Source organism: Agromyces sp. NPDC055661, assembly GCF_053618135.1.
On record NZ_JBSHHC010000002.1, the window covers coordinates 1053063 to 1109472 of the forward strand.

At 71.9% G+C, this 56410-nt stretch carries 52 protein-coding genes and 2 pseudogenes (2 of these 54 only partly in view); 15 read left to right on the top strand and 39 right to left on the bottom strand.

Annotated elements, in window-relative coordinates:
* The 3 genes in view from dnaG to dusB are tightly spaced (at most 49 nt apart) and all read right to left on the bottom strand, a layout consistent with a single transcriptional unit that may run on beyond the window.
* On the bottom strand, positions 1-1142 hold the 5' portion of the coding sequence (dnaG, locus tag ACWGO8_RS18445) for a DNA primase (RefSeq protein WP_452044404.1). 805 nt of this gene lie to the left of the window's left edge; only the first 1142 of its 1947 coding nucleotides appear in the window; it begins with the start codon at positions 1140-1142; its stop codon lies beyond the left edge, outside the window.
* 49 nt (positions 1143-1191) lie between these two features.
* Positions 1192-2445, bottom strand: coding sequence for a deoxyguanosinetriphosphate triphosphohydrolase (locus ACWGO8_RS18450; protein ID WP_452044405.1), 1254 nt, complete (start codon positions 2443-2445; stop codon positions 1192-1194).
* A 1-nt stretch (position 2446) separates the two neighbouring features.
* A complete protein-coding gene (gene dusB / locus ACWGO8_RS18455) occupies positions 2447-3619 on the bottom strand; it encodes a tRNA dihydrouridine synthase DusB (RefSeq protein WP_452044406.1) in 1173 nt (390 codons plus the stop codon).
* A 114-nt stretch (positions 3620-3733) separates the two neighbouring features.
* On the opposite strand from dusB, the gene ACWGO8_RS18460 reads away from it, so the two are divergent.
* Positions 3734-4213 (top strand): aminoacyl-tRNA deacylase, encoded by a 480-nt coding sequence (locus ACWGO8_RS18460; RefSeq protein ID WP_452044586.1) that lies wholly within the window; start codon positions 3734-3736, stop codon positions 4211-4213.
* A gap of 122 nt (positions 4214-4335) precedes the next feature.
* On the opposite strand, the gene ACWGO8_RS18465 is transcribed toward ACWGO8_RS18460, so the two are convergent.
* The 3 genes from ACWGO8_RS18465 to recO all read right to left on the bottom strand — a co-directional run bounded on the left by ACWGO8_RS18465 (position 4336) and on the right by recO (position 6642).
* Positions 4336-5001 carry a DsbA family oxidoreductase gene (locus tag ACWGO8_RS18465; RefSeq protein WP_452044407.1) on the bottom strand — a complete coding sequence of 222 codons (666 nt, stop codon included), beginning with the start codon at positions 4999-5001 and terminating at the stop codon, positions 4336-4338.
* A gap of 73 nt (positions 5002-5074) precedes the next feature.
* Complete coding sequence (locus ACWGO8_RS18470; RefSeq protein WP_452044408.1) at positions 5075-5878, bottom strand: isoprenyl transferase; 804 nt, start codon at positions 5876-5878, stop codon at positions 5075-5077.
* Positions 5875-6642, bottom strand: a complete 768-nt coding sequence (gene recO / locus ACWGO8_RS18475) for a DNA repair protein RecO (RefSeq protein WP_452044409.1) — start codon at positions 6640-6642, stop codon at positions 5875-5877. Before recO ends, ACWGO8_RS18470 begins: the two co-directional genes overlap by 4 nt.
* Positions 6643-6744: 102 nt before the next feature.
* On the opposite strand from recO, the gene ACWGO8_RS18480 reads away from it, so the two are divergent.
* Entirely contained in the window at positions 6745-7404 is a 660-nt protein-coding gene (locus ACWGO8_RS18480; protein WP_452044410.1) for a trimeric intracellular cation channel family protein, read from the top strand.
* Positions 7405-7497: 93 nt separating this feature from the next.
* Here ACWGO8_RS18480 and leuA read toward each other — a convergent pair whose 3' ends face one another.
* The 14 genes and pseudogenes from leuA to hrcA form a co-directional block, all read right to left on the bottom strand.
* The gene (gene leuA, locus ACWGO8_RS18485; RefSeq protein ID WP_452044411.1) at positions 7498-9273 is read right to left on the bottom strand and encodes a 2-isopropylmalate synthase; all 1776 of its coding nucleotides are present in this window, start codon (positions 9271-9273) and stop codon (positions 7498-7500) included.
* 217 nt (positions 9274-9490) lie between these two features.
* The gene (locus ACWGO8_RS18490; protein ID WP_452044412.1) at positions 9491-10888 is read right to left on the bottom strand and encodes an FtsX-like permease family protein; all 1398 of its coding nucleotides are present in this window, start codon (positions 10886-10888) and stop codon (positions 9491-9493) included.
* Positions 10888-11649: an ABC transporter ATP-binding protein gene (locus ACWGO8_RS18495; protein ID WP_452044413.1), complete on the bottom strand. Its 762-nt coding sequence runs from the start codon at positions 11647-11649 to the stop codon at positions 10888-10890. The genes ACWGO8_RS18490 and ACWGO8_RS18495 overlap by 1 nt, the downstream gene beginning before the upstream one ends.
* 187 nt (positions 11650-11836) lie before the next feature.
* The gene (locus ACWGO8_RS18500; RefSeq protein ID WP_452044414.1) at positions 11837-12502 is read right to left on the bottom strand and encodes a response regulator; all 666 of its coding nucleotides are present in this window, start codon (positions 12500-12502) and stop codon (positions 11837-11839) included.
* Positions 12499-13416 carry a sensor histidine kinase gene (locus ACWGO8_RS18505; RefSeq protein WP_452044415.1) on the bottom strand — a complete coding sequence of 306 codons (918 nt, stop codon included), beginning with the start codon at positions 13414-13416 and terminating at the stop codon, positions 12499-12501. Before ACWGO8_RS18505 ends, ACWGO8_RS18500 begins: the two co-directional genes overlap by 4 nt.
* Positions 13417-13474: 58 nt before the next feature.
* Positions 13475-13711: pseudogene (locus tag ACWGO8_RS18510) on the bottom strand (DUF7134 domain-containing protein); the annotation flags it as partial.
* A 92-nt stretch (positions 13712-13803) separates the two neighbouring features.
* Positions 13804-14697, bottom strand: a complete 894-nt coding sequence (gene era / locus ACWGO8_RS18515) for a GTPase Era (protein ID WP_452044416.1) — start codon at positions 14695-14697, stop codon at positions 13804-13806.
* Positions 14690-16006: a hemolysin family protein gene (locus tag ACWGO8_RS18520; protein ID WP_452044417.1), complete on the bottom strand. Its 1317-nt coding sequence runs from the start codon at positions 16004-16006 to the stop codon at positions 14690-14692. Before ACWGO8_RS18520 ends, era begins: the two co-directional genes overlap by 8 nt.
* 2 nt (positions 16007-16008) lie before the next feature.
* A complete protein-coding gene (gene ybeY, locus ACWGO8_RS18525; RefSeq protein WP_148735122.1) occupies positions 16009-16470 on the bottom strand; it encodes an rRNA maturation RNase YbeY in 462 nt (153 codons plus the stop codon).
* A gap of 19 nt (positions 16471-16489) precedes the next feature.
* Entirely contained in the window at positions 16490-17506 is a 1017-nt protein-coding gene (locus ACWGO8_RS18530; RefSeq protein ID WP_452044587.1) for a PhoH family protein, read from the bottom strand.
* 76 nt (positions 17507-17582) lie between these two features.
* Positions 17583-17942: an HIT domain-containing protein gene (locus ACWGO8_RS18535; RefSeq protein ID WP_452044418.1), complete on the bottom strand. Its 360-nt coding sequence runs from the start codon at positions 17940-17942 to the stop codon at positions 17583-17585.
* A 24-nt stretch (positions 17943-17966) separates the two neighbouring features.
* Positions 17967-18701, bottom strand: coding sequence for a 16S rRNA (uracil(1498)-N(3))-methyltransferase (locus tag ACWGO8_RS18540; protein WP_452044419.1), 735 nt, complete (start codon positions 18699-18701; stop codon positions 17967-17969).
* Between the two features lie 11 nt (positions 18702-18712).
* Positions 18713-19813, bottom strand: coding sequence for a molecular chaperone DnaJ (gene dnaJ, locus ACWGO8_RS18545; RefSeq protein ID WP_452044420.1), 1101 nt, complete (start codon positions 19811-19813; stop codon positions 18713-18715).
* Between the two features lie 55 nt (positions 19814-19868).
* Positions 19869-20891, bottom strand: coding sequence for a heat-inducible transcriptional repressor HrcA (gene hrcA / locus ACWGO8_RS18550; protein WP_452044421.1), 1023 nt, complete (start codon positions 20889-20891; stop codon positions 19869-19871).
* Positions 20892-21080: 189 nt separating this feature from the next.
* Here hrcA and ACWGO8_RS18555 point away from each other — a divergent pair, with 189 nt between their 5' ends.
* From ACWGO8_RS18555 to ACWGO8_RS18570, 4 genes are all read left to right on the top strand, one after another.
* Positions 21081-21491 (top strand): DUF4870 domain-containing protein, encoded by a 411-nt coding sequence (locus ACWGO8_RS18555; protein WP_452044422.1) that lies wholly within the window; start codon positions 21081-21083, stop codon positions 21489-21491.
* A 309-nt stretch (positions 21492-21800) separates the two neighbouring features.
* The gene (locus tag ACWGO8_RS18560) at positions 21801-22082 is read left to right on the top strand and encodes a DUF4870 domain-containing protein (protein WP_452044423.1); all 282 of its coding nucleotides are present in this window, start codon (positions 21801-21803) and stop codon (positions 22080-22082) included.
* 328 nt (positions 22083-22410) lie between these two features.
* On the top strand, positions 22411-22806 hold the full coding sequence (locus ACWGO8_RS18565; protein WP_452044424.1) for a PadR family transcriptional regulator: 396 nt from the start codon (positions 22411-22413) through the stop codon (positions 22804-22806).
* A complete protein-coding gene (locus tag ACWGO8_RS18570) occupies positions 22803-23711 on the top strand; it encodes a permease prefix domain 1-containing protein (RefSeq protein WP_452044425.1) in 909 nt (302 codons plus the stop codon). Before ACWGO8_RS18565 ends, ACWGO8_RS18570 begins: the two co-directional genes overlap by 4 nt.
* Positions 23712-23743: 32 nt before the next feature.
* Here ACWGO8_RS18570 and hemW read toward each other — a convergent pair whose 3' ends face one another.
* The 3 genes from hemW to lepA are packed head-to-tail and all read right to left on the bottom strand — an operon-like array spanning position 23744 to position 27525.
* Complete coding sequence (hemW, locus tag ACWGO8_RS18575) at positions 23744-24970, bottom strand: radical SAM family heme chaperone HemW (RefSeq protein ID WP_452044426.1); 1227 nt, start codon at positions 24968-24970, stop codon at positions 23744-23746.
* A gap of 2 nt (positions 24971-24972) precedes the next feature.
* Entirely contained in the window at positions 24973-25623 is a 651-nt protein-coding gene (locus ACWGO8_RS18580; protein WP_452044427.1) for a DUF1990 family protein, read from the bottom strand.
* A gap of 27 nt (positions 25624-25650) precedes the next feature.
* Complete coding sequence (gene lepA / locus ACWGO8_RS18585) at positions 25651-27525, bottom strand: translation elongation factor 4 (protein ID WP_452044428.1); 1875 nt, start codon at positions 27523-27525, stop codon at positions 25651-25653.
* Positions 27526-27673: 148 nt separating this feature from the next.
* On the opposite strand from lepA, the gene ACWGO8_RS18590 reads away from it, so the two are divergent.
* The 5 genes from ACWGO8_RS18590 (at position 27674) to rpsT (ending at position 31678) form a co-directional block, all read left to right on the top strand.
* Positions 27674-28897 (top strand): sensor histidine kinase, encoded by a 1224-nt coding sequence (locus ACWGO8_RS18590; RefSeq protein WP_452044429.1) that lies wholly within the window; start codon positions 27674-27676, stop codon positions 28895-28897.
* Positions 28894-29517: a response regulator gene (locus tag ACWGO8_RS18595; protein ID WP_452044430.1), complete on the top strand. Its 624-nt coding sequence runs from the start codon at positions 28894-28896 to the stop codon at positions 29515-29517. Before ACWGO8_RS18590 ends, ACWGO8_RS18595 begins: the two co-directional genes overlap by 4 nt.
* Before the next feature lie 3 nt (positions 29518-29520).
* The gene (locus ACWGO8_RS18600; protein ID WP_452044431.1) at positions 29521-30336 is read left to right on the top strand and encodes an alpha/beta fold hydrolase; all 816 of its coding nucleotides are present in this window, start codon (positions 29521-29523) and stop codon (positions 30334-30336) included.
* A gap of 78 nt (positions 30337-30414) precedes the next feature.
* Positions 30415-31251 carry a VOC family protein gene (locus ACWGO8_RS18605; RefSeq protein WP_452044432.1) on the top strand — a complete coding sequence of 279 codons (837 nt, stop codon included), beginning with the start codon at positions 30415-30417 and terminating at the stop codon, positions 31249-31251.
* 166 nt (positions 31252-31417) lie between these two features.
* The gene (rpsT, locus tag ACWGO8_RS18610) at positions 31418-31678 is read left to right on the top strand and encodes a 30S ribosomal protein S20 (RefSeq protein WP_452044433.1); all 261 of its coding nucleotides are present in this window, start codon (positions 31418-31420) and stop codon (positions 31676-31678) included.
* Positions 31679-31778: 100 nt separating this feature from the next.
* Here rpsT and holA read toward each other — a convergent pair whose 3' ends face one another.
* The 10 genes from holA to ACWGO8_RS18660 form a co-directional block, all read right to left on the bottom strand.
* Complete coding sequence (gene holA, locus ACWGO8_RS18615; protein WP_452044434.1) at positions 31779-32837, bottom strand: DNA polymerase III subunit delta; 1059 nt, start codon at positions 32835-32837, stop codon at positions 31779-31781.
* Positions 32838-32901: 64 nt separating this feature from the next.
* Positions 32902-35145, bottom strand: a complete 2244-nt coding sequence (locus tag ACWGO8_RS18620; protein WP_452044435.1) for an acyltransferase family protein — start codon at positions 35143-35145, stop codon at positions 32902-32904.
* A gap of 79 nt (positions 35146-35224) precedes the next feature.
* Positions 35225-37561, bottom strand: coding sequence for a ComEC/Rec2 family competence protein (locus ACWGO8_RS18625; RefSeq protein WP_452044436.1), 2337 nt, complete (start codon positions 37559-37561; stop codon positions 35225-35227).
* The gene (locus ACWGO8_RS18630) at positions 37562-38236 is read right to left on the bottom strand and encodes a ComEA family DNA-binding protein (RefSeq protein WP_452044437.1); all 675 of its coding nucleotides are present in this window, start codon (positions 38234-38236) and stop codon (positions 37562-37564) included.
* A 113-nt stretch (positions 38237-38349) separates the two neighbouring features.
* Positions 38350-40923, bottom strand: coding sequence for a leucine--tRNA ligase (leuS, locus tag ACWGO8_RS18635; protein ID WP_452044438.1), 2574 nt, complete (start codon positions 40921-40923; stop codon positions 38350-38352).
* Positions 40924-41077: 154 nt separating this feature from the next.
* A complete protein-coding gene (gene pabB, locus ACWGO8_RS18640; RefSeq protein WP_452044439.1) occupies positions 41078-42532 on the bottom strand; it encodes an aminodeoxychorismate synthase component I in 1455 nt (484 codons plus the stop codon).
* Between the two features lie 71 nt (positions 42533-42603).
* Positions 42604-44373, bottom strand: a complete 1770-nt coding sequence (locus tag ACWGO8_RS18645; protein WP_452044440.1) for an amino acid ABC transporter ATP-binding/permease protein — start codon at positions 44371-44373, stop codon at positions 42604-42606.
* Complete coding sequence (cydD, locus tag ACWGO8_RS18650) at positions 44366-46003, bottom strand: thiol reductant ABC exporter subunit CydD (protein ID WP_452044441.1); 1638 nt, start codon at positions 46001-46003, stop codon at positions 44366-44368. Before cydD ends, ACWGO8_RS18645 begins: the two co-directional genes overlap by 8 nt.
* A 4-nt stretch (positions 46004-46007) precedes the next feature.
* Positions 46008-47012 (bottom strand): cytochrome d ubiquinol oxidase subunit II, encoded by a 1005-nt coding sequence (gene cydB, locus ACWGO8_RS18655; protein ID WP_452044442.1) that lies wholly within the window; start codon positions 47010-47012, stop codon positions 46008-46010.
* Positions 47013-47024: 12 nt separating this feature from the next.
* Complete coding sequence (locus ACWGO8_RS18660) at positions 47025-48437, bottom strand: cytochrome ubiquinol oxidase subunit I (protein ID WP_452044443.1); 1413 nt, start codon at positions 48435-48437, stop codon at positions 47025-47027.
* A gap of 109 nt (positions 48438-48546) precedes the next feature.
* On the opposite strand from ACWGO8_RS18660, the gene ACWGO8_RS18665 reads away from it, so the two are divergent.
* From ACWGO8_RS18665 to ACWGO8_RS18675, 3 genes and pseudogenes are all read left to right on the top strand, one after another.
* Entirely contained in the window at positions 48547-48918 is a 372-nt protein-coding gene (locus ACWGO8_RS18665) for a BlaI/MecI/CopY family transcriptional regulator (protein ID WP_452044444.1), read from the top strand.
* Between the two features lie 2 nt (positions 48919-48920).
* Positions 48921-49865 (top strand): M56 family metallopeptidase, encoded by a 945-nt coding sequence (locus ACWGO8_RS18670; RefSeq protein WP_452044445.1) that lies wholly within the window; start codon positions 48921-48923, stop codon positions 49863-49865.
* A 39-nt stretch (positions 49866-49904) separates the two neighbouring features.
* Positions 49905-50561: pseudogene (locus tag ACWGO8_RS18675) on the top strand (DedA family protein); the annotation flags it as partial.
* Between the two features lie 182 nt (positions 50562-50743).
* On the opposite strand, the gene ACWGO8_RS18680 reads toward ACWGO8_RS18675, so the two are convergent.
* The 5 genes from ACWGO8_RS18680 to ACWGO8_RS18700 form a co-directional block, all read right to left on the bottom strand.
* Positions 50744-51667 (bottom strand): ABC transporter substrate-binding protein, encoded by a 924-nt coding sequence (locus ACWGO8_RS18680; protein ID WP_452044446.1) that lies wholly within the window; start codon positions 51665-51667, stop codon positions 50744-50746.
* Positions 51664-52407 (bottom strand): ABC transporter permease, encoded by a 744-nt coding sequence (locus tag ACWGO8_RS18685; protein WP_452044447.1) that lies wholly within the window; start codon positions 52405-52407, stop codon positions 51664-51666. Before ACWGO8_RS18685 ends, ACWGO8_RS18680 begins: the two co-directional genes overlap by 4 nt.
* A complete protein-coding gene (locus ACWGO8_RS18690) occupies positions 52404-53093 on the bottom strand; it encodes an ABC transporter permease (protein ID WP_452044448.1) in 690 nt (229 codons plus the stop codon). Before ACWGO8_RS18690 ends, ACWGO8_RS18685 begins: the two co-directional genes overlap by 4 nt.
* The gene (locus ACWGO8_RS18695; protein ID WP_452044449.1) at positions 53090-53902 is read right to left on the bottom strand and encodes an ABC transporter ATP-binding protein; all 813 of its coding nucleotides are present in this window, start codon (positions 53900-53902) and stop codon (positions 53090-53092) included. Before ACWGO8_RS18695 ends, ACWGO8_RS18690 begins: the two co-directional genes overlap by 4 nt.
* A 245-nt stretch (positions 53903-54147) precedes the next feature.
* The gene (locus tag ACWGO8_RS18700; protein ID WP_452044450.1) at positions 54148-54762 is read right to left on the bottom strand and encodes a TetR family transcriptional regulator; all 615 of its coding nucleotides are present in this window, start codon (positions 54760-54762) and stop codon (positions 54148-54150) included.
* Positions 54763-54921: 159 nt separating this feature from the next.
* Between ACWGO8_RS18700 and ACWGO8_RS18705 the strand changes: the two genes are divergently transcribed.
* Positions 54922-55980, top strand: coding sequence for an App1 family protein (locus ACWGO8_RS18705; RefSeq protein WP_452044451.1), 1059 nt, complete (start codon positions 54922-54924; stop codon positions 55978-55980).
* A 46-nt stretch (positions 55981-56026) separates the two neighbouring features.
* Here the strand turns inward: ACWGO8_RS18705 and ACWGO8_RS18710 are convergent, their stop codons facing one another.
* Positions 56027-56410, bottom strand: partial view of a quinone-dependent dihydroorotate dehydrogenase gene (locus ACWGO8_RS18710; RefSeq protein WP_452044452.1) — the end only. It continues 684 nt past the right edge of the window; only the last 384 of its 1068 coding nucleotides appear in the window; the start codon falls outside the window, past its right edge; it ends in the stop codon at positions 56027-56029.

Sequence of the window (56410 nt, forward strand, 5' to 3'; positions counted from 1 at the left end):
GCGAGCGTGTGCCGCAGCACGAACTCGAACATGGGTGTCTTCGTCTCGACGAGGGCACGCACCGCCGCGTCACCGCGGGCGAGCCGCAGGTCGCACGGGTCGAGCCCGTCTGGCGCGACGGCGACGTAGGTCTGCGCGGCGAAGCGCTGCTCCTCGGCGAACGCGCGCATGGCGGCCTGCTGCCCCGCCGCGTCGCCGTCGAAGGTGAACACGACCTCGCCGACGCTGGAGTCGTCGCCGAGCACACGGCGGAGCACCTTGATGTGGTCGACGCCGAACGACGTGCCCGACGTGGCGATGGCGGTCGTGACGCCGGCCAGGTGGCACGCCATGACATCGGTGTAGCCCTCGACGAGCACCACCCGGCGGGTCTTCGCGATGTCGCGCTTCGCGAGGTCGAGCCCGTAGAGCACCTGCGCCTTGTGGTAGATCGCGGTCTCGGGGGTGTTCAGGTACTTCGGGCCCTGGTCGTCGTCGAGCAGGCGACGTGCGCCGAAGCCGACGGTCTGCCCGGTCACGTCGCGGATCGGCCAGATCAGGCGCCCCCGGAACCGGTCGTACACACCCCGGTCGCCCTGCGAGACGAGCCCCGCGGCGGCGAGCTCCTCAGTGCTGAAGCCGCGGCCCTTCAGGTGGTTCGTGAGCGCGTCCCAGCTCTTCGGCGCGAAGCCGACGCCGAAGTGCCGCGCCGCCTCGGCGTCGAACCCGCGCTCGCCGAGGAAGCGGCGGCCCGGCTCGGCCTCGGGCGAGGAGAGCCTGTCGACGAAGAACTCCCACGCCGCCTGGTTCGCGGCGAGCAACCGGGCCCGGTTGCCGTGGTCGGACGCCGGCCCTCCGTCCTCGTAGTGGAGCTCGAGGCCGACGCGGCCCGCGAGCCGCTCGACGGCCTCGGCGAAGGTGACGTGGTCCATGCGCTGCAGGAACGTGTAGACGTCGCCCGACTCGCCGCATCCGAAGCAGTGGTAGTAGCCGAGCTGGGGCCGCACGTGGAAGCTCGGGCTGCGCTCGTCGTGGAACGGGCAGAGGCCCTTGAGCGAGCCGACGCCCGCGGACTTGAGGCTGACGTGCTCGCCGACGATGTCGGCGATGTTCGTGCGGGCCTTGACCTCATCGACGTCGCTCTGTCGAATGCGGCCCGCCATGCCTCTCATCCTATTGCGCGCAACGGATGCCGCGGCCGGACGCGCGTGGCTACCGGCACAGCCGCTCGTACCAGGCGAGGGCCGACTGGTCGGTGAGGCTCGCGACCTGGTCGACGACGACCCGCTTTCGCGCGGCGTCGTCGGGTGCGGCGTTCCAGTCGGCGGCGAAGCCGGGGTCGAGGTGCTCGTCGCCCGCGGCGAAGAGCACCTCGGCGAGGGACGTGAGCACCTGGCGCTGCTGTGCGTAGATGGGCTGCCGCGTGTTCCTCGACATCACGAACGCGGCGACGATGCCCTTCAGGACGGCGATCTCGGCCTGGATGTCGCGCGGCACGACCACGTCGGCGTCGAACCGGATCAGGCTCGCGAGCGGGAACGCCGAGCGCGTCGCCTCGGTGGCGGCGTGCGCGAACCGTCCGATGAGCTGGCTCGTGAGGTTCTTCAGCTGGCCCTGCTCGTGCCGGCTGCCGCTCCACGACTCGAGCCAGCCGTCGAGGGAGTCGAGCCGGTCGAATGCGGCGATCAGCTCGTCGTGCGGGATCGCGCCGCCGATCCAGTCGTGCATCGACGACACGAGCGCGTCGTGGTCGACCCGGGCGCTGAGCGCCTCGACGTCGACGTAGCCGTTCACGATGGCGTCCTCGAAGTCGTGCACGGAGTAGGCGATGTCGTCGGAGAGGTCCATGACCTGGGCCTCGATGCAGAGGCGGCGCTCGGGCGCTCCGGCGCGCATCCACTCGAACACCTCGAGGTCGTCGCGATAGAAGCCGAACTTGGCCCGTCCGCTCGGATCGGCGACCGACGTGGCCTCCGGCCACGGATACTTGCAGCTCGCGTCGAGACTCGCCCGGGTCAGGTTCAGTCCGTAGCTGCGCCCGTCGGGGCCGAACACCTTGGGCTCGAGCCGGGTCAGGATGCGCAGCGTCTGCGCGTTGCCCTCGAACCCGCCGACGTCGGCCGCCCAGGTGTTGAGGGCGCGCTCGCCGTTGTGCCCGAAGGGCGGGTGGCCGAGGTCGTGGGCGAGGCACGCGGTGTCGACGACGTCGGGATCGAGCCCGAGGCTGGCCGCGAGCTCGCGACCGACCTGCGCGACCTCGAGCGAGTGCGTGAGCCGGTTGCGCGCGAAGTCGAGGCCGGCGGTGGGACTCAGCACCTGCGTCTTCGCGGCGAGGCGGCGCAGCGAGCTCGAATGCAGCAGGCGGGCGCGGTCGCGGGCGAAGTCGCTGCGGCGGCTCGTGTGCTCTTCAGGCAGCCAGCGCTGGGTGTCGGCGTCGTCGTAGCCGCCGAAGAGTCGCTCCCGCATGTCAGCCGCCACTCGTGTCGAGCTCGGCGTCGACGAGCGTGACCCGGTCGTGCCCGGCGAGCTCCTGCGACGTGAGCCAACCGTCGGGCAGCGACGGGTTCTTCGGGGTCCCCGCGCGACCGCGCGGGCCTTCCGCGCCCTCGCCCGGGTACGGCATCGACCAGTCGAGCGTGCCGAGCAGGTCGTCGAGCATGGCGAGCGACTCGACCGTGGCCAGCTTCGCGCGCAGCTCGCCGCCCACCGGGTAGCCCTTGAAGTACCAGGCGACGTGCTTGCGGATGTCGCGGCAGCCGCGCTCCTCGCTCTCGAAGAACTCGGTGAGCAGCTCCGCGTGCCGGCGGAAGGTGCGCGCGACGTCGCCGAGGCTCGGCTCGGCCTTGCGCATGGTCTCCGAGCCCGTCGAAGGGCGGAACGCCGCAGCGAGATCGCCGAAGAGCCACGGACGCCCGAGGCAGCCGCGCCCGACGACGACGCCGTCGCATCCGGTCTCGGCGACCATTCGCAACGCGTCTTCGGCCGACCAGATGTCGCCGTTGCCGAGCACCGGCACGCTCGTGACCGTCTGCTTGAGCTTCGCGATGGCCGACCAGTCGGCCTGGCCGGAGTAGAACTCGGCCGCGGTGCGTGCATGCAGTGCGATGGATGCCACGCCGGCGCCCTCCGCGATGCGCCCCGCCTCGAGATAGGTGAGGTGGTCGGCGTCGATGCCCTTGCGCATCTTCACCGTGAGCGGGACGTCGCCGGCAGCCCGCACGGCGCCCTCGACGATGTCGCGGAAGAGCCCGCTCTTCCACGGCAGCGCCGCTCCCCCGCCCTTGCGGGTGACCTTCGGCACGGGGCATCCGAAGTTCAGGTCGATGTGGTCGGCGCGGTCTTCGGCGACGAGCATGGTGACCGCCTCGGAGACCGTCTTGGGGTCGACGCCGTAGAGCTGGATGGAGCGCGGGGTCTCGGACTCGTGGTGCGTGATGAGCCGCATCGACTCGGGCGTGCGCTCGACGAGCGCGCGCGACGTGATCATCTCGCTGACGTACAGTCCGGCGCCGAACTCGCGGCAGAGCCGCCGGAACGCGGTGTTCGTGATGCCGGCCATCGGGGCGAGCACGACGGGCACGTCGAGGGCGAGGTCGCCGATCACGAGCGGACCGGCCGGAAGCGTGGTGGAAGCGGACATCACCCTCGATTCTCCCAGAGAACCGGGGCCGGTCGCCCGGTGCCCCCGCCGCGCGCCTAGGATGCACCTGCAGGACGACGTGTGGAGGACGAGATGGGCGACGGCGGGCGGGCGATGGGCGACGGACTGACGGGCGCCGACCGGGTGCGAGCGGATGCCGCGGCGCGCGGCCTCGACGTCGAGATCATCGAGCGCCCGGCCGCACGCAGCCTCGAGGAGGCCGCCGAGCTCATGGGCATCACGCCCGCCGACATCGTGAAGTCGCTCGTCGTGAAGCGCAGCGACGACACCTACGTGTTCGCGCTCGTGCCCGGTGGCCGCAAGATCTCGTGGCCGAAGCTCCGGTCCCTGCTCGGCGTCAACAAGCTCCAGCTGCCGGATGCCTCGCTCGCCCTCGCGGCGACCGGTTACGAGCGCGGCACGATCACACCGCTCGGCTCCACCACCGCGTGGCCCGTCGTCGTCGACGAGACGATCCCGGGGCGACGCGTGTCGATGGGCGCCGGCGAGCACGGCCGCAGCCTGTTCGTCGACGCCGACCGCCTGATCGAGGCGTTCGACGCGACGGTCGCCGACATCAGCGAGCCCGAGTAGCCCCTACTCCATCCCGGGCGTGGGGATGTAGCAGACATCGCCCTCGCAGACCATGGCAGCGGAATCGCCGGAGACCATGGTGAACGGTGCGGGCTCGGGGACATTCGTCGCCGGCGCGTCGCTCACGCAGCCGCTCCGTCGCGCTCGCCGGCGACCTGCGTGAGCACCTGGGAGAAGACCTCCGCGGGCTGGGCGCCCGAGACGCCGTACTTCCCCTCGAAGACGAAGAACGGCACGCCGCGGATCCCGTAGGCCCCGGCCTGCGCGATGTCGGCCTGCACCGCCGCGCCGTAGCGGCCCGACTCGAGCGCCTCGCGCGCGGCATCCGCGTCGAGCCCGACCTCGGCGGCCAGCCCGACGAGCTCGTCGGTGCGACCGACGTGGCGGCCCTCGGTGAAGTACGCGCGGAACAGGCGCTCGGACAGCTCGAGCTGCTTGCCCTGCTCCTTCGCGAAGTGCAGCAGCTCGTGCGCCTTCAGCGTCTTGGTGTGCTGCAGCGCGTCGTAGTCGTAGTCGAGGCCGGCCTGGGCGGCGACGCCGGTGACGCGGTCGATCATCATGCGGGCCTGCTCCACCGGGATGCCCTTGTGCCCGGCGAGGAAGTCCACCTCCGACCCCTCGAAGTCGAGGGGCGTGTCGGGGGCGAGCTCGAACGAGTGGTACTCGATCTCCACCTCCGGCGCGTCGTCGCCGAGCGCGGCGAGGCCGCCCTCGAGGTGGCGCTTGCCGATGTAGCACCACGGGCAGGCGATGTCGGACCAGATGTCGATCTTGATGGGGGACGTCACGTTCAATGCGAACGGATGCACCGACGCCGGTATTCCCGTCGCGGCATCGGTCGCGGCATCCGCTCGCCCGCCCTTACGCCGTCGGCGCGTCGATCGCGCCGCCGAAGCGGCGGTTACGGCCCGCGTAGAGCTCGATCGCCTTCCACAGCTCGACGCGCGAGAAGTCGGGCCACAGCGTGTCGAGGAACACCATCTCGGCGTAGGCCGACTGCCAGAGCAGGAAGTTCGAGGTGCGCTGCTCCCCCGAGCTGCGCACGAAGAGGTCGACGTCGGGCATGTCGGGCACGTAGAGGCGCTTGGCGATGAGCTTCTCCGAGACGGCCGACGCACGCAGGCGCCCCGCCGCGACGTCGTCGGCGATCGACTGCACGGCGTCGACGAGCTCGTTGCGTCCCCCGTAGTTCACGCACATCGTGAACTGCAGCCCCGTGTTCCCGGCGGTGAGCCGCTCGGCGTACTGCAGCTCGTCGATCACCGACTTCCACAGCCGCGGCTTGCGCCCCGCCCAGCGGATCCGCACGTTCCACTCGTTGAGCTGGTCGCGACGGCGGTGCAGCACGTCGCGGTTGTAGCCCATGAGGAAGCGCACCTCGTCGGGCGACCGCTTCCAGTTCTCGGTCGAGAACGCGTACACCGAGAGGTGCTTCACGCCGATCTGGACGGCGCCCGCGACGACGTCGAGCAGCACCTCCTCGCCGGCCTTGTGGCCCTCGATGCGGGTGAGTCCCTGCTTGTTCGCCCAGCGGCCGTTGCCGTCCATGACGATCGCGACGTGGTTCGGCACGGCGCCCTTCGGCAGGTTCGGCGGATACAGGCCCGTCCAGTCGAGCGGCCGGTAGGGCACGGCGTCCTTGTGGGTGTAGGGCTTGGGCGTCACGTGGGGGTCGCTTCCCTGGGGATCGATGCGGTCGGGGTCGTCTCCCGGGAGACGTGCGGCAGCGAGCGCAGCCCGCGCTCGAGGTGCCACTGGGTGTAGGCGGCGACGATGCCGCTCGCCTGGTTGCGGTCGGATGCCCCGGACGACTCCGCGTACTCCCAGTCGCCCGAGAGCAGGGCGCCGAGCAGCGCCACCGTGGAGCGCGCGATGCGCGGAGTGCCGGGCGGCGCGCAGTCGTCGCACACCACGCCGCCGAGCTGCACGACGACGGCCGTGTGCTCGCCGGTGCGGCCGCACCGGGCGCAGTCCTGGAAGCTCGGCGCCCAGCCCGCGAGGGCGAGCGCCCGCAGCAGGTAGGAGTCGAGCGTGAGGCTCGCGCCGTGCTCGGAGCGGGCGAGCGAGCGCAGCGCCCCGACGAGCAGCAGGTACTGCTGCAGCGAGCCCTCGGCCTCGGTGAGCTTGTCGGCCGCCTCGACCATGGCGTTCGCGGCCGTGTACGACGCGTAGTCCTGCGTGATCTCGGCGCCGTAGGAGCCGAGCGACTCGGCCTGCGTGACCACGTCGAGCGTGCGGCCCTCGTAGAGCTGCAGGTCGGCGACCATGAACGGCTCGAGCCGTGCGCCGAACTTCGAGCCCGTGCGTCGCACGCCCTTCGCGACCGCGCGCACCTTGCCGTGACGCCTCGTCAGCAGGGTGAGGATGCGGTCGGCCTCGCCCAGCTTGTGGGTGCGCAGCACGACGGCTTCATCTCGGTAGACGGGCACCCTTCATCATCCCACGGCCCGCAGACCCGACGGCCGAGGCCCGCGGATGCCGCGACGCCCGCTCAGGCGTCATGCGGGTGCCGCAGGTGGTTCACTGGTGCCGTGTCCTCCGCGCTCTTCACCATCCCGCTCTGGCTCGACCTCACCGCCGTCGCGATCGGCGCCATCCAGGGCGCCATGTTCGCGGCCCGGCTCACCGAGCGCCGCATCGACCTGCTCGGCGTCGCGCTCATCGGCGTGATCGTGGGCCTCGGCGGCGGCCTCCTGCGCGACATCCTGCTGAACCAGCTGCCGGCCGCGATCTCCGACAACTGGTACATCCCGGTGGCGACCGCGGCCGCGCTGTTGGGCATGCTGCTGTTCCGCCTCTTCACGCGGCTGAACGGGCTGATCATCGCCCTCGATGCGGTGACGATCGGGCTCTTCGGCGCGATCGGCACGTCGAAGGCGCTCGCCTACGGCGTCCCGGTCGTACCGGCCGTGTTCGTCGGCGTGCTCTCGGCCGTGGGCGGCTCGATCCTGCGCGACGTCACGCTGAACCTGCCGATCGCCCTCATGCACGTGGGGTCGCTCTACGCGATCGCGGCGACCGCGGGCACGGTGCTGCTCGTCGTCCTCGTCGCGTTCGACGTGAACATCTTCGTCGCCGGCACGGCCTGCGTCGTCGTGACGACACTCATCCGGCTCGGGTCGGTGCGCTTCGGCTGGAGCCTCCCCGAGCAGCGAGCGCTCGGCAGCTGGCGGGTCTGGCGGCGGGCGTGACGCGATCCGCGACGAGCGGATGCCGCGTGCCGGCGTGCTCGGCGGATGCCGCAGGCCGGCGACGTGCGCCATGCCCGCGGCATCCGCTCGGCGTCAGACCCCGACGACCTCGCGCTCGACCTCGGCGTCCGCGCTGACCCGCAACGCGCGGTTCACTGCGGAGACCACGGCCTTCAGCGACGCGGTCGAGATGTCGGCGTCGATGCCCACGCCCCACAGGACGCGGCCCTCGACCTCGAGCTCGACGTAGGCGGCCGCCAGCGAGTCGCCGCTCGCCGCGAGCGTGTGCTCGACGTAGTCGCGCAGCTTCACGTCGACGCCCTCGGCGCCGAGCACCGCGAGGAACGCGGAGATCGGGCCGTTGCCGCTCGCGTCGGCCTCGACCCGCTCGTCACCGTCGCGCAGGCCGACCCGCACGTTGACGATGCCGTCGAGGTCGCTCGAGGTGCGCAGCGACAGCAGCTCGAACCGGCCCCACTTCTCTTCAGGACGCTCGGCCGGAGCGGGCAGGTACTCGTCGTTGAAGACGCGCCAGATCTCCTCGCTCGTGACCTCGCCGCCCTCGGCGTCGGTCTTGGCCTGCACGACGCCCGAGAACTCGATCTGGAGCCGGCGCGGCAGGTCGAGCGCATGGTCGGTCTTCAGCAGGTAGGCCACGCCGCCCTTGCCCGACTGCGAGTTGACGCGGATGACCGCCTCGTAGCTGCGGCCGAGGTCCTTCGGATCGACCGGCAGGTACGGCACCGCCCAGTGCATCTGGTCGACCGGGATGCCGCGGCGCTCCGCCTCGGCGTCCATGGCCTCGAAGCCCTTCTTGATGGCGTCCTGGTGCGAGCCGCTGAACGCGGTGTAGACCAGGTCGCCCGCCCAGGGGCTGCGCTCGTGCACCGGCAGCTGGTTGCAGTACTCGGCCGTGCGCTTGACGTCGTCGACGTCGGAGAAGTCGATCTGCGGGTCGATGCCCTGCGTGAACAGGTTGATGCCGAGGGCGACCAGGTCGACGTTGCCGGTGCGCTCGCCGTTGCCGAAGAGGCATCCCTCGATGCGGTCGGCGCCGGCCATGTACCCGAGCTCGGCGGCCGCGATCGCGGTGCCGCGGTCGTTGTGCGGGTGCAGCGACAGGATGACGTTCTCGCGATAGGCGAGGCGCCGGCTCATCCACTCGATCGAGTCGGCGTAGACGTTGGGCGTGGCCATCTCGACCGTCGCCGGCAGGTTGATGATGACCTTGCGCTCGGGCGTCGGCTCGAAGATCTCCAGCACCTGGTTGCAGACGTCGACGGCGAACTCGAGCTCGGTCCCCGTGTAGCTCTCGGGCGAGTACTCGTAGTAGACGGTCGTGCCCGGGACGGTCGACTCCATCTCGCGACACTTCCGGGCACCGTGCAGGGCGATGTCGATGATCCCCTGCTTGTCGGTGCGGAAGACGACCTCGCGCTGCAGCACGCTCGTCGAGTTGTAGAGGTGCACGATCGCCTGCCTGGCGCCGCGGATCGACTCGTACGTGCGCTCGATGAGGTGGTCGCGGGCCTGGGTGAGGACCTGGATCGTCACATCGTCGGGGATCGCGCCCTCCTCGATGAGGCTGCGCACGAAGTCGAAGTCGGTCTGGCTCGCGCTCGGGAACCCGACCTCGATCTCCTTGTAGCCCATGCGCACGAGCAGGTCGAACATGATGCGCTTGCGCTCGGGGCTCATCGGGTCGATGAGGGCCTGGTTGCCGTCGCGCAGGTCGACGGCGCACCAGCGCGGCGCCTTCTCGATGCGGGTCGACGGCCACGTGCGGTCGGGCAGGTCGACGCGGATCTGCTCGTGGAACGGGCGATACCGATGCACGGGCATCGGCGACGGCTTCTGGTGGTTCTGCATGGGGTGCTCTTCTCGCTACTCGGGGGTTTCAGCCGACGACGAACTCCGCAGCGAGGGAGGCCTGTGAACTAGGACTCGCTGCGGCAGCTAAGGAGGAGCAGGCCGCGAAGCACGACCTCAGGCTAACACCTGCATCGCGCACGTGCGCAACCACGACGAGACGGGCGGATGCCGCGGGGGCCGCGGCATCCGCCCGTTCACGTCGTCGGCCCGGTCCCTACTCGACCGCGAGCGCGACGACCGGCGCGACCCGCATCGCGCGACGTGCCGGCGCGATCGACGCTGCCAGCGTGAGGACGCCCGCGGCCACGAGGAGCACGCCGAACATCGCCCACGGGATGCCCGGGAGCACGATGGTCCCCTCGCCCTGCGCGCCGCCGAGCAGCGACTGCGCCCCCGCCCAGCCGTAGCCGAATCCGAGCACGATGCCGGTGACCGTGGCCGCGAGGGTGAGGGCCGCGCTCTCGGCCACGATCATCCAGCGCAGCTGGCGTCGCTCGAAGCCGAGCGCGCGCAGCAGGCCGAGCTCGCGGGTGCGCTGCATGACGCTGAGCGATAGCGTGTTGACCATGCCGATCGCGGCGATGAGCGCGCTGAAGCCGATGAGCACCGTGAACACCGCGACCGTCACGTCGAGCATCTGGTCGACGCCCCGGTACACCTCGGGCTGGGCGCGCTGCGCGGCGCGGATCAGCTCGCGGTACGACTCCATGGTCACCGCGAACGTCGTGACGAGCGTCACGCCGATGACCAGGCCGATCGTCATGCGCGAGCTGCGCTCGGGGTGGCGCACGGCGTTCTCCGCCGCGAGGCGGGCCGAGGGCGACGTGCCGAACGCGCGGCCGACGAGCCGCAGCACGGGCGGCATGACGACGTGCGCGCCGAGCACGATGCCGGTGAACGAGAGGATGCCGCCGACCATGGCCACGAGCACGCCGTACGGCTCGGTGAGGCCCCACAGGATGCCGGCCACGAGGAGCCCGAGGCCGAGCACGACGAGCACGATCGCGGCGATGTTGCGCACCCGATGGCGGGCGAGCTCCTCCCGGTCCTGCTCGTGGGAGTCCACGATCGCTTGGATCGGGCGCACGCGCAGGACGCGTCGCGAACCCACCCACGCCGAGAGCCACGTCGTGATCACGACGGCCACGGCGGGAAGCGCGACCGCCGGGTTGAGGTAGTCGTAGTCCGTCGCGGGCATGAGGTCGGTCGCCACCGCGACCTGCTCGAGCAGCATCGCGGCACCCGTTCCCGCGCCCACCCCGATCACGGCGCCGACGAGACCGACGAGCAGGCCCTCCTTCGCGATCTGGGCGCGCTGCGAGCGAGCGTTCGAGCCGATGAGGCGCAGGAGCGCGATGAGGCGCGTGCGCCCGGCGACGACCGTGGCGACGGTGTTCGCCGTCACGATCGCGCTCACGTAGACCGCGATCACGATGAACACGCTCGCGACGATGCCGAGCATGAGCGTCACGGTCGCGCTCTCGCCGGTGACCTCGTCGGCCGCGATCGCCGCGCCGAGCAGCCCGGTCACGTGCAGCAGCGCCACCCCGAAGGTGCCCGCGAGGGCCGCCACGAGCAGCGTCGGCCACTGGTCCCTGATCCGCGTGCGCATCAGGCCGCGACCTCCATCGACAGCATGAACGCCGAGATCTCCTCGGCCGACGAGCGCCCGGTGTCCCGCACGATGCGCCCATCGGCGAGGAACAGGATGCGGTCCGCGTGGCTGGCGGCCACCGGGTCGTGCGTGACCATGGCGATCGACTGCCCGTAGCTCGCGCTCGCCGTGGCGAGGAGGCCGAGCACCTCGCGACCCGTTCGCGAGTCGAGGTTGCCCGTCGGCTCGTCGGCGAAGACGAGGTCGGGACGCGTCGCGAGGGCGCGCGCGATGGCGACGCGCTGCTGCTGCCCGCCCGAGAGCTCGTGCGGGCGGTGCCGCAGGCGGGCGCCGAGCCCGAGCGTGTCGATGAGCTCGTCGATCCACGCCTGCTCGTCGCGGCTCGGCCGGCGCCCGTCGAGCTCGAACGGCAGCAGCACGTTGCCGCGCACGTCGAGCGTCGGCACCAGGTTGAACGACTGGAACACGAACCCGATCCGGCGCCGGCGCAGCACGGTGAGCGCGGAGTCGGAGAGCTCGGTGATGTCGGTGTCGCCGAGCCAGACGCGGCCGGCGGTCGGCGAGTCGAGCCCCGCCATGATGTGCATGAGCGTGGACTTGCCCGAGCCCGACGGGCCCATGATCGCGGTGAACTCGCCGCGGCGGAGGCCGAGTGAGACGTCGTCGAGGGCGGTGACGGTACCGGCGCCGTGTCCGTAGCGCTTGCCGAGGCCCGTCACGCGGGCGATGAGACCGAGGTCGGAGGGTTGGATCTGCATGCCTCCGACGCTACGGACGGAGGTGCCGGAGGGTCATCGTGCGGTCGGATGGTCCCGCATCATCCTCCAGGATGACCCCGGTTGCGTTTTTCAGGACCGGCGCCGCCGATCGGTGCCGTTCTCAGGAGATCCGACGTGGATCCAGCGGCCGCGGGGGCAGATCTCCTGAGAAACGAGGGGGGGCGGGTCAGGCGGGGAGGTCGTGCTCGTACGCGAACACCACGAGCTGCACGCGGTCGCGCAGGCCGAGCTTCGCGAGGATGCGGCTGACGTGCGTCTTCACGGTCGCCTCGGAGAGGTACTCGGATGCCGCGATCTCGGCGTTCGAGAGCCCACGGGCCGCCAGCGCGAAGATCTCCCGCTCCCGCGGGGTGAGCTCCGTCCACGCGGCGGGCGCCGGACGCCGTCCGCTCCCCCGCCCGACGTGCGCGAACAGCTCGCGCGTCGCGCTCGCCGCGATCACCTGGTTCCCCTGGTGCACGGTGCGGATCGCGGCGAGCAGGAACTCGGGGTCGGCGTCCTTGAGCACGAACCCGCTCGCGCCGGCCCGGATGGCCCGGGCGGCGTTCTCGTCGAGGTCGAAGGTCGTGAGCACGAGGATGCGCGGGGGCGTGCGCCCGTCGCGGTCCGCCTCGGCGAGGATCCGCTCGGTCGCGGCGATGCCGTCCTGCAGCGGCATGCGGACGTCCATGAGCATCACGTCGGGCTGGGCGCGGGCGGCGAGCTCGACCGCGGCGACCCCGTCGCCCGCCTCCCCGGCCACCGCGAGGTCGGGCTGCGACTCCACGAGCATGCGGACGCCGGCGCGGAACAGCGCCTGGTCGTCGACGAGGGCGACGCGGATGCCCCTCACGCGGGCCTCCCCGCCACGGCGGGGATGCGCGCGCGCACCCGGAACATCCCGTCCGCACCCGCGTCGGCCGTGAGGGTGCCGCCGGCGAGCTGGGCGCGCTCGCGCATGCCCGGGATGCCGTGCCGGATCCCGTGCGATTCCGCGGCGGTCGCGGCATCCGCTCGCATCGCGTTGACGACCTCGAGGTCGACGCCGCCCTCGTCCCAGCGCAGGTCGAGGTCGACGGGGGCCGAGACGTCGCCGTGCCGGAGCGCGTTCGTGAGGCCCTCCTGCGCGATGCGGTAGACCGCGATCTGGTGGCCGGTGCCGAGCGAGAGTCGCTCCCCGGTCTCGGTGAACCGCACGTCGAGCCCGGCGTCGCGGACGCGTTCGAGCAGGCCGTCGAGGTCGTCGAGCACGGGCTGCGGGGCATCCGCCTCGTCGTGCCGGAGCTCGGCGAGGAGCACGCGCACGTCGCCGAGCGCGCTGCGCGCGACGCCCCCGATGGTGTCGAGCGCGCCGACGGCCGCCTCGGGGCGGGTACGCGCCGCGAAGCGCGCTCCGTCCGCCTGCGCGATGACGACCGCGAGCGAGTGGGCGACGACGTCGTGCATGTCGCGCGCGATGCGATTGCGCTCCTGCTCGAGCGCGTAGCGGTACTCGACGAGTGCGCGTTCGCGGTTCGCGAGGTCCTCACGACGTCGCACCTCGCGGGCGTCGCGCACCGAGCGGGCGAGGAGGCCGGCCGTCCAGGCGAGCACGAGCACGGCGATCGAGGCGACGAAGAGGAAGCCGATCATGAAGGTCACGCCGAACGCGTCGCCGGTTCCGCCGATGAACGCGGCACCGCCGAGCAGGGGCTTCACGACGCCGAGGTACACCGTCGCGATGATCGCGCCGGCTCCCGCGCTCGCGAGGCCCGCCCACTTCACCACGCGACCGCCGTGGGCGACCGCCGTGGGCGGCCGTCGAGTAGAGCACGCCGAGCACGGCCGCGTCGTACAGCTGCAGGTCGCGCAGCGCGACCATCTGCAGGATCGCGGCGGCCCAGGCGATGCCGAGCGACCAGCCCGGCGCGAGCCGACGCACCGCGAGCGCCCCGACGAAGCCGATGAGGACGATGACGTCGACGGCGTTGCCGAGGAGCGCGAACGGGAGGCAGAACAGCCCGAACACGACGGCGAGGACGATGTCGGTCGTCAGCCTGCCGCGGCTCAGGGAGGTGTGCACCGAACCACCGTACGCGGTCCGCCCGGGACGGATCGGCGGCTCCGGCCGGAATCATCCTCGAGTCGTACGCGCCTCCGAGCGCGTCGCGAGGCTCAGAACCCGAGCTTCCCCAGCTGCTTGGGATCGCGCTGCCAGTCCTTGGCGACCTTCACGTGCAGCGCGAGGAACACCTTGCGTCCGAGCAGCCGCTCGATCTGGGTGCGCGCGGTCGCGCCGACCTCCTTCAGCCGGGATCCGCCCTTGCCGATGATGATGCCCTTCTGGCTGTCGCGCTCGACGTAGAGGTTCGCGTAGACCTCGACGAGGTCCTTGTCCTCGCGCTCGATGAGGTCGTCGACGGTCACCGCGATCGAGTGCGGCAGCTCGTCGGACACGCCCTCGAGCGCCGCCTCTCGCACGTACTCGGCGATGCGCTCGGTGACGTCCTCGTCGGTCACGGTCTCGGCCGGGTAGAGCGGATGCTCCGACTCGGGCATGAGGGTGAGCAGCTCGTCGACGAGCACCTCGAGCTGCTCGCCCTTGGGCGCCGAGACCGGCACGATGGCGGCCCACTCGCGCAGCCCGGACACGGCGAGCAGCTGCTCGGCCACCTTCGCCTTCGACGTGGCATCCGTCTTCGTGACGATCGCCACCTTCTTCGCGTTCGGGTACTGGTCGAGCTGCTCGTTGATGAAGCGGTCGCCGGGGCCGATGGGCTCGTTCGCAGGGACGCAGAACGCGATGACATCGACGTCGCCGAGCGTCGACTGCACGAGCGAGTTGAGGCGCTCGCCGAGGAGCGTGCGCGGGCGGTGCAGGCCCGGGGTGTCGACGAGGATCAGCTGCCCGTGCGGGCGGTGGACGATGCCGCGGATGGCCCGGCGGGTCGTCTGCGGCTTCGAGCTCGTGATGGCCACCTTCTCGCCGACCAGCGCGTTCGTGAGCGTCGACTTGCCCACGTTCGGGCGCCCGACGATCGAGACGAATCCGGCACGGTACTCAGCCACGATGGCTCCTTCCCTCGAACTCCCCGGTCTCGAACGCGGCCTGCGCGTCGATGAGGGCTTGGTCGCGCTCGACGAGGATCGTCGCGATGCGCTTGCGCCGGCCCTCGGTGCGCTCGGCCTCGAGGATGAGCCCCGAGACCGTCACGCGCTCGCCGGACAGCGGGAGGTGCCCGAGCTCCTTCGCGAGGAGGCCGCCGGCGCTGTCGACGTCCTCGTCCTCGAGGTCGAGGCCGAAGAGCTCGCCGAGCTCGTCGATCGGCAGGCGGGCGTTCACGCGGTAGCGGCCGTCGCCCAGCTCCTCGACCTGAGCGGCCTCGCGGTCGTACTCGTCGGAGATGTCGCCGACGAGCTCCTCGATCAGGTCTTCGAGGGTCACGAGGCCGGCGATGCCGCCGTACTCGTCGACGATCATCGCGAGGTGGTTGGCCTCGACCTGCATCTTGCGCAGCAGCGCGTCGGCCTTCATCGAGTCGGGCACGAACACCGCGGGCCGCACGAGCTCGCCGACCGTGAGGCCCTCGGCATCGAGCGGGCGCTCGAATCCGAGCCGAGCGAGGTCGCGCAGGTACAGGATGCCGGTGACGTCGTCGGCGTCACGCTCGATGACCGGGATGCGCGAGTACCCGGCCTTGAGGAACAGCGCCATCGCCTGCGGGAGGTGCGCGGTCGAATCGATGGTGACCATGTCGGTGCGGGCCACCATGACCTCGCGCACCACGGTGTCGTTGAACTCGAAGATCGAGTGGATGAGCTCGCGGTCGCTCGGCTCGAGCACCTCGAGCTCCGCGGCCTCGTCGACCATGCTGAGCAGCTGCTCCTCGCTCGACACGCCCGCGAACCGCAGGCGCCCCGGCGTCACGCGATTGCCGAGCGAGACGAGCGCGTTCGCCAGCGGACCGAGGAGCACGCGGAGGAAATGCACGACCGGCGCAGTGAGCCGCAACACCATCGGCGCGTGCGCCCGTCCGACGCTGCGCGGGCTCGCGCCCACGAGCACGAACGACACGGCCGTCATGATGAGCGCCGAGTAGAGCAGCACGAGCCACACGTTGTCGAGGAACGACGTGAACGCGAGCGTGACGAGCACGGCGGCGGTCGTCTCCGCGATGATGCGCACGAAGTTGACGGCGTTGACGTGGGCGCCCGTGTCGTCGGCGATCGCGAGGAGCGAGCGGCGGGCACGTGAGGTGAGCGCGAGGTCAGTGACATCCGCTCGGCTGGAAGCGGCGAGGGCGGAGTCGACCGCCGCCATGAGGCCGCCGAATGCGACGAGCACGAACGCGACGCCGAGGAAGAGCCAGGGCTGCATGGTCAGCGGCGTCGCTCCTGCATCGCGAAGCCCACGAGGATGTCGCGCTGGATGCCGAACATCTCCTTCTCCTCCGCCGGCTCGGCGTGGTCGAACCCGAGCAGGTGCAGGATGCCGTGCGTCGTGAGCAGCAACAGCTCGTCCATGAGGGGATGCCCCGCCGACTTCGCCTGGGTCTCGGCGACCTGCGGGCACAGCACGACGTCGCCGAGCAGGCCGGGCGGTGCGGGCTGGTCCTCGGTGCCCGGGCGGAGCTCGTCCATCGGGAAGCTCAGCACGTCGGTGGGCCCGGGCTCGTCCATCCACTGCACGTGGAGCTGCTCCATCGCGCCCTCGTCGACGAGCACGATCGCGAGCTCGGCGTCGGGGTGCACGTGCATCGCGTCGAGGGCGTAGACGGCGAGCCGCTGCAGCGCGGCCTCGTCGACCTCGATCGCGGACTCGTTGTTGACCTCGATGCTCACGTGCTCCCGCCCTTCCGGCTCACGCCTTGCCCTTGCGCGGCAGGTGGTCGCGCGGCGCGTTGCCCCGGCGCTCGGCCCGGTTCGCGAACTCGCGAGCCTGGTCGCGCTCGAACCGCTGCGCCTGCTGGCGCTGGTCGAACTCGGTGTACGCGTCGACGATGCGTCCGACGAGGCTGTGCCGCACGACGTCGTCGCTCGTCAGCCGGGAGAAGTGGATGTCGTCGACCTGGTCGAGGATGCGGGTGACGAGTCGCAGGCCGCTGGCGCCGCCCGGAAGGTCGATCTGCGTGATGTCGCCGGTGACGACCATCTTCGAGCCGAACCCGAGCCGGGTGAGGAACATCTTCATCTGCTCGGGCGTGGTGTTCTGCGCCTCGTCGAGCACGACGAAGGAGTCGTTGAGCGTGCGGCCGCGCATGTAGGCCAGCGGGGCGACCTCGACGGTGCCCGAGGCGAGCAGCTTCGGCACGACCTCGGGGTCCATCATCTCGTTGAGCGCGTCGTAGAGCGGCCGCAGGTACGGGTCGATCTTGTCCGTGAGCGTGCCTGGCAGGAAGCCGAGCCGCTCCCCCGCCTCGACGGCCGGACGGGTCAGGATGATGCGGCTGACCTCCTTGCGCTGCAGTGCCTGCACGGCCTTCGCCATCGCGAGGTAGGTCTTGCCGGTGCCGGCGGGCCCGATGCCGAAGACGATGGTGTTCTCGTCGATGGCGTCGACGTACTCGCGCTGGCCCTCGGTCTTGGGCCGGATGGTGCGTCCGCGCGCGGACACGATGACCTGTCCGAGCAGCTCGGACGGCCGGGAGTTGGGATCGGCATCGAGCATTCGGGCCGAGCTCCTCACTTCGGTGGGTGTCGGATCCTGGCCGGCTCGCACGAGCTCCAGGAGTTCTTCGATCAGGCGGCGCACACGGGTGCGCTGGTCGGCGTCCCCGCGGATGGCGATCTCGTTGCCGCGCACGTGCACCTCGACGCCGGGATACTCGCGCTGGATCGACGTGAGCAGCCGGTCCTGCGGGCCGAGCAGCCGCACCATCGCGATGCCGTCGATGCGGAGACGTTCCTCGTCGTCGCGGACGGGCTGCGGCGCAGCCGCGTCGGGACCTTCAAGGTCAGCCGGCAAGCGATCCCTCCTCGAGGCCGCCCGCGAGGACGTGGGCGTGCACGTGGAAGACGGTCTGCCCGGCGTTGCCGCCCGTGTTGAACACGAGGCGGAAGTCGCCGTCGGAGAGCTCGTCGGCGACGTCGCGGGCCACTGCCACGAGCTCGGCGAGCAGCGCCGGGTCGCCCGCGGCGAGCTCGACGACGTCGCGGTAGCCGCCCTGCTCCTTCGTGGTCACGACGACGTGCACGGGCGCCTCGGGCGCGATGTCGTGGAACGCGATCACGCGGTCGGTCTCGGCCACGATCTGCGCGGGGATCTCACGCGCGGCGATCCGCTCGAAGACGGTCGGCTCAGCGTGTTCGGTCATCCCACCATCGTAGCGACGGATGACTCACCACCGCCCGAGGCGTGCGTTGAGCACGGCGATCGCCGCGGGCCCCGCCGTCGAGGTGCGCAGCACGGATGCCCCCAGCCGCACGGGCTCGGCGCCGGCCGCCACGAGGCGCTCCAGCTCGGCCGGCGCGATCCCGCCCTCGGGGCCGACGAAGAGGGCGAGGTCGCGGCCGTCGGACTCGAGCTCGGTGATCGCGGTCGTCGCCGTCGGCTCGAGCAGCAGCATCCGGCTGCCGTCGAGCCGGGCGGCCAGGCCGGCGGTCGCGGTGACCGGCGCGACGGGGGGCACCCACGAGCGGATCGACTGCTTCACGGCCTCGCGCACGATCGACGCCCAGCGCTGGCGCCCCTTCTCGGCCTTCGGGCCCTCCCAGCGCGACACCGAGCGCGCGGCCTGCCACGGCACGATCGCGTCGACGCCGAGCTCGGTCGCGGCCTGCACGGCGAGCTCGTCGCGGTCGCCCTTCGCAAGGGCCTGCACGAGGATGAGGCGAGGCGAGGCCGCCGGCTCGACGACCACCTCGTCGACCTCGAGCGCGAGCTCGCGCGGTCCGGTCGACGCGACCACGCCGTGCACGAGCGTGCCGCGGCCGTCGCCGATCGCGATGCGCTCCCCCGCCCGCACGCGCGAGACGGTGACCGCGTGGCGCGCCTCGTCGCCCGCGAGCTCCACGAGAGAGCCGGGCGAGGCGGCGGCGAGGTCGAGCGACTCGTCGAGGTAGAGGTGGCTCATCGCGGCATCCGTCAGCCCAGGAACCGGTCGCGCAGGCGCGCGAACAGCCCCTGCTGGAAGTGCGTGAGCTCGGGCTTCTGCGGCTTCTTCGACGAGGCGAACGAGTGGATGAGGTCGCGCTCCTTGGACGAGAGCTTCGTGGGCGTGTGCACCTGCACGCCGATGCGGAGGTCGCCGCGGCCGGAGCCGCGGAGCTTCGTGACGCCGCGGTCCTTCACGGTGATGACCTCGCCGCTCTGGAGGCCCGGGTGCAGCTCGACCTCGACGTCGCCGTCGAGCGCCGGGATCGAGGTCGTCGTGCCGAGGATCGCATCGGTCATCGCGACCTCGAGCGTGCAGAGCAGGTCGTCGCCGTTGCGGCTGAACACCTCGTGGTTCTTCACCTTGATCTCGAGGTAGAGGTCGCCGTTGGGGCCGCCGGCGGGGCCGGCCTCGCCGGAGCCCGGCATCTGCAGCCGCACGCCGGTGTCAACGCCCGCGGGGATGTCGACGGGCACCGTGCGACGTGCGCGCACACGACCCTGGCCCTGGCACGTGACGCACGGAGTGGCGATGATCGTGCCGTAGCCGCGGCAGGTGCCGCAGGGGCTCGACGTCATGACGTTGCCGAGCAGCGAGCGCACCGAGCGCTGGATCGAGCCGGTGCCGTGGCAGATGTCGCACGTGACCGGGGCCGTGCCGGGCTGGCAGCACGAGCCGTGGCACGTCTCGCACGTGACGGCCGTGTCGACCTCGATGTCGCGGTGCGTGCCGAAGATCACCTCGTCGAGGCCGACCTCGACGCGGATGAGGGCGTCCTGGCCGCGTTCGCGCCGCGACCGGGGTCCGCGACTCTGCTGCCCGGCCCCGAAGAACGTCTCGAAGATGTCGCCGAACCCGCCGAAGCCCTGGTCGCCGCCGAACCCGCCCCGGCCGCCCAGGTCGTACTGCTGGCGCTGCTTCGGGTCGGAGAGCACGTCGTAGGCGTGCGTGACCTGCTTGAAGCGCTCGGATGCCTCGGCGCCGGGATTGACGTCGGGGTGGAGCTCGCGCGCGAGTCGACGGTAGGCCTTCTTGATCTCGTCGGGGGTGGCGTCGCGTGAGACGCCGAGGACCTCGTAGTGGTCTGCCACGGAGGGCGTGTCCTTTCGATTGCCGGATGCCGAGCGGGTGGGTCGGCAGCGGGAGTCAGCTCTCGCCGAGGGTGCGGGAGAGGTAGCGGGCGACGGCTCGCACGGCCGCCATGCTGGTGGTGTAGTCCATGCGCGTCGGACCCACGACGCCGAGGCGCGACACGTCGCGGCCCGGGATCTCGAACGCGCTGGAGACGATGGAGGTCTCGCCGAGGCCGAACGAGGCGTTCTCACGGCCGATGCGCACGGCGACCGCGTGCTCGTCGCCCGACATCTCGCCGAAGAGCTTCAGCAGCACGACCTGCTCCTCGATCGCCTCGATGACGTCGAGGATCGACCCGGCGAAGTCCTGCTCGGTGCGCACGAGGTTGGCGGCGCCGGCGACGACGAGCCGGTCGCTGCGCTGCACCCGCGCCTGCTCGGCGAGGGTCGCGGCGAGGGTGTGCAGCACGAGCGCGTGACGCCGGTCGGCCTCGGGGATCTCGCCCGAGAGCGCCACCGCGGCATCCGCCATCGTGCGCCCGCCGGCGATCTCGTTGAGCCGCACCCGCAACCCCGCGAGGGTCTCCTCGTCGACGGGCTGCTCGAGCTCGACGAGCCGCTGCTCGACCTGGCCGGAATCGGCGATGAGGATGCACAGCACGCGTGCGGGCGCCAGCGAGACGAGCTCGACGTGCCGCACGCGGGCGCTGCCGAAGCTCGGGTACTGCACGACGGCGAGCTGCTTGGTGAGCGTCGCGATGAGCCGCACGGTGCGGGCGAGGAGCTCGTCGAGGTCGCTCGACTCGCCGAGGAAGGTCTCGATCGCCTGGCGCTGCGCCCGGGTGAGCGGCCGCACGTCGCTGAGCTGGTCGACGAAGACGCGGTAGCCCTTGTCGGTCGGGATGCGACCCGACGAGGTGTGGGGTGCCGCGATGAGCTCCTCCTCCTCGAGGAGGGCCATGTCGTTGCGGATCGTCGCCGCGGAGACGCCGAACGCGTGGCGCTCCACGATGGTCTTCGAACCCACCGGCTCGCGCGACGCGACGTAGTCCTGCACGATGGCGCGGAGCACCTCGAGACCGCGTTCGGAGACCATGTTCCTCGCTTCCCTCACCGCTTAGCACTCGTTCTTCCTGAGTGCCAATCCTATCGCGACATGCTGCGACCCGGCCGTTGCCGACCGTCGGGCGCGGCGATACCGTATGGGTACTCCGCGAGTCACCCCGGCTGCGATCCTCCCTGCTCGCAGCCCGCGGTTCACCCCTGAACCCCCGAAAGGCACGCAATGACGGACCCCAACGCGCAGTCTCCTGATCCGAACGTCCCGCCGCCTCCGCCCCAGCAGCCCGCTTCGGCCCCGACGGGCGCCGCGCCGCTCACCCCCGAGCAGGACGTCCAGTGGGGCTCGTTCGCCCACCTCGGCGGCGTCCTCGGCATCCTGCCGTCGCTCATCATCTGGCTGGTCTTCAAGGACCGCGGCTCCTTCACGAACACCGAGGCGAAGGAGGCGCTGAACTTCCAGATCACGCTCATCTTCGGCTACCTGATCTCGTGGATCCTCGTCATCGTGTTCATCGGCGCGATCCTCGTCTGGGCCGTGTGGATCGTGGGCGTCGTGTTCTCGATCATCGCCTTCCTGCAGGCGAAGGACGGCAAGCACTACCGCTACCCCTTCGCGATCCGCCTCATCAAGTAGCGCGCAGGCGTCGCAACGTTACGCCCGCCGCGGGAGTGCCTACTCCCGCGGCGGGCGTCGCTGTGCCAGCATGAGAATCGACAGAGTCTCGCTCAGAGGCCCCGAAGAAGGAGTCAGCGCATGTCCGACACGCCCCCGCCTCCCCCACCGCCCCAGAGCCCTCCGCCGCCGCCCCCGCCCTCGCAGGGGCCCCCGCCGCCTCCCGGCCAGCCGCCGCAGGGTCCGCCTCCGCCTCAGGAGCCGTACGGGGGTCAGGCTCCACAGCAGCTGAGCCCGGCAGACGAGAAGCTGTGGGCGACGCTCATCAACGTGGGCGGCATCTTCTTCTACTTCGTGCCCGCGCTCATCGGCTACCTCGTCCTCAAGGACAAGGGCCCGTTCGTGCGCCACCACACCGCGACCGCGCTCAACTTCCAGATCACGATCGCGATCGCGCTCGTGGTGAGCTACATCCTGATCTTCCTCTTCATCGGCATCCTGCTCGTGATCGCCATCGAGATCGTGAAGATCGTCTTCAGCATCATCGCGGCCATCAAGGCCAACCAGGGCCAGCTCTACACCTACCCGCTCTCGATCAAGTTCGTGAGCTGACGGCCGCCGGCGTCGGTCGCCGGTCTCCATCGCACGAAAGCCCGCCCACGGTGCGCACGCACCGTCGGGGCGGGCTTTCGCGTTGTCGGCGCGGGCCGTCACCAGAGCGAGCGGATGCCGCGTGGCCGAGCGGATGCCGCGGGCTCGAGCCGGTCTCCGAATGCAGGAAGAACCCGTCCGTGTGCGGCGCGGCGGGACTCGACACGCCGGCGGACGTTCGATTCTTCCTGCATGCGCCGCGATCGACGTCGGATCCGGCCGGTAACGGGAGCCCCGCAGCATCCTGAACACTTGCACGTCGAGTACTGTGTTAGATATAGTACTTGTCATGACCAAGCAACCCGCCATGGGCGCCGACGACGCGTTCGCCGCCGACCTGCTGCGCGGGCACACCGACACGATCGTGCTCGGTGTGCTCCGCGGGCGCGACCGCTACGGCCTCGAGATCTACAAGACCATCCGCGACCAGACGGGCGGCCGCTACGAGATCAAGGAGGCCACGCTGTACGCCGTGTACCGGCGGCTCCTCAAGGAGGGGCTCGCCGAGGCCTACTGGGGCGACGAGAGCCAGGGCGGACGCCGCAAGTACTACCGCATCACCGACGCGGGTCGCGCCGTCTACGAGCGCAACCTCGCCGCGTGGGTCGCGACCCGCGACATCATCGACTCCCTCCTCGACCTGCGCGCCGATGCGCGCGGCACCTCCGAAAGGCACCCCTCATGACCACCGAACCGTTCCACCGAGCCGCCGGCGGCTCCGTCCACCGCCTCCTCGACGAGGCGTTCGCGGGCGTCGAGATGACGCCCGACCTGCAGGACCTCAAGGAGGAGATCCGCGCCAACCTCGCCGTCCGGGCCGACGAGCTCATGGTCGACGGCCGCTCCCCCGAGCAGGCCGCGCGACAGGCGTTCGACGAGCTCGGCGACCTCGGCGCGCTCATCGCCGAGACGCAGGGGGTCGACGCTCCCGATGCCGGCGCCCGCTCGCGCCTCGCGGAGCACCTCGCCCGCCGGGTCCGGCCGCGACCCGCCTTCGTCGTGCGCACGGTGCTGCTCTGCCTCGTCGCGCTCGCCGGCCTCGTGGTGCTCGTGCTCGACGGCTTCGGGGTCCTCACCGCCTCCCTCGGCCTGCTGGTCGCGGCCGTGGCCGCCGTGGCGCTGCCGCTCGGCAGGGTCACCGCCGACGCGCTGCGCCAGGAGACGACGTCGAGCTTCCCGCTGCCGGTGCGACGCGCGGCCGGGTTCGGCGTGGGGGTCGGCCTCATCCTCGCGGGCCTCGGCGTCGGCTGGCTCGTCGTGCAGGGCGTCGCGGTCGCCTGGCTGGTGCTCGCGGCGGCCGCGGTCGTCGGCGGCATCGCGCTGCTCTCCTACCTCGGCGCGACGAAGACGAACCGGCACAAGCCGTGGGTCCTGGCGCAGTCCGCCGACTTCGAGGACCGGTTCAGCGCCGATCCCGCGGCCGCGGCCCGCTTCGGCATCTACACGGCCGTGCTCTGGACGGCGGCGTTCGCCCTCTTCATCGTGTTGAGCTTCACCGTCGGGTGGGCGTGGTCGTGGCTCGCGCTCGTCGTCGGGTTCCTCGTCATGCTCGTCATCCTCGCTCGCATGCTGTTCCCGCCGAAGGGCTGAGCCCGCAGCCTGTCGGTCGGCTTCGGCCGGCCTCAGGCGTCGAGCAGCCTCCGGACCACCGCGTCCGCCAGCAGCCGTCCTCGACGGGTGAGCGTCAGCCGCCCGCCGAGGGCGGCTCTCGCGTCCACGAGGTCGTCGGCGATGAGCCCGGCGACCGCGTGGCGCCCGCCGGCGTGGAGCGACGGGAGGTCGATGCCCTCGCGGATCCGCGTGAGCAGCAGCACCCGCTCGGTCTCGCGGGTCGGCCCGTCGAGCACCTCGCGCCCCACCGCTGGCGAGAGCCCGGCCGTTACGCGCTCCGCGTACGCGGCCGGATGCTTCGCGTTCCACCAGCGCACGCCGCCGACGTGGCTGTGCGCGCCCGGGCCGACGCCCCACCAGTCGTCGCCGCGCCAGTAGCCGAGGTTGTGGCGCGAGCGGTGCTCGGGCGTCGTCGCCCAGTTGCTCACCTCGTACCACTCGTAGCCGGCCGCGCCGAGCACGTCGTCGACGAGCTCGTACATGTCGGCCTCCAGGTCGTCGTCGGGCTGGGCGAGCTCGCCGCGGCGGATCTGCCGCGCCAGCTTCGTGCCCTGCTCCACGATGAGGGCGTAGGCGCTCACGTGGTCGGGCCGCTCGGCCACGACCGCCTCGACGCTCCGGCGCCAGTCGTCGATGGACTCCCCCGGTGTGCCGTAGATGAGGTCGAGGCTCACGTCGAGCCCGGCGTCGCGGGCCCAGCCGACCACGAGGGGAATCCGCTCGGGATCGTGCGTGCGGTCGAGTGCCGCGAGCACGTGGGGCACCGCGGACTGCATGCCGAACGACACGCGGGTGAAGCCTCCGTCGGCGAGCCGGCGGAGGTCCTCGGGCCCTACCGAGTCGGGGTTCGCCTCGGTCGTGACTTCCGCGCCCGTTTCGAGGCCGAACTCGTCACGGACCGCGTCCAGCATGCGCACGAGGTCGTCGGCCGGCAGCAGCGTGGGCGTCCCTCCGCCGAAGAAGACCGTCGAGGCGGCACGGGCAGGCACGCCGGATGCCTCGAGCACACGTCGTGACATCCGGACCTCGCCGATGGCGTGGTCGGCGTAGTCCGCCTGGCGCGCACCGCGCAGCTCGTCGGACGTGTACGTGTTGAAGTCGCAGTATCCGCAGCGGACCCGGCAGAACGGGACGTGCAGGTACACGCCGAACGCCCGGTCGGCGGCGCCGACGGCGGCCGACGCGGGCAGCAGCCCGTCGAGCGGGGCCGGCCCGCCGAGCGGAAGCGCCGAGCCCACGATCAGCTCGGGAACGCGGGATGCAGCGCGCGCAGTTCGCGCGTCGTGAGCTCGCGGCGCTTGCGCCGCTGGCGGCCTGCGCCGAGCCGTCGCACGCCGCCGCGACCACCGAGGATCGATCGGATCGTGAGCCACACGCCGTCGTCGTCGCGGTGCTCGAGGATGAACGACTCCTCGCCGCTCTCGGGGCCGTCGGCCGTCGTGCCGTAGGCGAAGCCGATGCGCTGCGGCTCGTCGATCACGTAGACCACGAGCACGGGAGTGTCGCGGTGCCCGATGCGGCCGCGGCGGCGGAGCGTGGCGGTCATGCCCGCCGTGATGTACGGCGTCCCGTCGGCGCCGAAGCGGTCCTCGGTGCGCGGCGCGGGCTGGTCGGCGAGCGGGGCGCCCTCGGCGTCGTACACGATGCCGGGGTACTGCGCGCCCGTGCCCTCCGAGATGTCGACCACCTCGAAGCCGGCACCGCGCTGGACCCCCCACGTCATCAGCGCCTCGGCGGCCCGCTCGAAGCGATCGGCGCCACTGCCGAGCCGCACGGAGTCCTCGGCGGGGCGATAGCCGGTCGGCGGATACCGCAGGAGATCGGGCGCCAGGGTCGCGCCGATCGCGCCGTACGTGACCGACTGGTCGGTGAAGGTGCTGCGTCGGGTCATCCGTCGATTCTACGGAACGCGCCTGCGCTACTTCTTCTTGGCGTCCTTGGCCTCGGTCTCACCGGAGAGCGCGGCGATGAACGCCTCCTGGGGCACCTCGACGCGGCCGACCATCTTCATGCGCTTCTTGCCCTCCTTCTGCTTCTCGAGGAGCTTGCGCTTGCGCGTGATGTCGCCGCCGTAGCACTTCGCGAGCACGTCCTTGCGCATCGCGCGGATCGACTCGCGGGCGATGATGCGCGCGCCGATCGCGGCCTGGATCGGGACCTCGAACTGCTGGCGCGGGATGAGCTCGCGCAGGCGACCGGTCATGAGCACGCCGTAGGCGTAGGCCTTGTCGCGGTGCACGATGGCGCTGAAAGCGTCGACCTGCTCGCCTTGGAGGAGGATGTCGACCTTCACGAGGTCGGCGGCCTGCTCACCCGAGGGCTCGTAGTCGAGGCTCGCGTAGCCGGCGGTCTTCGACTTCAGCTGGTCGAAGAAGTCGAACACGATCTCGCCGAGCGGCATGTTGTAGCGGATCTCGACGCGGTCCTCGCCGAGGTATTCCATGCCGAGCAGCGTGCCGCGGCGCGACTGGCAGAGCTCCATGATCGTGCCGACGTAGTCCTTCGGCGCGAGGATGGCCGCCTTCACCATGGGCTCGCGGACCTCGGCGATCTTGCCGCCCGTCGGGAACTCGCTCGGATTGGTCACCGTGACGGTCTTCTTGTCCTCCGTCGTCACCTCGTAGACCACCGACGGCGCCGTGTTGATGATGTCGAGCCCGAACTCGCGCCGCAGGCGCTCGGTCACGATCTCGAGGTGCAGCAGGCCGAGGAAGCCGGCGCGGAACCCGAAGCCGAGGGCGACCGAGGTCTCGGGCTCGTACACGAGCGCGGCATCCGACAGCTTGAGCTTGTCGAGCGCCTCGCGGAGCTCGGGGTAGTCGCTGCCGTCGATCGGGTAGAGCCCGGAGAACACCATGGGCAGCGGTTCGGTGTAGCCGGACAGCGGCTCGGTGGCGGACTTGACCGCCGTCGTCACGGTGTCGCCGACCTTCGACTGGCGCACGTCCTTCACGCCGGTGATGAGGTAGCCGACCTCGCCCACGCCGAGACCCTTCGTGGGCGTGGGCTCGGGCGCGCTCACGCCGATCTCGAGGATCTCGTGGGTGGCCTTCGTCGACATCATCTGGATGCGCTCGCGCGGGTTGAGCTTGCCGTCGACCATGCGCACGTACGTGACGACGCCGCGGTAGCTGTCGTAGACGGAGTCGAAGATCATGGCGCGGGCCGGGGCGTCCGCGTTGCCGACCGGAGCGGGGATGCGCTCGACGACGCGGTCGAGCAGGTCCTCGACTCCCATGCCGGTCTTGCCCGAGACGCGCAGCACGTCGTCGGGCGACCCGCCGATGAGGTCGGCGAGCTCCCTCGCGTACTTCTCGGGCTCGGCGGCCGGCAGGTCGATCTTGTTGAGCACGGGGATGATCTCGAGGTCGTTCTCGAGCGCGAGGTAGAGGTTCGCGAGCGTCTGCGCCTCGATGCCCTGTGCCGCGTCGACGAGCAGGATCGCACCCTCGCACGCCGCGAGCGAGCGCGAGACCTCGTAGCTGAAGTCGACGTGCCCTGGGGTGTCGATCATGTTGAGCGCGTACGAGACGTCGGGTCCCTGAGCCTGTCGAAGGGCCCACGGCATGCGCACGGCCTGGCTCTTGATGGTGATGCCGCGCTCGCGCTCGATGTCCATGCGGTCGAGGTACTGCGCGCGCATGTCGCGGTCGGACACGATGCCCGTGATCTGCAGCATGCGGTCGGCGAGCGTCGACTTGCCGTGGTCGATGTGCGCGATGATGCAGAAGTTGCGGATCAGCGCGGGATCGGTGGCGGCGGGCACCGGCGGGTCAGAGGCTCTCGGAGACATCCCGACGATTCTCCCACGACTCGCGGCACCGCTCTCCCGCACGGATGCCGCGGGGCTCCGTGCGCCCTCGGCGCGCGTTCACCCACGGCTCGCGGTCCCACTTTCGACGGATGCCGCCCGCAGGCGGCGGGATTACGCTCGAAGCACCATGACCGTGATCGACGTGCCCGACGCGCGCGTGGCGCCTTCGGCCCTGCGCCCGGTGTTCCTGACGCTCCGGCTCGGACTCCACCTGCTCGTCGCGGGCCTCACGCTCTTCGTGGTGGTCCGGGCGCTGCTCGACGACGCGCCCGCCGAGGTCCCCGTCACGGTCCTCGCGATCGCCTTCCTCGCCTGGTACGCCGCGGGCGTCGCGGCCGCCCACCGGCACTTCCCGATGTGGGCGCGCATCGCCTGGCTCGTCGCCCTGCTCGGGTTGTGGGTCGCCCTGTCGGCCCTGACCCCGGATGCCGCGTTCCTCGCGTTCCCCCTGTTCTTCATCGAGCTGCACGTGCTGCCGGCCGTCGTCGCCGTGCCGCTCGTCGTCGTCACGTTCGGCATCTCCGTCTGGGGCGCGGCGACCCACCTCGGACTCGCGGTCGGCACGATCCTCGGCCCGCTCATCAGCGCGGGGGTCGCGATCGTGATCGGCCTGGGCTACCGCGCCATGTCGCAGGAGACCCGCGACCGGCAGGCGCTCATCCTCGACCTGCTCGCCACCCGTGAGGAGCTCGCGGCCGCGAGCCGCGAGGCCGGCACGCTCGCCGAGCGGGAGCGCATCGCCCGCGAGATCCACGACACCGTCGCGCAGGGGCTCTCGAGCATCCAGATGCTGCTGCACGCCGCCGAGCGCGACGTCGACGACGAGCCGACGCGCGAGAAGCTCCGGCTCGCCCGCGAGACGGCCGCCGAGAACCTGGGCGAGACCCGCCGGTTCATCCGCGAGCTCACGCCGCCCTCGCTCGATGAGCAGACCCTGCCCGCCGCGCTCGGACGACTCACGGAGGCGGTCAACGAGCAGGCCGAGCAGTCGGGGTCGGCGACGCGCGTGAGCTTCCGGACGAGCGGCGAGCCCACGATGCTGCCCATGGCGGTGGACGCGACGCTGCTGCGCATCGCGCAGGGCGCGCTCGCCAACGTGCTCCGCCACGCGGACGCGACGCGCGCCGAGCTCACGCTGAGCTACCTCGGCGACGAGGTCGCGCTCGACGTCGTCGACGACGGCGTGGGCTTCGACCCCGCGGCCGCCCAGCGCGAGGAGGTCGACGGCGTCGCGTTCGGCCTGCGGGCGATGCGCCAGCGCGCCGAGCGCCAGGGCGGGTCGATCGAGCTCGAGTCGGCGCCCGGCGAGGGCACCGCGGTGTCCGTGCGCATTCCGGTGGGGCCGGCATGATCCGGCTGCTGCTCGGCGACGACCACCCCGTGGTCCGGGCGGGCATCCGCGCGATGCTCGAGTCCGAGCCCGACCTCGAGGTGGTCGGAGAGGCGGCGACGGCCGAGGACGCGGTGCGGCTCGCCGCGGCATCCGACGTCGACCTCGTGCTCATGGACCTGCAGTTCCCCGGCGCGATGCAGGGCGCGGAGGCGACCCGCCGCATCCGCTCGCACGACGACGCGCCCCGCGTGCTCGTGCTGACGAACTACGACACCGATGCCGACATCCTCGGCGCCATCGAGGCGGGCGCCAGCGGCTACCTGCTGAAGGATGCTCCGCCCGGTGAGCTCGTCGCGGCCGTCCGCGCGGCGGCGACCGGCGAGTCCGCGCTCGCACCCGCCGTCTCGTCGCGGTTGCGCGCGTCGCGCGAAGCGGCCGACAGCCTCACCGCACGCGAGGCGGAGGTGCTCACCCTCGTCGCGGAGGGCCGCTCCAACCGCGACATCGGCCGCACGCTCTTCCTCAGCGAGGCGACCGTGAAGTCGCACCTCGTGCACATCTTCACGAAGCTCGGCGTCGGCTCGCGCACGGCCGCGGTGGCCCGGGCTCGCGAGCTCGGGGCGATCAGGGCGGGCTGACGGATGCCGCGCGCCCACGTCGTGCTCGTGCACGGACTCCGCACCTCGGCGACGATGTGGCGCCGCCAGGTGGCGGCCCTCGAGCGCCGCGGCATCGACGCGGTCGCGGTGGACCTGCCCGGGCACGGCACGCGGATGGACGAGGGGTTCTCGATCGAGGCCGCGATGCGGGTGATCGACGACGCGTTCCCCGCCGATGCCTCGGGCGGGGTCGACGCGCCCGACGGCACGACCGCCGACGCCGAGGCCGCCGGGCGCGAGCCGGTTCGCGCGCCGCGGCTCCTCGTCGGGCTCAGCCTCGGCGGGTACCTCGGCATCGAGTACGCGGCGACGCATCCGGGCCGGATCGACGGCCTCGTCGCCGCCTCGTGCGGCACCAGGCCGCGCGGTGCCGGGCTCGCCGGCTACCGGCGGCTCGCGGACGCCATCGGCCGCCTGCCCGACCGCGGACGGGCGCTCAACGACCTCATGGTGCGCGTTTTCCTGCCCCGCGAGAGTGTCGACGACGTGCTCGCGGGCGGCGTCGCGCTCGACGTGATGGCGCCCGCACTCGGCGCGGTCGGCGCGCTCGACCCCGAGGACGCACTCGCCCGCATCGACGTTCCCGTGTGGCTCGTGAACGGCCGCTTCGACCACTTCCGCATCGAGGAGCGGCGGATGCTGCGCGCCACCCGCGACGGGCGCCTCATCGTGGTGCCCGGTGCGACCCACCTCGTGAGCCTCGCCCGGCCCGAGGACTTCACCGCCGCGGTGCTCGGGGCGGTCGCCGAGCTCGAACGGCGCGCGTCGGTGGCGCGCCGGCGCACCGCGACGGCCTGAGAGGCCCTCCGCGACGCCCGCCAACCCCTTGCGGTCGGGCGTCCGTTCGACGAGGGTCGTGCACGACGAGGTGATCCGATGCACGAGGCGAGGACGTATCCCGAGGGCGTGCACTCCTGGATCGATATCGAGCAACCCGACCTCCCGGCCGCGATGGCGTTCTACGGGGGCCTGTTCGGCTGGAGCTTCGAGTCAGCAGAGGGTCCGCATGGCGACGCGGCCTACGTGGTGGCTCGGCACGACGGCCGAGAGGCTGCAGGGCTCGCGGCGCACGACGCGTCGCCCGGTGCGGCGGCGACGTGGAACACGTACGTCGCCGCGACCGACGCCGAGGCCGCCGCCCGGCGGGTCGTCGAGGCCGGCGGCACCGTCCGGATGGGACCGGTCGAGGCGGGCCGGGCCGGTCGCGCCGTCATGGCGATCGATCCCGCGGGGGCGGCGTTCCGGCTCTGGGAGGCCGGCACCCGCCCCGGCGTACAGGCCGTGAACGAGCCCGGAGCATGGAACTTCGCGTACCTGCAGACGACGGATGCCGCGGAGCCCGCGTTCTACAGGCGGGTGTTCGGCTGGGAGTTCGCCGACCTCGGCTTCTCGACGCTCGTCCGGGCGCCGGGCTACGGCGACCACCTTGCGGCGACCGTCGACCCGCACATCCGCGAACGGCAGGCGGACGTCGCCACGCCGCAGGGGTTCGAGGATGCGATCGCGTGGCTCGCTCCCCCGCCGGCCGACGAGCCGTCGCAGTGGCACGTGAGCTTCACCGTGGCGGACCGGGACGACGCCGCGGCCACCGCCGAACGATTGGGCGGACGCGTGCTGTCGTCCACCGACACGGAGTGGACGCGCGACGCCGTCATCCGGGACCCGCAGGGCGGCCGGTTCACCGCCAGCCAGTTCGTCCCGCCCGGGCGCTGAGGGGTCCGAGTCACCCGGCATCGCTCGCTTTGGTGCCGTCGTCGACGAACTGGTATCGTTGTCTGTTGGCTTGCGTGTGGGTCCCACCCCGCACGAGACGCCGCGTCGGCCCCTCTACCGCGCGCGGCACATCCGGTACCCGCACACGAACGAAAGAACGAACCACGTGGCAAACATCAAGTCGCAGATCAAGCGCATCCGCACCAACCGCAAGGCCGAGGAGCGCAACAAGGCCGTCAAGAGCGAGCTGAAGACCGTCGTCCGCGCCGCCCGCGAGGCGATCGCCGCCGGCGACAAGGACAAGGCGACCACCGCCGTGCGCGTCGCGTCGCGCAAGCTCGACAAGGCCGTCTCCAAGGGCGTCATCCACCAGAACCAGGCCGCGAACCGCAAGTCGGCGATCGCGAAGCAGGCCGCGGCGCTCTGACGCACCACGCACCTGATGAAGGCCCCGCACCTCGTGCGGGGCCTTCGTCGTTTCCGGGCGCACTCGTCCCCAGGACATCGTTGGCGGGACGCCGCTACGGTCAGGCGAGGTCGCGGCCGCGCGCGGAGATGACGCCGATCAGGCGTTCGAGCGCGAACACCGGGTCGCGCTCGGCGCCCTTCACCGCGGCATCCGCGGCGGCCAATGAGCTGATGGCGCGCTGGAGGCCCTCATCGGTCCAGCCGGCGAGGTCGCGACGGGCTCGATCGACCTGCCACGGCGCCAGGCCGAGCGAGGAAGCGACCTGGGGTCCGCCGCCGCGCACGCCCGAGACGCGCGCCATCGTGCGCACCTTCATGGCGAACGCGGCCACGATCGGAACGGGGTCGGCGCCGCTGTCGAGCGCGTGGCGGAGTGCGATCAGCGCCTCGCCGTGACGCCCGGCGATCGCCGCGTCGGCGACGGCGAACGCGTTGGTCTCGACGCGACCGCCGTAGTAGCGCGCGACCACCTGCTCGGTGATCTCGCCCGGGGCATCCGCGATCAGCTGCCGGCACGCCGCGGACAGTTCGCCGAGGTCGTCGCTGAACGCCGCGACGAGCGACCGGAGCGCCCGCGCGTTGATGCTGCGCCCGGCCGCGCGGAACTCGGCCACCACGAAGTCCTGCTTCTCGGTCTCGCGCTTCAGCTCGGCGCACACGATCTCGATGCCGCCGCCCGTGCCGGCGCGGATGGCGTCGAGGAGCTTCTTGCCGCGCTGCCCGCCCGCGTGCCGGAGCACGAGCGTCGTGGACTCCGCGGTCTGCTCGAGGTAGTCGAGCGCGTCGAGGAGGAAGTCGTCGCTCGCCCGCTCGACGGCACCGACGCGGATGAGGCGCGGCTCGCCGAAGAGCGACGGACTCGCGAGCGTGAGGAGCTCGCCGCGGCGGTAGCCGTCGGCCTCGAGGTCGCTCACCTCGAGCGACGGGTCCTCGGAGCGCAGGAAGTCGCGGAGCATGCCGCTCGCGCGCTCGGCGAGCACGCTCTCGGGGCCGGAGATGAGCACGATCGGGGCGGGTCGCACCTCATTCCATGCCAACTGCGGGATCGCGACCTTGGCACGCGACGGCGCCCCGGATCGTGCCGAGCCTGCCCTCGACGTGCCTGTACGTGCCGCCACCGCACCTCCCGTTCCGCTCAAGTCTACGAGCGGGCACCGACGCCCGAGCGCGACGAACGGCCGGTTACAGGATGTCCTGGCGGTGCAGCTCCTCGAGGATCGCCGGTGCGATCTTCGAGGCGTAGGCGGGCAGCATGTGCACGTGGTCGCTCTTGGTGGGCACGCTGCCGACGAATGCCGGGCACGAGCCGTCGACGCAGAACCACGGCTCCGACGTGACGAACTTCGCCCCGAGCTCGCTCGCCACCTCGGCATCCGCCTCGGCGAACGTCGCCCACTGCTCGGTGACGTGGCTGACGCAGTCGGCCGGCACGGAGACCTGGGAGTAGCACGCCGCGATGTTGAGGTCGTTGGGCGGCGGCGCGAGGAAGACGAGCTGGCCGACCGAGCCCTGGAAGCGCGCCACGATGTCGCGCATGGCCTGCTTCCATTCCTCGGGCCCGAGCACGGCGCCGTTGTCGACCCGGATGCGCGGGTCGTACGTGTTCGTGATGAACACCAGGTCGGGCTTCAGCTCGTTGATCGCGTCGACGGCCGCGTCCTTGCGAGCCGTGCAGTTCGCGACGACGTTCGGATCGGAGTTGTCGATCAGCGGCTCCATGAACGAGCAGCCGAACGTGCCGTAGCTCTTGACCTGCCAGCCCTGGTCGTTGCCGAGCGCCTCGTGGAACGCCTGGACGTAGGTCATCGACGTCGAGTCGCCGACGAGCACTACGGTGTGCTCGGCCTCGGAGTCGCCGAAGGTGCAGCGCTCCTCGTCGTACGGCACGATCAGGCCGCACGGCAGGATGTCCTCGGCCGTGTCGCCGGTGGCGATGGCCTCGTCGATCGTCGGGTCGAGCTCGGGCCACTCGGTGGCGGCCAACGCCTCGACGATCTGGTCGCGCAGCTCCACCGTCTCGGGCCCGACCTCCTCGGCCGGCGGCGGCACGATGCTGGTCGGCGTGTCGACGGGCGGGGACGTCGCGCCCGCGTGCGCCGCACCGGGGGTGGTCCGAGCCGTCAACTGGAACGCGGTGACGGCGATGACGACGACGAGCACGAAGCTGCCCCACGCCCAGATCCGCGATCCGCGACGCGAGCGCTCGGGTCGAGGCCGGCGCAGCTCGGCTGACGCCGGAGGCTGACCGCCGTGACCGCCTTGACCGCCCTGCGCGGCCGCGCGCCGCGAGGCGCCGTCGAGCCACTTCGAGCGCCGGATCGGGTCCTCGACCAGGTGGTAGCTGTAGACCGAGGCGATGATGATGGCGCCGATGAAGACCGCGTCGCGCAGCGGGCCGGGCTCGGTGAGGAGCACCCCGCCGAAGACGATGATCGGCCAGTGCCAGAGGTACATCGAGTACGAGATGTCGCCGACGTAGCGGCTCACCGGGTTCGTGAGCACCCACATCCCGCGGTGCCGGGCGGCTCCCGTGCCGGCGGCGATCACCAGGCCGGTGGCCAGGACGGGCAGCACGGCACCCGGGCCCGGGAACGGCGTCGTCCCGTCGATGAGGAACAGCGAGGCGGTCATGCCCAGGAGCCCGATCCAGGCCAGCACGGGCCGCAGCGCGGCGGGGACCCGGGTGAGCGCGGGCGCCACGACGGCGAGGGCCGCACCGAGGCCGAGCTCCCAGCCGCGGGCGAGGGTCGAGTAGTACGCCACGGTGGGCGACGTCGCGGTCTCCCACATGGCCCAGCCGAACGAGGCGAGCGAGATGATGCCGATCGCGGTGCCGGCGGCGATCCGCGCCGCGCTGCCGGAGCCGGCACGACGTCCGCGCAGGAACAGCACGAACACCAGCAGCATGAGCCACGGCCAGACGAAGTAGAACTGCTCCTCGACGCCGAGCGACCAGTAGTGCTGCAGCGGGGAGACGGGGCCGCTGGCCTGGAAGTAGTCGCTGCCCGCCGAGGCGAATCGCCAGTTCGCGGCGAACAGGAGCGACCAGATCGCGTCGACCACGGTGCTGAGGAACCGCGCCTGCCCGAAGAGGAAGTATGCCGAGACGACCGTGAACGCGAGCACGACCCATGCCGCGGGCAGGATGCGCTTGACGCGTCGGCGGTAGAAGTCGACGAAGGAGATGTGCCCGGTGCGCTCGTACTCGCGCAGCAGGAGCCCGGTGATGAGGAAGCCGGACACGACGAAGAACACGTCGACGCCGATGAACCCGCCCGCCGGCCAGCCGAAGAGGTGATCGAGCACCACGACGATGACCGCGAACGCGCGCAGCCCCTGGATGTCGGGACGGAAGCTCGTCTTCTTCGCCCCGGCCCCGTCCGCGCGCCGGCGCGCGCGTCGATCGACGTCGAGACCTACCGCCATGGCGACCTCGCCGACCCGGCCGATGCCGACTCGGATCGCGCCACACCTGATCGTGCCGGCATTTCACCTCCTGTATCGGTCAAGTGTACGGTCGCGACCCGGAATCCCCGCGCTCGGACCAGAGGCGGAAGCCGCCGTCCCCGTCGGCCGTCAGGGTCGAGGTGCCCGAACGGTCGGTGCGCACCACGGTCGTGCGGGATGTCCCGAGGAGCTCGAGCAGGTGCGCGGTCGGGTGCCCGTAGCCGTTGTCCGCGCCCACGCCGATGAGCCCGACCGTGGCGCCGAGCTCCTCGTACAACCGTTCGCTCTGGTCGGCGGAGCCGTGGTGCGCGACCTTCACGACATCGACCCGACCGAGTTCCGTCGACCGCAGGAGCCGTGCCTGCGCCTCCTCGCCGAGGTCGCCCAGGAAGACCGCGCGATAGCCGGATGCCTCGAGCTCGAGTACGACGCTGGCGTCATTGCCCGGCGCGGCATCCGGCCTCGGCCACTCGATCCGCCACGACGCGTCGCCCAGCGTGCCGCGATCGCCGGCGACGACCTCGATCGATTCGGCACCGGCGTCGCCGAGTGGCTCGAGCACGCGGTCGGAGCGGTCGCCGTCGAGCGGCCCATGCAGGACGGCGCCGACCCGGCCGGCCACGGCCGCTGCGCCACCGGCATGGTCGGCGTCCCAGTGCGTGATGACGAGGAGGTCGATCCGGCCGATGCCGAGCAGGGCGAGGCAACGGTCGAGGGCGGCGGGATCGGGACCGGTGTCGATGAGGGCGATCGCCGCGTCGACGCGCACGAGCATCGCGTCGCCCTGCCCCACGTCGCACGCCGCGAGATCCCAATCGCCCGGACGCGTCGCGCCGACGACGAGCGGGCCGCCGACCGAGATCCCGACGGGCACCGCGAGCCCGACCGCGAGCACCGCGGCCGCCCACACTCTCGTGCGTGATCGCGTGGCGAAGACCAGCACCAGCGCGAGCGCGGTGCACGCCGCGAGCAGCAACGCACCGGGCGCATCAGGCAGCCAGGACAGCCGTCCGCCGGGGAGCGACGACGCCCCGTGGGCCACGAGCGCGATCCAGGAGGCCGGAAGCCACGCCACCTGCACGAGGGCGGCACCGACCGCGGGGAGGACCGGGAGCACGAGACACGCGATGAGGCCCACGACCGTGCCGACCGGCGCGGCGGGCGCGGCGAGCAGGTTCGCAGGCACCCCGTAGAGCGCGATCGCCGGGTCGAGCAGTACGAGGATCGGCTGGCAGGCGAGCTGCGCCGCGAGCGGCACGGCGAGTCCGATGGCGAGCGGCACCGGCATCACGCGCGCGAGGCGTGCGGCCAGCGGCCCGGCCAGCAGGATCAGACCGGCGGTCGCGGCAGCGGAGAGCGCGAACCCGTAGTCGCGGGCGAGCCACGGATCGAAGGCCAAGAGGCCGATGACGGCGACCGAGAGGGCGGCCACTCCCCCGCCGGGACGCCCGGACGCGATCGCGATCAGCACCGCCACGGCCATCGCGCCGGCGCGGACGACGCTCGGCTGCGGCGTCACGAGCACGATGAACCCCGCCAGCGCGACGAGCGCCGCAACCACCCGGATGGATCGCCGAGCACCGCAGAGCGCCGCGAGGCCGAACGCCGCCGCCGTGACGATCGCGCAGTTGGCGCCCGACACGGCCGTCAGGTGGCTCAGCGAGCTCGCGCGCATGGCCGTGTCGAGGTCGGCACCGACCGCGGTCGTGTCGCCGATCGCGAGGCCGGGCACGAGGGCGGCGCCGTCGCCGTCGAGACTGGTCGCGGCCTTCGCGAGATCGCTGCGCGGCACGACGGCCCACGCGAGCCAGGCCGGCGGCGCACCCTGGATCGTGGGCTCGCCCTCGGGTCGGAGCCGGAAGGCGCTCTGCTCGGCACCGGGAAGCGCCGCCACCCGGGCGGCGAAGGCGACCCGGACGCCCAGGGAGAGGTCGCGGGCCGGGAGGTCGAGCGTCGTCGTGACGGGCACGGGCGTCACCGCCAGCCCGTCGACGGCGATGACCCGCGCGTCGACCCGCAGGGTCGGCGCCCCGCCGGCCTCGGTCCACATCGCCCGCATCGGACGGGGCGCCGCCACGACCTCGATCACCACGTTCGCGCTGACGTGCGCCGCCGCGATCGCGGCGAGGGGCGACGCGGCTCGCCGATCGAGCTGGACCGCGGCCGACGTCGCCGTGAGGCCCGCTGCGGCGCACACGACCAAGCCGATCGCCGCGAGCGGCAGAAGCCGCCGCCGGTGCCGCGCGACGAGCACCGTGGCGAGCAGCGCGATCGCGACCGTCCAGATCGACCCGGCGACGATCACCGGATCGAGACCGGCATCGGATGCCGCGACGGCGCACCACGCGGTGGTCCACGCGCCGACGGCGGGAAGGAGCAGGCGGAGGTCGCCCACTCAGAGCGCGACCCGGTCGGCGAGCCCGGAGAAGACCGCATCGCCGATGCCCGCGACATCGAGCAGTTGGTCGACGCTCGTGAACGGGCCATTCGCCTCCCGCCAGTCGATGATGCGCTGCGCGAGGGCGGGTCCGATGCGCGGCAGCGTGTCGAGCGCGGCCACGTCGGCCGTGTTGAGGTGCACCTTCCCGTCGCCGGCGGCCGGGCCCGACCCGCCGCCGGCTCCGGCGGCGGGAGGCGGCGCCTGCCCGACGGCGAGCACGACGAGCTGCTCGCCGTCGACCACCGGGCGCGCGAGGTTCACGGCCGCGGGATCGGCCTCGGGCGTGAAGCCGCCGGCCGCGGCGACGGCGTCCACCACGCGGGCACCGGGCGCGAGCTCGACCAGGCCCGGCGCGGCGACGGCACCCAGCACGTGCACGAGCAGCGGCGCGGCTGCCGCTCCCGTCGCGACCTCGAGGCCGCCGGCCGATGAGGCGGGATCGGCCTCGGCCGGGACGATCGAACCCTGCGCACCGCCGCCGCCGGACGCCACCGACAGCACGGCGGCGATCGCGACGGCGCCCACGAACAGCACCACCGCGGCCCCGACTGCGATGCGGACGCGCGGCGCCGCCCGGCGCGCACGAGGGTCGAGCGCGCCGAGCGGATCATCGTCAGGGGTCGCGGGCATGCCCGCAGGCTAGGCGGCACCGACGCGAGGCACGGCGGCGGATGGCCCGAGATCGAGCCGTGCGTCAGTCACACGACCTGTCGAGGACAGGTCAGCGACGCGTCAGCGACAGGTCAGCGCCGCGTCGCGATGTTCACGAGGCGCGGTGCGCGCACGATGACGTTCGCGATCTCCTTCTCGCCGATCGCACGCGCCACGCCGACGGACCCGCGGGCGAGCGCCTCGAGCTCCTCGCCCGAGATCTTCGGCGAGACCTCGAGCCGGTCGCGCACCTTGCCGTCGACCTGCACGATCGCGGTGACCGACTCCTCGACGAGCAGCGCGGGATCGGCCTTGCGCCACGTCACGAGCGCGACGCTCGGCTCGTAGCCGAGGCGCTCCCACATGTCCTCGGCGGTGTACGGCGCGAAGAGGTCGAGGATCATCGCCGTGACCTCCGCAGCCTCTCGCACCGCGGCATCCGCGGCACCGGGACCCGAGTCGATCGCCTTGCGGGTCGCGTTGACGAGCTCCATGAGGCGCGCCACGACGACGTTGAACTTGAACGCCTCGACGAGCGCCGGGGCATCCGCCAGCAGTCGGTGCGTCAGGCGGCGCAGGTTCGCGTCGCCCGACTTCCACTCGACGTCGGGGCTGGAGGTGACCTCGCCCGAGATGCGCCAGGCGCGGGCGAGGAACTTCGCCGCACCGACGGGCGAGACGTCCGCCCAGTCGATGTCGTCCTCGGGCGGCCCGGCGAACGCGAGCGTCACGCGCAGCGCGTCGGCGCCGTGCTGGCCGAGCTCGCTCGCGAACTCGACGAGGTTGCCCTTGGACTTCGACATCTTCGCGCCGTCCATGATCACCATGCCCTGGTTGAGCAGGGAGGTGAACGGCTCGGTGAAGCTCAGGTAGCCGAGGTCGAACAGCACCTTGGTGATGAAGCGCGAGTAGAGCAGGTGCAGGATCGCGTGCTCGACGCCGCCCACGTACTGGTCGACGGGGAGCCACTTCTCGGCCTCGGCCACGTCGAACGCCTGGCCGTCGTCGTTCGGGCTGAGGTACCGCAGGTAGTACCACGAGCTGTCGACGAACGTGTCCATGGTGTCGGAGTCGCGCCTGGCCGCGCCGCCGCAGTTCGGGCATGCGACGTTCGCCCAGTCGTCGGCCGCGCCGAGCGGGCTGGAACCCTTCGGCTTGAGGTCGAGGCCCGCGGCATCGGGCAGCCGCACGGGCAGTTCGTGCTCGGGCACGGGCACCTCGCCGCACTCGTCGCAGTGGATGATCGGGATCGGCGTGCCCCAGTAGCGCTGCCGCGAGATCAGCCAGTCGCGCAGGCGGAAGTTCTTCGCGGCGCGGCCGGTGCCGCGCTGCTCGAGCACCTCGATGATGCGGCGGATCGCGTTCGACTTCGAGAGCCCGTCGAGCGGCCCCGAGTTGATGAGGCGTCCCTCGCCGGGGAGGGCGACGCCGGTCGCGGCGGGGTCGAGCTCGGGCAGGTCCTCGGGCAGGATCGGCTCGCCCTCGTCGTCGAGCTGGATCACCGGGATCACGCCCGTGACCGGCTGGTTCGTGTCGACGACGACGCGCACGGGCAGGTCGAACGCGCGGGCGAAGTCGAGGTCGCGCTGGTCGTGCGCGGGCACGGCCATGATCGCGCCGTGGCCGTAGTCGGCCAGCACGTAGTCGGCGGCCCAGATCGGGAGCCGCTCGCCGTTCACGGGGTTCTCGGCGTAGCGCTCGAGGAACACGCCCGTCTTCGGCCGCTCGGTCGAGAGGCGGTCGATGTCGCTCTCGGCGCGCACCGAGTCGAGGTAGTCCTGGAATCGGGTCTGCACCTCGGCGGATGCCCCGGCGGCGAGCTCGGCCGCGATCTCCGAGTCGGGCGCGACGACCATGAAGGTCGCGCCGTACAGCGTGTCGGGACGCGTGGTGAACACCGTGACGGGCTCGTCGCGACCCTCGATGCGGAACTCGACGTCGGCGCCTGCGGAGCGGCCGATCCAGTTGCGCTGCATGGTGACGACCTTCGACGGCCACGAGCCCTCGAGCTGGTTGAGGTCGTCGAGCAGGCGGTCGGCGTAGTCGGTGACGCGGAAGTACCACTGGGTCAGGGCCTTCTTCGTCACCACGGCGCCGCAGCGCTCGCAGTGGCCGTCGACGACCTGCTCGTTCGCGAGCACGGTCTGGTCGACCGGGCACCAGTTCACGAGACCCGCCTTGCGGTAGGCGATGCCCTTCTCGTAGAGCTTCAGGAACAGCCACTGGTTCCAGCGGTAGTACTCGGGGTCGCTCGTGTGCAGTTCACGGGACCAGTCGAACGACGGCGCATACTGGCGGAACGAGCGCTTCTGCTGCTCGATGTTGTCGTAGGTCCAGCCGCGCGGGTCGATGCCGCGCTTGATGGCGGCGTTCTCGGCTGGGAGGCCGAAGGAGTCCCAGCCCACCGGGTGCAGCACGTCGAAGCCCTGGTGGCGCCAGTAGCGGGCCACGGTGTCGCCGTAGCCGAACGCCTCGGCGTGGCCCATGTGCAGGTCGCCCGACGGGTACGGGAACATGTCGAGGATGTACTTGCGCGGCTTCGTCTCGCCCGGCCGGCCGGCGACGAAGGGGGCGAGCTCGTCCCACACGGGAAGCCACTTCGCCTGGAGGGCTGCGAAGTCGTACGCGCCGGCGTCGGCGTGGGCCTGGTCCTGATCGTGTGCCACGTGACTCTCAATCGTGTGTCGCTGCGGTGGGGGCATCCGCGCATCTCGGCGCGCGCCGGAACGCGGCACGCACTCGGGAATCCAGCCTACCCACTCGGGGGCCGCCGCCGCCCGCGTTCGCCGTGGGCCGATGCGCTGCAGCGCCGCCCGGCCGTCAGCCGGCGACGGATGCCGCGCCGAGCACGGCGAGGAGGGCGCGCGCCTTGACCCGTGTCTCCTCGATCTCCTCCGCCGCCACCGAGAGGGCGGTGATGCCGCCGCCCGTGCCGACGCTCGCCCCCGCCGGCGTGAGCACGATCGACCGGATGACCATCGCGAGGTCGGCGCTGCCGTCGACGCCGAGGTACCCGAAGGCGCCCGAATAGACGCCGCGCGGTCCCGCCTCGAGCGCGTGCAGGATCGTCATGGCGCTGCGCTTCGGCGCGCCGGTCATCGACCCGGCCGGGAATGCGGACTGCACCACGTCGAGCACGGTGAGCGGATGCCGGATCCGGGCGCGCACGGTCGAGACGAGCTGGTGCACGTGCGCGTACTCCTCGACCTCGAGGAGGCTCGGCACGGTGACGGTGCCGAGCTCGGCGATGCGCCCGAGGTCGTTGCGCATGAGGTCCACGATCATGAGGTTCTCGGCGCGCTCCTTGTCGCTCTCGAGGAGCTCGCGGCGCAGCCGCTCGTCGACGGCGGGGTCGGCTCCGCGCGGGCGCGTGCCCTTCATGGGCTTGGTCGACACGACGCCGTCGCGGTCGACGTGCAGGAACTGCTCGGGCGACGCGCTGAGCAGCGCGACGTCGCCGAAGCGCACGTAGCCGCCGTGATGCGTGGGGCTCGAGGCGCGCAGCGCGAGGTAGGCCTCGGCCGGGTCGGGCCGCACGTCGACGTCGACGCGGTTCGTGAGGCAGAGCTGGTAGGCGTCGCCGCGCACGATCGCCGCCTGGCATTCGGCGATGAGGTACGCGTAGTGCCCGGAGTCGTGGCGCCAGCGGACGGCCGGGGCCTCGTCAGCCGCAGGCATCGGTATCGGCGATCGTGCCGTGGTCGAGTCGTCGAGCCCGTCGAGCGCGTCGAGGGCCTCGAGCGCCGCCGCGAGCTCGTCGGCCCACGCTTCCGCTTCGCCGGCCGCATCCCCCGCGGCGGCGTCGTCCTCGAGCCACACGAGCCGCATCGAGCGGGCCGCGTGGTCGAACACCACCGCGCGATCGACGAACAGGAAGGCGGCATCCGGCGTCTCGGCCGGCGCGATCGGCACGTCGTTCAGGCTCGCGCCGAGCTCGTAGCCGAACCAGCCGAACCAGCCGAGCGGGCCGTCGTCGCCGGGCTCGTCGACCGGGCCCGTCAACTCCTCGGCGAGCACCTCGAACACGGATGCCTCGCGCGTCTCCCGCGCGTCGTCGGGGCCGGCGGGCGTGCTCGTCGTGACCGTGCCGTGCACGACGTCGGCCGTGGCGAACCGGCTGCCGGGGTGCGCCGCGGCGAGGACGCTCACGCCGGTCGCGGCATCCGTGCCCCCGTCGAGCCAGACGACGTGCGTCGCGTCGGCGAACCGGGCCCGGAAGACGAGCTCGGGGTCGCGCCACGCCTCGACCGGGCGGGTGCGGATGCGACGCGGCATCCTCCCAGCCTACGGCGGGCCGGCACCCGCGAGGGGCGGTGCGGTCGTCCGCACCGCGGGCGATGCGGAGATCAGGTTCCGCTTCGCAGGGAGCCGATCGACGCGCCCGCGTCGAGCGTGACGGTGCGGTCGACGAGCCCGTCGGGCGCGCCCGTGTGGGAGATGAGCACGACGGTGCGACCGGTTCGGCCCGCGGCATCCGCGAGGTCTCGAAGCAGCGCGTCGGCACGCGCCGGGTCGACGCTCGCGGTGGGCTCGTCGAGCACGAGCACCGGGAAGTCCGCGAGCATGGCTCGCGCGAGCGCGATGCGCTGGGCCTGGCCGCCCGAGACGAGCGCCCCGCGCTCCCCCACCCGCGCGTCCAGTCCGCCGCGCTCCTCGACCCACTCCCGCAGGCCGACGCGGTCGAGCACCTCGAGCAGGTCGGCGTCGGTCGCGGTGTCGCGGGCGAAGAGCAGGTTCTGCCGCACGTCCTCGTCGAACAGCCACGGCCGCTGCTCGACGAGGCCCACGATGCGGCGCACCGCCGACGGCTCGAGGTCGGATGCCTCCACGCCCCCGAGCCGGTAGGAGCCTTCGTAGGCGAGGAACCGCACCAGCACGTGCGCGAGCGTCGTCTTGCCCGCACCCGATCCCCCGCGCACGAGGACGCGCTCGCCGGGCGCGATCGTCAGGTCGAGGTCGTCGAGCGCGGCGGGCCGCAGGTCGGATGCCGCGGCGCCGGCACTGTCGGACGTGAGCTGGTGTCGGGCACCGTCGCCCTCGGCGTGGTCTCCGGTCGCCTCGGGCCAGCACGCGCGGATGCCGCGGAGCTCGATCGCGGGCGGCGGCTCCACGGCGGGCGGACCCGTCGGCTCGGAGGGCGAGACCGGGATCTCCGCGGGCACTGCGGCCGGCACGGCGTTCGCGACCCGCGCGGCGCTCGCGCGCGCGAGGCGGAGCGCGCTCGTGGCCAGCGGGATCGCCCCGGCGACCTCGGCGATCGCGAGCGGCAGGAGGCAGAGCACTGCGAATGTGGGTCCGTCGATGCGGCCGCCCTCGAGCAGCGGCGCCGCGGCCATGAGGCTCGCGGCCACCGCGAACCCGCCGATCGCCGTCGTGAGCGCGGAGGCCGCGCCCGTGACCGCGGCGCGGGCCCGCGTCGCCCGGGCGAGGCGCGCGCCGATGGCGTCGATCCGGCGCCGTCCGGCCTCGGCGGCGTCGAACGCGACGAGGACGTCGAGCGCCTGCACGTGCTCGACCACGGCGGCCTGCAGTTCGCCGCGGAGCGGGGCGAGCGTGCGTTCCGCGCGCACCGCGGCGCCGCGCTGCACGAGCAGCGTCAGGCCGATGCCGGCGGCGAGGCACGCGAGCACCGCGAGTGCGGACCCTGGTGCGAGCAGGGCGACGCCGGTGATCGCGAGTGCCAGCACGAGCACGGCGCTCACGAGCGGCTGCACCGCGCGCAGGGCGACGTTCTGCAGTTCGTCGACGTCGTCGACGAATCGGGTGAGGAGGTCTCCACGCCGACTGGAGGCCAGCCCGTCGGGCGCGAGCGGCAGCATCCGCTCGTAGACGCCCGCTCGGATCGCGGCGAGCTGCCGGAACGAGGCATCGTGCCCGACGAGCCGCTCGAGGTAGCGGAAGACCGCCCGGCCGAGCGCGAACGCGCGCACGCCGACCACGGCGAGCGAGAGGTACAGCACGGGCGGCTGCTCGGCGGCCCGGGCGATGAGCCACGCCGAGCACGCGAGCAGCGCGACGCTCGACACCGCCGACGCGACGCCGAGGAGCACGGCGAGGGCGAGCCGCCGCGCGGGCGGCACGGCGCTGCGAAGCACGGCGCGCGTGGGATCAGGCATGCACCACCGCCAGGTCGATCACGCGGTCGGCGGCGTCGGCGAGGCCCGACCGATGCGTCGTCTCGAGCACGACGCGTCCCTCGTCCGCGAGGACGCGCAGCTGCGCCGCCAGGCGCGCCTCGCGCTCGGGATCCTGCGCCGAGCCCGGCTCGTCGAGGAGCAGGAGGCGCGCGTCCCGTGCGAGCAGTCGGTGGATCGCGCGCGCGGTGGCGACGCGCTGCGCCTGCCCGCCGGACAGTCCGCCACCGCTCGGTCCGAGCCGGAGGCCCGGCGCGAGGTCGACCCCGGCGAGGTCCAGGGCGCGGGCGAGCAGCGCCGGATCGGCGTGCTCGTCGCCGAGCCGCACGTTGTCGGCCACCGTGCCCGCCACGAGCGACGGCGCCTGGCCCGACCATGCGACCGACGAGCGGTCGCCGGGCACGAGCCGACGTCCGTCGAGCCGGACGTCGCCGTCCGCCTCGGCGAACCCGAGCAGCGCCGCGAACAGGCTCGACTTGCCCGAGCCGCTCTCCCCCGTGATCGCCACGACCTCGCCGGGGCGCGCCTCGAGGTCGAATCCGTCGAAGATGACGCGGCCGCCCCGGCGCACGCGCAGTCCGCGGATGACGAGGCCGGCCGGGGCATCCGTCGGCGCCTCGTCGACGACCGTGCCGCCCGCGGCCCCGGCACCCGGCGACCCCTCGGCCGCCGCGTGCAGGTCGAACGCGTCGGCCGAGGCCGTCACGCCTGCCGCCGACGCGTGGAACGCCGCGCCCACGTTGCGCAGCGGCAGGAACACCTCGGGCGCGAGCACGAGCACGAAGAGCCCCGGCAGCAGCGTCATGTCGCCCGCCACGAGCCGCAGGCCGATCGACACGGCGACGAGCGCGACCGAGAGGCTCGCCGCGAGCTCGAGCGCGAAGCCCGAGAGGAACGTGACCCGCAGCACCTTCATCGTGCCCCGCCGGTACTCGTCGGTGATGCGGCGGATTCGCGCGGTCTGCCGCTCGGCGCGGCCGAACACCACCAGCGTGGACAGCCCGCCGACGACCTCGAGGAAGCCCCGCGAGAGCGCGCTGAGGCTGTCCCACTGGCGACGCTGCACCGCCGCCGTCGCCATGCCGATGAGGGCCATGAAGATCGGGATGAGCGGCAGCACGATGACGAGGATCAGGCCCGAGAGCGGGTCGGCGATCCACGCCGCGACGATGACCGCCGGCGTCGCGATGACGGTGAGCACGAGCTGCGGCAGGTACCGCCCGAAGTACTCGTCGAGCGCGTCCAGCCCGGGGCCGAGCAGCGTCGCGATGCGGGCGGTCGGGAACCCCGGCACGCCGCCGGGGCGCCCCTCGACGGCGCGCAGCAGCTCGGTGCGCAACTCCGCCTTCACGCGCGTGGCGCCGGTCGAGCCGACGACGTCCCAGAGCCAGGCGGCGCCGGCACGAGCGGATGCCGCGACGAGCAGGACGATGACGAGCGGCCACGCCTGCGGCATCCGCATGCCGTCGATGAACCCCGCGACGAGCGACGCGAGCGACCATGCGAACGCGATGATCGCCGCCGCCTGCACGACCGCGAGGGCCGCGCCGGCGAGGAGGAACCATCGCGCCGCGTGCGAGCGACGGACGAGTCGGGGATCGAGGGGCTTCACGGGATCAGTGCGCGGCGGCCTCGATGGAGGCGCGCGTCACGCGCTTGCGGAACACCCAGTACGTCCACGCCTGGTAGGCGAGCACGAGCGGCAGGAAGACGACCGCCACCCAGCTCATGACCGTGAGCGTGTACTCCGAGCTCGACGCGTTCTCGATCGTCAGGCTGTTCGCCGGGTCGTTCGAGGCGGGCATCACGTCGGGGAACAGCGCGGCGAAGAGCGCGAACACGGCCGCCGCGACCGTGATCGCGAGCAGCGTGAACGAGACGCCCTCGGCGCCGCGGAGATTCGCGAGCCAGCCGCCGATGAGCGCGACCGCCGCGACGCCCGCGAGGATCCAGAACCACGTGGTGCCGAACGCGAGCCCGGTCCAGAGCAGGAACAGCGCGGCGACGACGATCGTGACGACGCCCGCACGGGTCGCGAGCCGGCGCGCCCGCTCGCGGATCTCCCTCTCGGTCTTCAGGGAGACGAACACGACGCCGTGCGTGAAGAACAGCAGGAGCGTGGTGAGCCCGCCGAGCAGCGCGTACGGGTTGAGCAGGTCGAACAGCGTGCCCGTGTAGTTGTGGCCGGCGTCGAGCGGGACACCCTGCACGATGTTCGCGAACGCGACGCCCCAGAGCAGGGCGGGCACCGCGGAGCCGACGACGATCATGCCGTCGAACCAGCGCTTCCACCGCGACTCGGGTCGCTGGTGCCGGTACTCGAAGGAGACGCCGCGGGCGATGAGCGCGAGGAGGATGAGGAGCAGCGCGAGGTAGAACCCCGAGAACAGGGTCGCGTACCACTCGGGGAACGCCGCGAACAGCGATGCGCCCGCCACGATGACCCAGGTCTCGTTGAGGTCCCAGACCGGGCCGATCGTGTTGATGAGCACGCGTCGGTCGGTGTCGTCCCTGCCGAGGAACGGCAGCGACATGCCGACGCCGAAGTCGAACCCGTCGAGCACGAAGTAGCCCACGAAGAGGAATGCGACGACCCAGAACCAGACGATCGAGAGATCCATGTCGGCTTCCTCCTAGTACACCGTGGTCGCGGGCTCGACCCGGCCGGTCTCGGGATGGGGCTCGCCCACCTCGGGCGGCCCCTTCTTGATCGCGCGGATGACGAGGCGCACCTCGACCACCGCGAGGGCGCCGTAGATCAGCGTGAAGGCGACGAGCGAGATGAGCACGTCGAGCCCCGTGACGTTCGGCGAGACCGCGGACTCGGTCCAGAGCAGGCTGAACACGATCCAGGGCTGCCTGCCCATCTCCGTGAAGATCCAGCCGACGATCATGGCGGCGAGCGAGAGCGGGAAGCTCCAGATCGCGACCTTCCAGATCCATGCCTGCTTCGGCATGCGACCCTTTCGCGTGAGCCAGAGTCCGACGACCGCGATGATCACGTGGAGCAGGCCGAGGCCGATCATCCAGCGGAACGCCCAGTAGGTGACCCAGATGATCGGGGCGTAGTCGCCGGGACCGTAGAGCGCGGTGTACTGGGCCTGCAGGTCGTTGATGCCCTCCACGCAGCCGTCGAAGCTGTGCGTCGACAGGAGCGAGAGCAGGTAGGGCACCCGGATCGAGAACAGCTCGGACGTGCCGTCGGGAGTGCCCAGGGTGAACAGCGAGAACGAGGCATCCGCCCCGCAGACCGTGTCGTACGTCGCCTCGGCGGCGGCCATCTTCATGGGCTGCGTGGCCACCATCGCGAGGCTCAGCTGGTCGCCGAAGAACGTCGTGAGGATGCCGGCGGCGACCATCGTCCAGAGTCCGAACTTCAGCGCGGGCCGCATTGTGTCGAGGTGCTGGTTGCGGGCGAGGTGCCAGGCGGCGGCGCTGATCACGAGGCCCGACGACACCATGAAGGACGCCGCGATGGTGTGCGGGAATGCGGCCAGCGCGACCGGGTTGGTGAGCAGCGCCCCGATGTCGACGAGCTCCGCGCGCCCCTTCTCGGCGTTCATCTCGTAGCCTACGGGGTTCTGCATGAACGCGTTCGCGGCGATGATGAAGTACGCCGAGAGGATGCTCCCGATCGCGGTCGCCCAGATCGTGGCGAGGTGGAGGCCGCGCGGGAGCTTGTCCCAGCCGAAGATCCAGAGCCCGATGAACGTCGCCTCGAAGAAGAAGGCCAGCAGCCCCTCGAGGGCGAGCGGAGCGCCGAACACGTCCCCCACGAAGCGGGAGTACTCCGACCAGTTCATGCCGAACTGGAACTCCTGCACGATGCCCGTGACCACGCCCATGGCGAAGTTGATGAGGAAGATCGAGCCGAAGAACCGCGTGATGCGGAGGTACTCGGCCTTGCCCGTGCGGTACCACGCGGTCTGGAACACCGCAGTGGTGGTGGCGAGTCCGATCGTGATCGGGACGAAGAGGAAGTGGTAGACGGTGGTGAGGCCGAACTGCCACCTGGCGAGCAGCAACGGGTCGAGCAGTTCGTTCACGGATGCCCCTTTCGGAAGCGCCGAGGTCCCAGGAGGAGATTTCTACACGTCGTAGACATTTCTTCTACGAAGCGTAGAACATTCGGGCCGTCAACGGTAGTCTGGAGGCATGGCGAGTCTTGGCGAGTTGGAGCGCTCCGTGATGGAGGTGCTCTGGACGAACGATGCCGCGCTCACCGCGAACGAGCTGCGCGACACGCTCGCCGTGCGCGACGAGCCGGGTCGCACGGTGGCCACGACCACCATGCTCACGGTGCTCTCGCGCCTCGAGCGCAAGGGCTTCGTGGCGCGCACCCGCGACGTGCGCCCGCACCGCTACCACGCGCTGCTCAGCCGCGAGGAGCACACCGCCGAGCTCATGCACGAGGTGCTCGACAGGTCCGCCGACCGCGACGCCGCACTCGCCCGGTTCGTGAGCACCGCCACGGCCGGCGAAGCGGCCACGCTGCGCCGCTTGCTCGACGAGCTCGCCCACCGCTGACCATGCTCGCCGTCTCGGCGGTGCTCGGGATCCTGGCCCTCGCGCTCGCCTGGCCCGTGCCCGTGGCGCTCTCACGTGCCGACTGGCCGGCGCGCACCCCCGCCGCGGCGCTCGCGCTCTGGCAGGCGATCGCGCTCGCCGGCGGCCTGTCGATGATCGGATGCCTCCTGGCCTACGGCTCGTCGCCCGAGGGCTCGCTGCCCGCCACCGTGGTCGCGCTCGCGCCGCACCTGTTCGACGGCCCGCTCCCGCCCGGATTCGGCGTCGCCGAGATCGCCGCACTGACGCTCGCGGTCGCCGTCACGCTGCTCCTACTGCTCAACCTCGCGCTGGTCGCCGTGCGCGCGGAGCGCGAGCGGCGTCGGCAGCACCAGCTCATCGACCTCCTCAGCGACCCGCTGCCCGGGGAGCCCCGCACGCGGGTCATCGCCACTCCCGTGCCGCTCGCCTACTGCGTGCCGGGCATCCGCACCGCGACGGTGCTCACCGACGGTCTCATCGACGCCCTCTCCCCCGACGAGCTCGGCGCCGTGATCGTGCACGAGCGCACGCACCTCGACCAGCTGCACCACCTCGTGCGCCTCGCCTTCCGCGCCTGGCACAGCGCGATCCCGTGGTTCCCGATCGCGAACCGCGCCGAGCGCTCGGTGGTGACCCTCACGGAGATGCTCGCCGACGACGGCGCGCGTCGCGCGAAGGGCGACGACGCGCTCCGGAGCGCGCTCGAGCGGGTGGGCAACGCGGGCGAGTCCGCGTCGTTCGCGGATGCCGCCTCGGGCGCCGATCCCGACGGCGCGATGCTCGCCGCGCGTCTCGATCGGCTCGGCTCGGGGTCGAACGCGTCGCGCGACGCCCGTGGACCCCGCATCGCCGCCCTCGCGGCATCCGTCGTGCTGGTCGCCGTGCCCCTCGTGGGGTATGCCGCGATCCTCGGAATCGTCCCCTAGGGTGACGCGCCGCGGGCTCGCCGTGGATACGCTCGAACGGTGAACGAGCTCCTCGACTGGATCCTCGACACGGTGCAGGCCGTGGATCCGGTCGTGCGCACGCTGCTCGCGGGGCTCGGCATCATGCTCGAGACGTCGGTGCTCATCGGGCTCGTCGTGCCGGGCGACACGATCGTCCTCGTCGCATCGACCGCGGTCGACGGCGTCGGCGAGTACCTCGCGCTCGCGTTCGCGGTCATCGTGGGCGCACTCGTCGGCGAGAGCATCGGCTTCGCCCTCGGCCGATGGTTCGGACCCCACATCCACGCTTCGCGACTCGGGCGTCGCATCGGCGACGAGAACTGGGCGCGGGCGCAGCGCTACCTCGACCGACGGGGTGGCCCGGCGGTCTTCCTCTCGCGCTTCCTGCCCGTGCTGCACTCCCTCGTGCCGCTCACCGTCGGCATGAGCACGATGACCTACCGCCGGTTCATGACGTGGACGGTGCCCGCGTGCATCCTGTGGGCGTTCGCGTACGTCACGGTCGGCTGGCTCGCCGCGGGCAGCTACCGCGAGCTGAGCCGCGACCTGCACTGGGCGGGCTACATCTTCGTCGCCGTCATCGCGGTGTTCCTGATCGCGGTGTGGGCGGCGAAGAAGCTCATCCTCCGCGTGGAGTCGCGCCACATGGAGGCGCCGGTCGCGGGCGCAGCCGACGGCGCAGGCGAGGGCGCGGCGGCATCCACGGCCGCCGTCGCCGAGGCGCCGGGAGCGCCGGCGCCCGCCGCGACCACGAACGGACCCGTGCTCCGCACGACCGAGGGGCCGGACGCCGAAGCATCCGACCCCTCGAGCCGCGACGGGAGCCGGTAGGACGCGGCCGCGACGGAGCGATCACGTCAGAACAGGTTCTGCTCCGAGAGCCAGTCCTTCGCGATCTGCTCGGCGGACTCCTGGTCGTTGACGCTCAACGAGTTGAGCTTCACGAGATCCTCGGCCGTCAGCGCCGCGCTGACCGTGTTGATGACGTCGGCGGCCTCATCGGTGACCTTCTCGCTCACGACGGGCACCACGTTCGAGGCGAGGAAGAGGCCCTCGGGGTCCTCGAGGGTCACGAGGTCGTTCGCCGCGATGTTCGGGTCGGCGCTGTAGATGTTCACCATCTGCACCTGGTTGTCGACGAGCGCCTTCAGCGTGAGCGGGCCGCCGCTGTCCTCGATCGGCGTGAACCCGACGTCGACGCCGTAGACCTTCTTCAGGCCATCGGGTCCGTAGGGTCGGGTCGCCAGCTCGGAATTGCCGCCGAGCGTGATCGGCGTGGTCACGTTCTTCAGGTCCGCGAGGCTCGTGACGTCGTTCTCGTCGGAGAACTTCTTCGTCACGTTGTAGGAGTCCTGGTCGGTCGCGGGCGACTGGTCGAGCACGCGCAACCCCTCGGGCAGCGACGTCTCGAGCTCGGCGTAGACGGCGTCGCTGGTGGTCGCCGTCGTGTCGGGCACGTAGTACTGCAGCAGGTTGCCCGTGTACTCGGGGAAGACATCGATCGCGCCGCTCTCGATCTCGGGGATGTACACCTCACGCTGGCCGATGCGGAACTGCCGGTCGACCGTGAAGCCGTTCTCCTCGAGCGCCTGGGCGTAGATCTCGGCGATGATCTCGTTCGAGTAGTAGTCCTGCGAGCCGATGACGAGCGTCTCCGACGTCGCCTCTCCTGTCGACCCGTTGTCGAGCGGGTTGCCCGACGCGCACCCTGCCAGGGCCACTGTCGCCCCGACCGCGACCGCTGCAAGCGCAACGAGCCGGCCTTTTCCTGCGGTGATCATGATCGATTCCCTTCATTGATGGGTTGCCCCAGTGCCGCCCGGGACCGGGTCGGTCGCGAACGGAGCTCGGTGGACCTCGCGGCCCGCACGCCGGCGGGCACCACGAGGCGCTGGGTGAGGGCGAAGCATCCGTCGACGACGAGCGCGAGGATGATCACGAGGATGGAGCCGCCGAGCATCTCGGCGTAGTTCCTCGTCTTCAGCCCCTCGAAGATGAAGCGGCCGAGGCCTTCGTCGGCGATGTACGCAGCGAGGGTCGCGGTCGCGATGATCTGCAGCGTGGCCGAGCGGATGCCGCCCACGACGATCGGCATGCCGAGCGGCAGCTCGACCTTGCCCACGATCTGGCCCTCGCGCATGCCCATCGCGCGCGCCGCGTCGATCGTGCGCCGGTCGACGGACTCGAAGCCCGCGTAGGCGCCCGCGAGGAGCGGCGGGATCGCGAGGATCACGAGCGCGATGATGGGCGCGGCGAGGCCGATGCCCAGCCAGAGCCCGAAGAGCGTCAGCGCGCCGAGCGTGGGCAGTGCCCGCAGGCCGCCCGAGACGCTCACGGCGAGGTTCTTGCCCCGGCCGGTGTGGCCGACTACCCCGCCGAGCGGCAGGGCGATGACGGCGGCGATGACCAGCACGACGGCCGAGATGGCGAGGTGCTGGGCGATGCGAATGGGGATGCTGCCTGGCCCGGTCCAGTTCACGGGGTCGAGGATCCAGGCGATGCCCTCGAGGAACAGGTTCATGCGTCGACCTGCCTCGCCACGGGAACGACCGCCGACGAGCGGCGGACCGCTGCGCCGACCCGGGTCCACGGCATGAGCATGCGACCGAGGAGCACCGCGGCGCCGTCGAGCGCGAGCGCGAGCACGATGGTCATCACGATGCCGGTGGCGATCTCGACCTGGATGCCGCGCTGGAACCCGTCGGTGAACAGGCTGCCGAGGCTCGGCACGCCGATCACCGCGCCGACCGTGACGAGGCTCACCGTGCTCACGATCACGACGCGCAGTCCCGACAGCAGCACTGGGCCGGCCAGCGGCAGCTCGACGCCCCAGAACCGGCCTCTCGCGGAGTAGCCCACGGCGGTGGCCGACTGGCGCACGTCGGGCGCGACCGCGTCGAACGCATCGGCGGCCGTGCGGACGAGCACGGCGATGCCGTAGAGCGTCAGGGCGATGACGAGGTTCAGCGGGGACCGGAGGCTGAGGCCGGTGATCGGCGGGAGCGCGATGAAGAGCGCGAGCGACGGGATGGCGTAGAGGAGCCCGCACAGCGACAGCAGCACGCCCCTCGACCACCGGTAGGTGTACGCGAGCCACCCGATCGGGACGGAGATCACGAAGCTCAGTATGATCGCGGGCACCGACAACGCCAGGTGCACCAGCGTGAGCTGTGCGACCAGGTCGAGGTTCGACCAGAGCCAGTTCACGAGGTCAGGACCCCCGCCGGCCGGCCGTCGGCGTCGACCACGACGCGGCGACCGTCGACCTCGGTCACGTGCAGCGCCCGCTTACCGCGGTCCGCGCCCACGAAGTCGGCGACGAACGCGTCGGCCGGCTGGGCGAGGATCTCCGCGGGCGAGGCCGCCTGCGAGATCCGGCCGCCCTGCTGCATGATGACGACCTGGTCGCCGAGGAGGAACGCCTCGTCGATGTCGTGGGTCACGAAGACGACCGTCTTGCCGAGCTCGCCCTGCAGCCGGAGCAGCTCCTGCTGGAGCTCGGCGCGCACGATGGGGTCGACGGCGCCGAACGGCTCGTCCATGAGGAGGATGTTGGGGTCGACCGCGAGCCCGCGCGCCACGCCGACGCGCTGCTGCTGGCCGCCCGAGAGCTGGCTCGGGTATCGGTCGGCGAGCGAACGGTCGAGGCCCACCGTGTCGAGGAGCTCGAGCGCGCGGGCATAGGCCTCGCGCTTGCGGGTGCCGCGCAGCAGCGGCACGGTCGCGACGTTGTCGATCACCTTCCGGTGCGGCAGCAGGCCCGAGTTCTGCATCACGTAGCCGATGCCACGGCGCAGCTGCACGGGGTCGACCGTCGCGACGTTCGTGCCGTCGATGAGCACCTCGCCCGACGTGGGGTCGACCATGCGGTTGATCATGCGCAACAGCGTCGTCTTGCCCGAGCCCGACGAGCCGACCAGCACCGTCGTCTTGTGCGGCGGGATGATGATGTCGACGTCCTCCACCGCGAGGGTGCCGTCGGGATACTGCTTCGTGACACCGCGGAACTCGATCATGGCTGCCTCACTCCAGCTCGGGGCGATCGCCCGCACGCCGGAATGCAAGCCAAACACCAATCATGTCTCTAGACAACGCAGGTGACACGGCGGGTCTTCCCGTACTCTGCGCGAGGTCTCGCGTCGGAACCGGCGACGCGTCGCGCGTCAGCGGGGACCCCGATCCGCCGATGCCGGGCGCGACGATCGCGCCCTGGAGGGCACGCCGAATCGCGCCCCCGACGGGCGGATGCCGCGACGGCTCGTCAGGCGGCCGAGCCGGCGACGTGCACCGAGCCGAGATGCTCGGCGAGGTAGTCGTGCACGACGCGCTTGGCCTCGGCGAGGTAGCGCTGGTCGCCCCCGTGCTCGCGCTCGTAGGCCCGGTTGATGAGCGCATCGCCGAGCTCGAGCGCCACCCCGAGGCGGAACCTCAGCTCGGGGTCGGAGGACTCGTGGTCGAACTCCGCCTCGATGAGCATCGCCATGCGGTGCGCGAACTCGGGCTCGGTGCCGTCGTCGGCGGTCTCACGCTGGGCGGCGTGCACGACGCTGAAGCCGGGCTCCTCACGGTAGAGCGCGATCGAGGCGTCGAGCGCGATGTCGACGACGTCCCACCAGGTGCGCAGCTCGGTGTTCGCCATGTCGACGGCGACCCGCTCGCGGAAGCGGCGGACCGAGCGCTCGCGCAGCGCGTGCAGCACCGCCACGCGATCGGGGAAGTACCGGTAGACCGTGCCGATCGACGCGCCGGCGCGCTCGGCGACCATCTGCGTCGTGAGTCGCTCGAATCCGATCTCGTCGACGATCTCAGCCGCGGCATCCAGCAGCGCATCGAGTCGCTGTGTGCTGCGTCGCTGCGTCGGCTCGGTGCGAACCACGCGCTTCCGGCTTGGATCGGCCCCGAGGAGCAGGTCGATATTCGGCACGGATCCTCCCTCTTGTGCTGCTCCACTCTACCGGTCGCGACACCCGATCCCCGACACGACGGGCGGGACCCCGTTTTCCGACCCGCCGGGAGCGCATGACAGACTGAGTGGATGCCGGCGAGCCCCCCGACCCCGGCCGGATCCAAGGAACGCGAGGTCCGGCACCGCGCCGCGCGCCTCGAGGACTGGATCCACGACGTGCGCGAGCGCTGGGCACGCCGTCGCGGCCACGTGCCGACGGTGGTCCCGTACACGGGCTACGGGTCGTCGGAATGGGTCCGCGTGCTCTGCCGGGTGCTGCTCTCGAAGCCCATCGCGGCCGACGAGCCCTCGAAGCGGCGCCGGCGGCGGCGTGAGCAGGGCATCCGCGGATGGCGCAGCTTCACGAGCGTGCCGGTGGGCGACGTGCCCGTCGTGATCGAGATCGGCAGCGAGCGGATCGAGGTGCTCGCCGACCGAGGCGGGGTCGTCGACACGCGCGTGCCCGTGGCCCTGTCGCCCGGGTGGCACCAGGCGACGCTGCGCACCGAGGGCGCGGAGCCGGTCGAGGCGCCGATCTGGATCGTCGGCACCGACGTGGAGTTCGGCCTCATCTCCGACGTCGACGACACGGTCATGGTCACGGCGCTCCCCCGCCCGCTCGTGGCGGCGTGGAACACCTTCGTGCTCGACGAGCACGCACGCATCCCGACCCCGGGCATGGCCGTGTTGTACGAGCGCCTCGTGCGCGCGCACCCCGGCGCGGCCGTCATCTACCTCTCCACGGGGGCCTGGAACGTCGCGCCCACGCTCACGCGCTTCCTCTCCCGCAACCTCTACCCCGCTGGTCCCCTGCTCCTCACCGATTGGGGGCCCACGCACGATCGCCTGTTCCGCAGCGGGCGGGCCCACAAGGAGGAGAACCTCCGACGGCTCGCCGAGGAGTTCCCGCACGTCAGGTGGCTCCTCATCGGCGACGACGGGCAGCACGACGAGGAGCTCTACGCCCGCTTCGCGGCCGAGCATCCCGAGCGCGTCGCCGCGGTCGCGATCCGTCGCCTGTCGACCGGCGAGGCCGTGCTCGCCGGCGGCCGCACCAAGGCCGAGCAGCACGGCGTCGACGTGCCGTGGGTGTCGGCGAGCGACGGAGCGACGCTGGCCGACCAGCTCGCCGACCTCGGCATCCTCTGACCCGAGACGCTCCGACGCGGCGACCCCCGGCGGATGCGGCGTCAGCTCACGCCGACGCGGCGACGGCCGTGGCGTGCTGGCCGCGCGACCGGCGGATCCGCACGAGACCCCGGTTGACCTGGCGAGCCCACAGCGGCCCCCGGTAGATGAAGGCCGAGTAGCCCTGCACGAGCGTGGCGCCGGCATCGAGCCGGTCCTGCACGTCGGCGGCGGTCTCGACGCCGCCCACCGACACGACGCAGAGCTCGGCGGGCACGTTCGCGCGCACCAGCCGCAGCACCTCGAGCGACCTGGCGGCCAACGGTGCGCCCGACAGGCCGCCGGCGCCGATGGCCTCGACGACGGATGCCGCGGCGCGCAGCCCCTCGCGCGAGATCGTGGTGTTCGTGGCGATGATCCCGTCGAGGCCCAGGCGTGTCGCGAGCTCGCA

Excerpts from the sequence above, each read along its gene's own strand:
- ACWGO8_RS18450 (WP_452044405.1), bottom strand. The coding sequence starts at position 2,445 with ATGCGGGAGCGACTCTTCGGCGGCTACGACGACGCCGACACCCAGCGC.
- dusB (WP_452044406.1), bottom strand. The coding sequence starts at position 3,619 with ATGTCCGCTTCCACCACGCTTCCGGCCGGTCCGCTCGTGATCGGCGAC.
- ACWGO8_RS18460 (WP_452044586.1), top strand. The coding sequence starts at position 3,734 with ATGGGCGACGGACTGACGGGCGCCGACCGGGTGCGAGCGGATGCCGCG.
- leuA (WP_452044411.1), bottom strand. The coding sequence starts at position 9,273 with ATGCAGAACCACCAGAAGCCGTCGCCGATGCCCGTGCATCGGTATCGC.
- ACWGO8_RS18490 (WP_452044412.1), bottom strand. The coding sequence starts at position 10,888 with ATGCGCACGCGGATCAGGGACCAGTGGCCGACGCTGCTCGTGGCGGCC.
- ACWGO8_RS18495 (WP_452044413.1), bottom strand. The coding sequence starts at position 11,649 with ATGCAGATCCAACCCTCCGACCTCGGTCTCATCGCCCGCGTGACGGGC.
- ACWGO8_RS18520 (WP_452044417.1), bottom strand. The coding sequence starts at position 16,006 with ATGCAGCCCTGGCTCTTCCTCGGCGTCGCGTTCGTGCTCGTCGCATTC.
- ACWGO8_RS18530 (WP_452044587.1), bottom strand. The coding sequence starts at position 17,506 with ATGGTGCGGCTGCTCGGCCCGCAGGACCGGCTGCTCACGTCGATCCAG.
- ACWGO8_RS18535 (WP_452044418.1), bottom strand. The coding sequence starts at position 17,942 with ATGACCGAACACGCTGAGCCGACCGTCTTCGAGCGGATCGCCGCGCGT.
- ACWGO8_RS18540 (WP_452044419.1), bottom strand. The coding sequence starts at position 18,701 with ATGAGCCACCTCTACCTCGACGAGTCGCTCGACCTCGCCGCCGCCTCG.
- hrcA (WP_452044421.1), bottom strand. The coding sequence starts at position 20,891 with ATGGTCTCCGAACGCGGTCTCGAGGTGCTCCGCGCCATCGTGCAGGAC.
- ACWGO8_RS18555 (WP_452044422.1), top strand. The coding sequence starts at position 21,081 with ATGACGGACCCCAACGCGCAGTCTCCTGATCCGAACGTCCCGCCGCCT.
- ACWGO8_RS18565 (WP_452044424.1), top strand. The coding sequence starts at position 22,411 with ATGACCAAGCAACCCGCCATGGGCGCCGACGACGCGTTCGCCGCCGAC.
- ACWGO8_RS18570 (WP_452044425.1), top strand. The coding sequence starts at position 22,803 with ATGACCACCGAACCGTTCCACCGAGCCGCCGGCGGCTCCGTCCACCGC.
- ACWGO8_RS18580 (WP_452044427.1), bottom strand. The coding sequence starts at position 25,623 with ATGACCCGACGCAGCACCTTCACCGACCAGTCGGTCACGTACGGCGCG.
- lepA (WP_452044428.1), bottom strand. The coding sequence starts at position 27,525 with ATGTCTCCGAGAGCCTCTGACCCGCCGGTGCCCGCCGCCACCGATCCC.
- ACWGO8_RS18590 (WP_452044429.1), top strand. The coding sequence starts at position 27,674 with ATGACCGTGATCGACGTGCCCGACGCGCGCGTGGCGCCTTCGGCCCTG.
- ACWGO8_RS18595 (WP_452044430.1), top strand. The coding sequence starts at position 28,894 with ATGATCCGGCTGCTGCTCGGCGACGACCACCCCGTGGTCCGGGCGGGC.
- ACWGO8_RS18600 (WP_452044431.1), top strand. The coding sequence starts at position 29,521 with ATGCCGCGCGCCCACGTCGTGCTCGTGCACGGACTCCGCACCTCGGCG.
- ACWGO8_RS18605 (WP_452044432.1), top strand. The coding sequence starts at position 30,415 with ATGCACGAGGCGAGGACGTATCCCGAGGGCGTGCACTCCTGGATCGAT.
- ACWGO8_RS18620 (WP_452044435.1), bottom strand. The coding sequence starts at position 35,145 with ATGGCGGTAGGTCTCGACGTCGATCGACGCGCGCGCCGGCGCGCGGAC.
- ACWGO8_RS18630 (WP_452044437.1), bottom strand. The coding sequence starts at position 38,236 with ATGCCCGCGACCCCTGACGATGATCCGCTCGGCGCGCTCGACCCTCGT.
- pabB (WP_452044439.1), bottom strand. The coding sequence starts at position 42,532 with ATGCCGCGTCGCATCCGCACCCGCCCGGTCGAGGCGTGGCGCGACCCC.
- ACWGO8_RS18645 (WP_452044440.1), bottom strand. The coding sequence starts at position 44,373 with ATGCCTGATCCCACGCGCGCCGTGCTTCGCAGCGCCGTGCCGCCCGCG.
- cydB (WP_452044442.1), bottom strand. The coding sequence starts at position 47,012 with ATGGATCTCTCGATCGTCTGGTTCTGGGTCGTCGCATTCCTCTTCGTG.
- ACWGO8_RS18665 (WP_452044444.1), top strand. The coding sequence starts at position 48,547 with ATGGCGAGTCTTGGCGAGTTGGAGCGCTCCGTGATGGAGGTGCTCTGG.
- ACWGO8_RS18670 (WP_452044445.1), top strand. The coding sequence starts at position 48,921 with ATGCTCGCCGTCTCGGCGGTGCTCGGGATCCTGGCCCTCGCGCTCGCC.
- ACWGO8_RS18680 (WP_452044446.1), bottom strand. The coding sequence starts at position 51,667 with ATGATCACCGCAGGAAAAGGCCGGCTCGTTGCGCTTGCAGCGGTCGCG.
- ACWGO8_RS18685 (WP_452044447.1), bottom strand. The coding sequence starts at position 52,407 with ATGAACCTGTTCCTCGAGGGCATCGCCTGGATCCTCGACCCCGTGAAC.
- ACWGO8_RS18695 (WP_452044449.1), bottom strand. The coding sequence starts at position 53,902 with ATGATCGAGTTCCGCGGTGTCACGAAGCAGTATCCCGACGGCACCCTC.
- ACWGO8_RS18705 (WP_452044451.1), top strand. The coding sequence starts at position 54,922 with ATGCCGGCGAGCCCCCCGACCCCGGCCGGATCCAAGGAACGCGAGGTC.